Raw genomic sequence first — 56,191 nt, forward strand, 5'->3', positions numbered from 1 at the left:
CGCCGTAGTTCACCTGCGTGAACATCTCCAGAACCATCGTCATGTCGGAAGGTGAAAGAAGCCCCGGCTCCAGATGGAAGACGGCCATGCGCCCCTCGAACAGGACGGGCCGGGCGATGCGCTCCACCATGTGATAGGCGGGCCGGCCCGCGTAATCATCAAACAGGACAGTAACGGGGCGCGTTATGCGGATGGCGCAGGTGACAAAGCATGCAGGGCGCAGCAATCCGTCGATCAGCACCACGTCAGGATGCACGAAGTCATCACGGTCCCAGACCGTCGTGGGATAGCGGTGGAACTTCGGCCATTGCCGCGGCGCCAGGGGGCGCCCCCAGTCGCCCACCGGCCCGACATCGACATGATGCAGAACCGGCCGTGAAACGGCGCCTTCGGTCGCAGCCTGCAGCCGGCCCACCCATTCGGGATCGGATTCGACACTGAAAACGCGCTTGCCCGGCATCGATGCCGCCAGCAGGGTCGACCCACCGCTACCATATTCAAGAATGGTATCAGCCTCGCCATAGGCGTTGTGCAGAAGCGTCGCCTCCTGCGGGGGAAGGGCCAAGTCCATCTTGTCGTGTCTGGCGGTCTGGGTCATCTTTCCTCCGCAATTCTGCGGCCATTGATAAGGAAGAGGCGCACGATTGCCAGAGGAAACTGCATTGCATCCCGCCGCCCCCCGCGCGATAAAAGCGCCCTTTGCAAAAGGGATGCTGCACCCGTGCCGCGCCGCGCCTCCGAAACCCTGGCCGATCTTGTTCGCGATGGCCTGATCCATGCGGAAACGCCCGATCTGCAAGCCGTGGCGGATGGCTTCCGCATCCGCATGACAGATGCGATGCGCGATGCGGATGATCCGGGCGTTGCGGCCCAGTTCGTGCCAACGGCGGCGGAACTGACTATCCGCCCCGAAGAGTTGCACGACCCGATCGGCGATGCCACCTTCAGCCCGACACCGGGACTGACCCACCGCTATCCCGACCGCGTGATCCTGCACGCCACCCAAACCTGCGAAGTTTACTGCCGCTTCTGCTTCCGGCGCGAGGCTGTGGGCGAGGACGGCTCCCTTTCTGCGGCCGAGCTGGACGGCATCATCGCCTATCTTGCCGCCCACCCCCACATCCACGAGGTGATCCTGACCGGCGGCGATCCCATGGTCCTGTCGGCGCGCAGGCTGGCGCATCTGATAGACAGGCTGACCGCCATTCCGCATATCGATGTCATACGGTTCCACACGCGCGTGCCGGCCGTGGCGCCGCACCGGATCGACGACCGCCTGCTGCAGGCGCTGCGGGGCCGCACCGTTTTCGTAGTTGTTCACACCAACCACCCCGCCGAACTGACTCCCGACGCCTGTGCCGCCCTTGCCCGCCTGTCGGATGCAGGGGTGCCGCTGCTGTCGCAAACCGTGCTGCTGCGCGGGGTGAACGATGATGCAGGAACGCTGGCCCGCCTGTTCCGCGGGCTGCTGCGAAACAGGGTGAAACCCTATTACCTGCATCATTGCGATCTTGCGCGGGGAACAAGCCACTTCCGCACCACGATCGCCGAGGGGCAGGCCATCATGTCAGCCCTGCGTGGCAACCTGTCGGGCATCGGGATGCCCAGCTATGTCCTCGACATTCCCGGAGGCCATGGAAAGGTGCCGCTGACGCGCGATCATGCGGAAGATCTGGGCGGGGGGCACTGGCGGATCACCGACTGGCGCGGAAATCTGCACGATTACGCCGATCCGGAACGGCAACCTCTTGACACAAAAAGGGAACACGGGCAGAACAAGAGTGGAACCTGAACGGGACGATAATAGGATGCTCACGCGCAAGCAGATGGAACTGCTGAACTTCATCAAGCAGCGGACGGATCAGGACGGCGTGCCGCCCTCGTTCGACGAGATGAAGGAGGCGCTGGACCTGCGGTCGAAATCCGGCATCCACCGCCTGATCACGGCGCTGGAGGAACGTGGCTTCATCCGCCGCCTTGCCCATCGCGCCCGCGCCATCGAGATCGTGAAACTGCCCGAGGCGATGGAACGGGGCTTCCAGCCCAAGGTGATCGAGGGTGATCGCCCCGCCCAGCCCGTTGGCGCCCTGCCCGTGACGCTGGACGCGCTGGAAGTGCCGGTGATGGGCAAGATCGCCGCCGGCATTCCGATCGAGGCGATCCAGAACATCACCCATCATGTTGCCGTTCCCGGCACCATGCTGTCCGGCCGGGGCGAACATTATGCGCTGACGGTCGAGGGCGATTCCATGATCGAAGCCGGGATCAATGACGGCGACACCGTCATCATCCGCGAACAGATCACGGCCGAAAACGGCGACATCGTCGTGGCCCTGATCGGCGGGAACGAGGCGACGCTGAAGCGCTTCCGCCGCAAGGGCCGCATGATCTCGCTTGAAGCGGCCAATCCGCGCTATGAAACGCGCGTGCTGCCCGAAGGCATGGTAAAGGTTCAGGGGCGGCTTGTCGGCCTGATCCGCAACTACTGATCTGCCCCGTCCCAGACCCTGCGGGTCGCGAGGGTCGGGCGGATCACCAGCCCCCCCTCCCCCACCGAAAGGGCCATGGCACCTGTTCGCGAAAGCTCCTGCTGGTCGATCACGCGGCAACCTTCGGGATGCGGTTCGGCCAGACGCGCAGCGATAACGACAACATCCGCGAGTTCGCAGGCACGGGCCAGATGATCCGGCGCGGCCTTGCCCTTCAGATGCGCCAGAACCAGCCCATCCAGATCACCTGACCGGATGCCGTCCACCTCGCGGAAGCCATCACGGGCGGCCGCGACAACCTGCGCGGCAAGATCGCCGTCCGACCGAAGCCACGAGCCTGCAACGAAGCTTCCGCCGCTGGGATAGGACAGGCTGCGCCCGTCATCGCCCATGATGCCGACCAGAATCCCATCAGCCGCCACCAGCGCGGCCGGACGTTCGGCGATCGACCATCCCGCCAGCGCCACCGCCATTGGCAGCACCCCCAGCAGGCGCACACGCTGCGGCCAGACAATAATCCACGCCATCCCCAGCACCAGCGCCGGCAGCACCCATGGCGGCGGCGCCGGAATGCCTGTCACGGCCCCTTCCCATCCTGCCACCCAATGTGCGACGGCAAGGATCCAGCGCGCACCCGCCTCCATCATCCACATGCCGGGCTGCGGCAGGCCGAACGGGGCCAGCAATGTGGCGACCACCGCACCCGGCATGATCAACAGTCCCATGGCGGGTACGGTCAGCAGGTTGGCCAGCAACCCGAAATCGGCAAAGCGGTTGAACTGCGCCGCGGCGATCGGCCCCGTCGCCAGCCCCCCGATGACCGATGAAAGCAGCGCGACATAGACCGGAACACTCCACCTTGGCAGGCGCTGGCGAAAGGCAAGCCGGTCCACCGCGCCAAAGCCCCAGATCAGCCCCACCGTGGCAGCCATCGACATCTGGAATCCCGCGTTGATCAGTGCCTCGGGCTGAAGGGCCAGCAGGATGATCCCGGAAAGGGCAGCGGTACGCATCGACAGGGCGCGCCGATCGGCCAGAACCGCGCCCAGCATGATGGCCGACATGATGAAGGCGCGCTCTGTTGCGATGTTGCCGCCCGAAAGCGCAAGGTAGAAGCCGGCCACGCAAACGGCGACGACTGCCGCTATCTTCTTGGTGTTTACCCGCAACGCTACGACTGGCACCAGCGCCAACCCGAAACGAAGAACGGCAAAAACGAAGGACACAAGGAAGGCAAGGTTCATTCCCGAAATCGCCAGCAGGTGCGACAGGTTGGAATCGCGCAGGGCGACGACCGTACCCTGGGTGATGCCGGAACGATCCCCCGTCACCGAACCCGACGCGAAGGCGCCTGCCTGCCCGTCGATATGGCTGCTGACGGCTGCCGAAAGCCGCTCCCTCAGCCGGTTCACAAGTTGCGTGGCAGGTTCGGGCGGCGCCAGCAGCAGAACGGGGGACTGGGTATAGCCGAGTGCGCCCAACTGCTGGAACCATGCCATGCGCCGGAAGTCGAAGCCCCCCGGCTGCGAGGGCGGCATCGGCGGCATGAGGTGCCCCGTCAGGATGACCCTCGCCCCCGCCTGCGGCGTGAAGAAGGACTGCTCGCCGTGAAGCGATACCCGCACCTTTTCCGGCGTGCGGTCCGGTGCGGTCCTTTCCAGCACCACCCGGTCCAGCGTCAGTCGCAAATGATCGCCGGCCGACCGGTCGACCTCCACCACCCGCCCCTCGATCGCACCGTAATAGCGAAATCCAAGAACGGGCGCCTCCTGCATCCATGCCCGCGCCCCGATCAGCAGGAATCCCGCCACCAGTGCAACCGCGCCCCATGCGGGAATACGAAGAAGGTAATGGCCCCGCAGCGCGATGCACAGAAACGCCCCGCCCATCAGGGCCGCCGCCAGATATGACAGCGCCCCGGTTCATCCGTCAAAGAAAACCACCAGCCGATGCCGATGCCCATCAGAACCGGCAGCAACGGGAACAAGCGTCCCCGCACATCGGCCAAAGCGATGAGGGGGGCGGAAACCTTGTCCTTCATGTCCTATTTGCCTAATCAGTCGGGGACAAACCTCGCACAGCATGGTTTCCGAAAGGTTAAATCTCCGATGTCCCAAATCGTCACCCGCTTCGCGCCCTCCCCCACGGGTTATCTTCACATCGGCGGGGGGCGCACCGCGCTTTTCAACTGGCTGTACGCCCGCGGGCGTGGCGGCAAGTTCCTGCTGCGGATCGAGGATACGGACCGCGAACGGTCCACCCCCGAGGCGACGGAAGCGATCCTGAAGGGCCTGACATGGCTGGGCCTTGACTGGGACGGCGATGTGGTCAGCCAGTTCGAGGGCAAGGACCGCCATGCAGAAGTGGCGCACCAGATGCTTGCGGGCGGCACGGCGTATAAATGCTTTTCCACGCAAGAGGAGGTCGAGGCATTCCGCGAGGCTGCACGGGCCGAGGGCCGCTCCACCCTGTTCCAGAGCCCGTGGCGCGATGCCGATCCCGCCACCCATCCCGATGCGCCTTTCGTGATACGGGTGAAGGCCCCGCGCGAAGGGGAGACGGTGATCACCGACGAGGTTCAGGGAACCGTCCGCTTCCGCAACGACCAGCTGGACGACATGGTGATCCTGCGGTCGGACGGCACGCCCACCTATATGCTGGCCGTGGTCGTGGACGATCACGACATGGGCGTTACCCACGTGATCCGCGGCGATGACCATCTGAACAACGCGGCACGCCAGCAGATGGTGTATGACGCGATGGGCTGGACGGTTCCCGTATGGGCGCACATCCCGCTGATCCACGGCGCCGACGGCAAGAAACTGTCGAAGCGCCACGGCGCCCTGGGCGTGGAGGAGTATCAGGTGATGGGCTATCCCGCCGCCGGGATGCGCAACTACCTTGCCCGCCTTGGATGGAGCCATGGGGATGACGAGATCTTCACGACCGAGCAGGCGAAGGAGTGGTTCGACCTGCCGGGCATCGGGCGTGCACCGGCCCGGCTCGACTTCAAGAAACTGGAACATACTTGTGGTCAGCATATCGCGATGATGGACGACGCGGCGCTGATCGCGGAACTGGAGGGCTTTCTTGCCGCCGCCGGTCAGCCCGCACTGGACGGGGTGCAGCGGGATCGCCTGCTGCGCGGGATGTATGCGCTGAAGGATCGGGCCAAGACCTTCCCGGACCTGCTGGAAAAAGGGCGCTTCGCCCTCGCCTCCCGCCCGGTCGAACGGGACGAGAAGGCGGAAGCTGCGCTTGATCCTGTATCCCGTAGCATACTGAAAGGTTTGACGGAGCGGCTGGCGGGTGCTAGCTGGACGAAGGAGGAATTGGAGCCGATCCTTACCGGCTTTGCGGAGGAACAGGGTCTGGGGTTCGGCAAGCTGGCCGCCCCGATCCGCGCCGCACTTGCGGGACGGACGGCGACGCCAAGCGTCTACGACATGATGCTGGTCATCGGTCGGGACGAAACGATCGCGCGACTTCGGGATGCTGCATAAGCGCCCGCGGCCCCGCAACGTGATTGGGGGGCCGATATCGTCCCCCCGCGACTGGAGAGGGATGACCCTATGACCAAAAACGCCTCACTGACCTTCGGTGACAAGACCGTAGAGCTTCCGGTCCGCAGCCCGACGGCAGGTCCGGACGTGCTCGATATCCGCAAGCTTTACAGCGAGCTGGACGTCTTCACCTACGACCCCGGCTTCACCTCCACCGCGTCCTGCGACAGCGCGATCACCTTCATCGACGGCGACAAGGGTGAACTGCTGCACCGCGGCTATCCGATCGAACAGCTGGCCGAAAAGTCCTGCTTCCTTGAACTGTGCTTCCTGCTGCTTTACGGCGATCTGCCCACGAAAGCGCAAATGGACGAGTTCCGCACCACAGTCACGCGCCACACGATGGTGCATGAACAGATGCACAACTTCTTCCGCGGGTTCCGCCGCGATGCGCACCCGATGGCCACGATGGTCGGCGTCGTGGGGGCGATGTCCGCCTTCTATCACGACAGCACCGACATCTCGGATCCGTGGCAGCGCGAGGTCGCCTCGTTCCGCCTGATCGCCAAGCTGCCGACGATCGCCGCGATGGCCTACAAGTATTCCATCGGCCAGCCGTTCGTTTATCCGCGCAACGATCTGGATTACGCGTCGAACTTCCTGCACATGTGCTTCTCTGTCCCGGCCGAGCAGTACGAGGTGAACCCGATCCTGGCAAAGGCCATGGATCGGATCATGATGCTGCATGCCGATCACGAGCAGAACGCATCCACCTCCACCGTGCGTCTGGCAGGTTCCTCGGGTGCGAACCCGTTCGCCTGTATCGCCGCAGGCATCGCCTGCCTGTGGGGGCCGGCTCATGGCGGCGCGAACCAGGCCTGCCTGGAGATGCTGCGCCAGATCGGCACCGTGGACCGCATTCCCGAATTCATCGCGCGGGCCAAGGACAAGAACGATCCGTTCCGCCTGATGGGCTTTGGCCACCGCGTCTACAAGAACTTCGACCCGCGTGCGAAGGTCATGAAGGAATCCGCCGACGAGGTGCTGGAGCTGATGGGGATCCACAACAACCCCACGCTGCAGGTCGCCAAGGAGCTGGAGCGCATCGCGCTGGAGGATGAGTACTTCATCTCCAAGAAGCTCTATCCGAACGTCGACTTCTATTCGGGCATCATTCTTGATGCGATGGGCTTCCCCACCTCGATGTTCACGCCGATCTTCGCGCTGTCGCGCACGGTGGGCTGGATCAGCCAGTGGAAAGAGATGATCTCGGATCCGGCGCTGAAGATCGGCCGTCCGCGTCAGCTTTACACCGGGCCGGAGCGTCGGGATTATCCCGACATGGAATCGCGCTAACGCAAAGGACCGGCCCTTGGGCCGGTCCTTTTCATTCCGGGGCTTCGTAAACACCCTGTTCCTTCAGGGCATCGACAACCTCTCTGGGCATATACGTCTCGTCGTGCTTGGCAAGGATCTCGGTGGCCACGAACATGTCGCCCTCCATTGTGCCGGTGCCCACCACGCCCTCCCCTTCGCCGAAAAGATCGGGCAAAACGCCCGTGTAACGCGCCGGAACGATCGCGCCGCCATCGGTCACGCTGAAGGACACGGTTTCGCCCTGCCCGCGCACGAGGCTGCCTTCCAGCACCAACCCGCCAAGGCGGAACACCTCGCCCTCGCGCGGCGGATCGGTCAGCACCTGACTGGGCGAGCGGAAGAAGTTGATGCCGGACTGCATCGACCAGCCCACCAGTGCCGTCGATCCGGCAAGGGCAACAAAAGCCAGCGCGATGATCTGGATGCGCCGGCGCTTCTTCAGACCCTTCATGCGTTTCCCGCCTAGACTTTCCTGCTTATGGGAAAACGGGGGCCAGCATCAGACCGGCGGTTTCCTCGATCCCCAACATCAGGTTCGCGTTCTGCATCGCCTGGCCGCTGGAGCCCTTGCACAGGTTGTCCAGCGTGGCAACCACCAGCGCCCGCCCCGGTATGCGATCACCGACCACACCGATATGCACATGGTTCGATCCGCGCACATCATGGCTGGAGGGAAGCGTGCCGAAAGGCAGAACGTGGATAAAGGGTTCATCTCCGTAACGGTTTGCCAGCGCCTTGTAGATCGCCTGCGGTTCCCCCCGAACGTAAACATCCGCAAGGATTCCGCGGTTCATGGGCACAAGATGCGGCGTGAACTGGATCAGCACGGGACGCCCGGCAAGCCGGGAGAATTCTTGGTCGAACTCCCCCAGATGGCGGTGCTTGCCGCCAGCGGAATAGGCGTTGGTGCCTTCGGACAATTCCGCATGCAGCAGGTTTTCCTTCAGGCTGCGCCCCGCGCCCGACACACCTGCCTTCAGGTCCATCACGATCTCGTCCAGATCGATCACGCCAGCCTCGATCAGCGGGCGGACGGCATATTGGCCGGTGGCGGCGTTGCAGCCCGTGCCCGCAACCAGACGCGCATTGCGGATCTCGTCACGATAGAACTCGGTCAGGCCGTAAACGGCCTCTGCCTGCATTTCCACCGCGGCATGGGGCTTGCCATACCACTTTTCATATTCGGCCGGATCGCGAAGGCGGAAATCGGCGGAAAGATCCACGATCTTCAGATCGCGCGGCAGCTGGCTGATCACGGCCTGCGAGGTGGCATGCGGCAATGCGCAGAAGGCCAGATCAACGTTCGAAAAGTCGATCTCCTCGATCTTCTGCAGCACGGGCAGGTCCAGGTGGCGCAGGAAGGGGAACACCTCGGCCATGGCCATGCCGGCCTTGCGGTCCCCCGAAAGGGCCACGATCCGCATCGACGGATGGGTGGAGATCAGGCGGACCAGCTCCGCCCCCGTATATCCCGAGGCGCCGAGAATGGCGATGCGATGGGTCATGGTCGTCCTTTCTGTCACGCGGGTCGATCAGGCGGCTTCGAACCGCACGCCACGGCGCAGGAATTGTGTGGCGTGGGACGAAACGCTGTCAGGTTTCCCCGTGGTCAGATAACGGCTTTCGGTTCCCGCGCCAAGAAATTCAGGGCGACGCTTCAGGTAATCGTCAAGCGCGGCGGCCACGAGGTTGGGCTGCGAAAAGACGGCCACATCGGGCCCAAGCGCTTTCTGGAAAACCGCCTCCATCAATGGATAATGAGTGCAGCCCAGAACGGCGGCATCGGGCTTCGGCATCCGGCGCAGCAGCGCCTCCACATGGGATTTCACCAGCGCTTCGGCCAGAATCTCGTCTCCCGCCTCGATCGCGTCGACCACGCCGCCGCAAGGCTGCGCCTCCACATCCACGCCGATGGCCCGGAAGGCCAGTTCACGCTGGAACGCGCGGCTTGCAACGGTGGCAGGGGTGGCGAACAGGGCGACATGCTTCGCCCCAACCTCGCGCGGGGGGCTGTTGTCGCCCCACTGGCGTTCTGTCAGCGCCTCGATCAGCGGAACGAACACGCCCAGCACGCGCTTTTCCGGCGGAACCCATGTTTCCTGCATCCGCTTCAGCGCGGCAGCCGATGCGGTGTTGCAGGCAAGGATCACAAGGTCGCACCCTTCGGCCCAAAGCCGTTCAACCGCGCGCGTCGTCAGGTTATAGATGTCATCGGCATCACGGACACCGTAAGGCGCGTGGGCATTGTCGCCCAGATAAACAAAGGGCACATCAGGCATGCGCCTTTGCAGCGCATCCAGCACCGTCAGCCCGCCAAGACCCGAATCGAAGACGCCAACGGCCATCGCACCCTCCCCCTGCATCCGCATTTCCACCTGCCTATGCGAGATTACGAGCGGTTTCCAGCCATGTTCCATTTGCAACTCTGCCATGCAGGGACTAGATGGGGTGGAAGGGCAAGGAAAGCCGGGATGGACTGGGACAAACTTCGCATTTTTCACGCGGTTGCCGATGCAGGCAGCCTGACCCATGCGGGCGACACGCTGCACCTTTCCCAATCAGCCGTCAGCCGGCAGATCCGCGCGCTGGAAGAGAGTCTGAACGTTACGCTGTTCCACCGCCATGCGCGCGGCCTGATCCTGACCGAGCAGGGTGAGCTTCTGTTCGATGCGACCAGCGCGATGGCCAAGCGTCTTGATGCCGCCGCCGCCCGTATCCGAGACAGCGAGGACGAGGTGTTCGGCGAATTGCGCGTGACCACCACGATCGGCCTTGGCACCATGTGGCTGGCCCCGCGCCTGACCACGCTTTACAGCAAGTACCCGGCACTGAAGATCGACCTGATGCTGGAAGAACGCGTTCTGGACCTGCCGATGCGCGAGGCCGACGTGGCCATCCGCATGAAGGAACCCAGCCAGGCCGACCTGATCCGCAAGCGCCTGATGACGATCCGGATGCAGCTTTACGCGTCCCCCGACTATCTGGCAAAGCACGGCACACCCCAGACGATGGACGATTTCGGCAAGCACCGCCTTATCTGCCAGCATGCCAGCACCCCGCAGGTCAGCGCAGGTGCCGCGCTGGTGGCCGAGTTGATGAGCCATGACATCCCCTCCACCCTGACGGTGAACAACTATTTCGGGGTGATGCAGGGCGTGTTGAACCATCTGGGGATCGGCGTGCTGCCCGACTACTTGGCCGACGAGTTTCCGCATCTGGTGCGGGTTTTGCCAGAGGTGTCGTCGAACGACGTTCCGGTCTTCCTCGCCTATCCCGAGGAACTGCGCCATTCCAAGCGGGTGGCCGCCTTCCGCGACTTCGTGAGCGAGGAAGTCGTCGCCTATCGCAAGAAGTCCCAAGCAGGTTGATATGCGAAAAGCGCATGGCGGCCATGCGCTTACAAGTTTTACTTCTGCTTGCGAAATAGGCATCCCGGCCTTAAATCAGCTTGTGAAGGTGGCGGTTTATGATCGCTGGCTTCATACCTCCCTGTTGGACTTGGGCCGGGCTTATGCCCGGCTTTTTTTTCGTGCCTTCCCCTGATCGGTCTTTGGCCTTATGACGCGGGTCAAATCTCCCTGCGTCCGAGGAAGCCATGTCCGAGCCCGCCATCACGCCCGATCTGATTGCCGCCCACGGCCTGAAGCCGGACGAATACGACCGTATTCTTGGCATCATCGGGCGGGAGCCGACCTTCACCGAGCTTGGCATCTTCAGCGCGATGTGGAACGAGCACTGTTCCTACAAGTCGTCGAAGAAGTGGCTGCGCACACTGCCCACCACCGGCCCGCAGGTCATCTGCGGCCCCGGCGAGAATGCGGGCGTGGTCGATATTGGCGACGGGCAAGCCGTCATCTTCAAGATGGAGAGCCATAACCACCCGTCCTATATTGAGCCACACCAGGGCGCGGCCACCGGCGTGGGCGGCATCCTGCGCGACGTGTTCACCATGGGTGCGCGGCCCATCGCGGCAATGAACGCGCTGTCCTTCGGCGTGCCGTCGCACCCAAAGACCAGCCATCTGGTAAAGGGCGTGGTGGAAGGCGTCGGCAGCTATGGCAACGCGTTCGGCGTGCCCACCGTGGGCGGCGAGGTTCGCTTCCACAAAGCCTACAACGGCAACTGCCTTGTGAACGCTTTCGCCGCCGGCCTGGCCGATGCGGATGCGATCTTCTATTCCGCCGCTTCGGGCGTTGGCATGCCGGTTGTGTATCTGGGCGCCAAGACGGGCCGTGACGGCGTGGGCGGCGCAACCATGGCCAGCGCCGAATTCGACGAAACCATCGAGGAGAAGCGCCCGACCGTGCAGGTCGGCGACCCCTTCACCGAAAAGCGCCTGCTGGAAGCCTGCCTTGAGCTGATGGCCTCGGGTGCCGTCATCTCCATTCAGGACATGGGGGCCGCAGGCCTGACCTGTTCGGCGGTGGAAATGGGCGACAAGGGCGGTCTTGGCATCAAGCTGAACCTGAACAACGTCCCGCAGCGCGAATCGAACATGACCGCGTACGAGATGATGCTGTCGGAAAGCCAGGAGCGGATGCTCATGGTGCTGAAGCCCGAGAAAGAGGCCGAGGCCCGCGCCATCTTCGTGAAATGGGATCTGGATTTCGCCATCGTGGGCGAAACCATTCCCGAAGATCGTTTCCTGATCCTTCACAACGATCAGGTGATGGCGGATCTGCCGCTGTCGAAACTGTCCTCCTCGGCCCCCGAATATGACCGCCCGTGGGTGCCGACGCCCGCCGCCGCGCCGATGGCCGACATTCCCGCCATCGACCCGATCGAGGGGTTGCGCGCGCTGATCGGTTCGCCGTCCTATGCGCACAAGGCGTGGGTGTATGAACAGTATGACAGCATGGTCATGGCCGACACCATTCGCGCGCCCGGCCTGGGCGCGGGCGTGGTGCGCGTGCATGGCAGCAGCAAGGCGCTGGCCTTCACCAGCGACGTGACGCCGCGTTACGTGAAGGCGAACCCCGTGCAGGGCGGCCGTCAGGCCGTTGCCGAAGCCTATCGCAACCTGACCGCGGTTGGCGCGAAGCCGCTGGCCACGACCGACAACATGAACTTCGGCAACCCCGAGAAGCCCGAGATCATGGGCCAGTTCGTCGGCGCGATCCAAGGCATCGGCGAGGCCTGCGTGGCGCTGGACATGCCCATCGTGTCGGGCAACGTGTCGCTTTACAACGAAACCGATGGTCAGGGCATCCTGCCGACGCCGACCATCGGCGCCGTCGGTATCCTGATGCTGGACGAGATGATCTCGGGGCAACCCTCGGCCGGCGATCTGGCGGTCGTGATCGGCAGCACGCAAGGCCATCTGGGTCAGTCCGCGCTTCTGGCCGAACTGCTGGACCGCGAGGACGGCGATGCCCCGCATGTCGATCTTGAAGCCGAACGTCGCAACGGCGACTTCCTGCGCGCCAACCGCGCCCGCGTGAAGGCTGCAACCGATCTGGCCGATGGTGGCCTTGCCCTTGCCGCGTTCGAAATGGCCGAGGGGGCGGGCATCGGCGCGGCGCTGACCGCTGCCGATACCGGCACGCTCTTCGGCGAGGATCAGGCCCGGTACCTGCTGGCCATTGCACCATCGGAACTGGCGGCGCTTCAGGCCGCAGCGCAGGCTGCGGGCGTTGAGCTTGAACAGGTTGGCACCTTTGGCGGCACCACCATCCGCCTTGGGGGCGCACAGGCCCCGCTGGCCGAACTTTCGTCGCTTTACCGATCGGCTTTCGCCGCGGCGGTGGCCTGATCCCCTGCCCCGCCACCTTGCACGAGGCGTGGGGCGGGGCTACATCTGAACGGACAGCCAAAGGACATACCCATGCCCATGGAAGCCCATGATATCGAAGCCCTGATCCGGGAAGGTTTCCCGAACGCGAAGATCACGATCACCGACCTTGCCGGCGACGGCAACCACTGGGCGGCAGAGGTGATCGACGAAAGCTTCCGGGGCATGAACCGCGTGCAGCAGCAACGCGCCGTCTATGCCAGCCTGAAGGGCAAGATGGACGGAGCCAATGGCGAATTGCACGCGCTGGCCCTGACCACCAAGGCGCCAGCTTGACAGAAACGGGCCTGAAAGGAACCGACATGACCGACACGACGAGCGCGCAGGACCAGATCCGCGAAACGATCGAAATCAACGACGTGGTGCTGTTCATGAAGGGAACGGCGCAGATGCCGCAATGCGGCTTCTCCAGCCGCGTTGCAGGGGTGCTGAACTACATGGGCGTTGCCTTCAAGGACGTGAACGTTCTGGCGACGCCGGAACTGCGCCAGGGCATCAAGGATTTCTCCGACTGGCCGACGATCCCGCAGCTTTACGTGAAGGGCGAATTTGTTGGCGGTTGCGACATCATCACCGAGATGACGCTGTCTGGTGAACTGGACACCCTGTTTACCGATAACGGCATCGCGTTCGATCAGGACGCGGCCAACAAGATCCGCGAAGCCAACGCGGAATAAGACAAAGCCCCGGCATTGCCGGGGCTTTTCAGTTCCGGGCGCAGGTCAGAAGAACCACTTCCCTGTCCGCCTCGCCGTCGCGCCAATAAAGCGTCGCCTTGGGCCCCTTCGTCCACCAGACATAGTGCGACCCGCCGGAGGGCCAGCCATAGCGCACGCCCGAGGCGGCCTGCTCCGCCTCCAGCGTGATCTGGCTGCCTTCAACATTCAGCACCGCAACCGACAGATCATCGGCCGTCACGTAGGTTGCCGGAACCTGCACCCCGCGGTCACAGGTATAGGCCATGGTGCGATGCTCCGTTCCGGCCTGCGCCAGGGCGGGCAGAAACAGAACAAGCGCCAGCATACCCCTCACGAAGCTGCCTTCTCCTCGACGGCGCCGGCCACGGCTTCGGCCCGCGCGGCAAGCTCTGCCATCGTTTCAAGGATGATCGGCGGGATGACCGGCACCTCCACCCGCTCGGGCTCGGGTGCGGGGCGGGTCTGGAACTCGTGCAGTGTCGCGCGGGCGGTGGCAAGTTCCTGCTCTACCGCGATTGTCTTGTCGGCCAGCATCAGGCCCGCCATCAGCAGCATCCGGTCCGCGGGCATCCGGCCGATCTGCGACAGCACAATGTCTGCCTGTTCGGAAAGCTGCTTGGCGGCGGCGCGCAGGAACTGTTCCTGCCCGTCCTGGCAGGCGACGGTGAACGTCTTGTTGCCGATGGTAATGTCCAGATCAGCCATTCCGCGTCTCCTCTTCTGCCGTGGCGACATGCCGCGACAGCGCCGAAAGAATCGAGTCAAGCTCGGCCCGGTCAGTGGCGCGCAGGGCGCGAAGGCTTTCCACCTCTGCCGGCCCTGTGTCGCCGCGCATGCTGGAAAGCTGTTCGTGCAACTCTCCTGCGGCGGCGCGCAGGGCTTCCAGCTGCTCGGTCAGGCTTGCGACCTCTGCTTCCAGTGCCGCGATCCGCGCGCCGGACTTTTCCTTCACGGCCCGCAAACGCTCGGTCAGCTGGGCGTTGACCAGCCGCTCCTCTTCCACGGCGCGGGATTCGACTGCGCCGCCCTGCAGCCCTTCGGCCGCCGTACCGATCCGTTCCAGCGCACGGGTGATCCGCCGCTCAAGCTCCACCAGATCCTGCATCCAGCCTCCTTGGTTTCGCGCGAATCGCGATCCGCGCCGCATTTCGCCGATCTTAGCGGGTTTGCCTGCGGGATTTAGCCCCCCAATCCCTTGCCGCGCTTGATCTTGCCGCCCCTCCTGCTATGGACAACGGACCCCACCGACACAAGAGGAGCGCGCGCTTTGGATCTTCCCACCCTGCGCCGAGAGCACCCCGACCACTGGTCCAAGGCCGTGGCCATCCGCACCCTGACGCTGGATGCCGTGGCCGCCGCGAATTCGGGCCATTCCGGCATGCCGATGGGCATGGCCGATGTGGCCACTGTCCTGTTCGAAAAGCACATGAAGTTCGATGCCGCCGATCCGCAATGGCCGGACCGCGACCGCTTCATCCTTTCGGCGGGCCACGGCTCCATGCTGCTGTACTCGCTGCTGCACCTGACCGGCTATGCCGACATGACGCTGGATCAGATCAAGAACTTCCGTCAGTGGGGCGCGATCACCGCGGGCCATCCCGAATACGGGCATGCCGGCGGCATTGAAACCACGACCGGCCCGCTGGGTCAGGGCATCGCCACCTCGGTCGGGTTCGCCATCGCGGAAGAATCGCTGCGCGCCCGCTGGGGCAAGAAGATCGTCGATCACTTCACCTATGTGATCGCCGGCGACGGCTGCCTGATGGAGGGCGTTAGCCAAGAAGCCATCGGCCTTGCCGGCCGGCTGAAGCTTTCCCGCCTGATCGTGCTGTGGGACAACAACGGCATCACCATTGACGGCAAGGTGGAGCTTTCGGACCTGACCGATCAGAAGGCGCGCTTCGCGGCTTCGGGCTGGGACGTGTTCGAATGCGACGGCCATGACCCGGCGGATATCGACCGCGCGATCACCGAAGCCAAGGCATCCCCCCGCCCCGCGATGGTGGCCTGCACGACCAACATCGCGCTGGGTTCCTCGGCGCAGGACACCTCCACCGGGCACGGCGCCCTGACGGACGCGAAGCTGATCGCCGACACGCGCGAAGCCTATGGCTGGGCGCATGGCCCGTTCGAGATTCCGGCAGATGTCAAATCGGCCTGGGAAGCTATCGGCCGCAAAGGCGCGTCGGAACATGCCGAGTGGAAGATCCGCCTCGCCACGCTGTCCGAAGCCAAGCAGACCGAGTTTGCGCGCCAGTTCGCCGGTGACATGCCCAAGCGCCTGCCCGCCGCGATCCGTGCGCTGAAAAAGCAGATCACGGAAAAGGCCCCGAAGCTGGCAACGCGTCAGGCCTCGGAAATGGCGCTGGAGGTGATCAATCCGATCGTCACGGAAACGATCGGCGGTTCGGCCGACCTGACCAAGTCGAACAACACCAAGACAGCCGACATGGGCGTGTTCGATCTGGAAACCCGCAAGGGCCGCTATGTCTATTACGGGATCCGTGAACACGGCATGGCTGCGGCGATCAACGGCATCACGCTGCATGGCGGGCTGCGCGCCTATGGCGGCACGTTCATGGCCTTCACCGACTATGCCCGCCCCGCGATGCGCCTTGCCGCGCTGATGGGCGTGCCGAGCGTGTTCGTCATGACGCACGATTCGATCGGTCTGGGCGAAGACGGCCCCACCCACCAGCCGGTGGAGCATCTGGCCATCAGCCGCGCCACGCCCAACACCTGGGTGTTCCGTCCCGCAGACGCCGTGGAAGCGGCAGAGGCATGGGAACTGGCGCTGACGACGAAATCGACCCCCTCGGTCATGGCGCTGTCGCGGCAGGGCGTGCCGACCGTGCGCACCACGCACAGCCAGAAGAACATGACGGCCCACGGTGCCTATGTTCTGGCTGAATCTACACGCAAGCGTCAGGTCATCCTGATGGCCACGGGGACCGAAGTCGCAATCGCGCTGCAAGCCCGCGAGATGCTGGAAGCCCAAGGCATCGGCACGCGCGTCGTTTCCGTGCCCTGCATGGAGATCTTTGCACAGCAGGACGAAGCCTATCGTCGCAAGATCCTGCCCCCCGGCCCTGTTCGCGTTGCGATCGAGGCAGGCGTGCGCATGCCGTGGGAGCGTTGGCTTCTGGGCGAGCGTGGGACCGAGAAGAAGGCCGGTTTCATCGGCATGACCGGCTTTGGCGCCTCGGCCCCTGCTGATCGTCTTTACAAGGAATTCGGCATCACTGCCGAAGCCACGGTCGAGAAGGTAAAATCGCTTCTGTAAAGCTTGGAGGCCGCCCTTAATGGGCGGCCTTTTTCATGAACGGGTGCGTGATGGCGACAACGATGCCGCCCAGCACCAGCGCGATGATCCCGTCGCAGATCGCTGCCACCAGCCATGCCACAAGCCCCTGCGCCACGCCAACGGCATGGGCCGCCCGCTCGGCCAGATGGTGGATCGCCTCATAGGGCGCGGCCCAAAGCGTTTCATGCAGGCCATGGGTCAGGATATTGCCGCCGACCCACAGCATTGCCAGCGTCCCGACCAGGGACAGCGCAGCCAGAAGCTTCGGCATCCCGCGCACCAACGCCATCCCGACCCCGCGCAGGCTGGCCGATCGCTTTGCCATGCCAAGCCCGACATCGTCGATCTTCACGAGGATGGCCACCGCGCCATAGACACCTGCGGTGACCGCAATGCCAACAACCGCCAGCGCGGCCGCCTCCACCCACATGCTGTCATTTTCGATCTGGCTGAGGGCGATGGTCATGATCTCGGCGCTGAGGATGAAGTCCGTCTTGATGGCGCCTGCGACCTTCTGCTCCTCCAGACGACCGGGATCCTTCGGCGTATGGTCCGCCTTGGTTTTCGCGTCGGCACGGGCGGGGGCAAGGGCATGGATCGTCTTTTCCGCCCCTTCATAGGCCAGGTAAAGGCCGCCGAGCATCAGAACCGGCGTGATGATCCATGGCAGGAAGGCCTGCGCCAGAAGCAGCAGCGGCAGCAGGATTAGGATTTTGTTGCGAAGCGATCCGATGGCGATGCGCCCGATCATCGGAAGTTCGCGCGACGCATTGATGCCGGTGATGTATCGCGGGGTGACGGCCGTGTCGTCGATCACCACGCCAGCGGCCTTGGTGCCCGCCTTTCCCGCAGCCGCCGCCACATCATCGACAGAGGCTGCGGCCACTTTGGCAAGACCTGCCACATCGTCCAGCAGTGCAAGAAGTCCGCTCATCGTGTTGAAACCTTTGTCATTCTCTCGATGCTATCTGGCGCGGTCACGGGCAGCAGGCAAGCACGACGTTAGCGCAACCGCCCGATGTTTGCGATAACATATTGATTTCGTGCGATATTCGCTTTTCCGCCGCCGCTTGAACGCCTACATTCGGCGCGACATCGCAGAGAGGATCAGCGTCATGACCATCACGGTTGGCATCAACGGTTTCGGGCGGATCGGTCGTTGCACCCTGGCCCATATTGCCCAGTCGGGCCGCAACGACGTTCAGGTCGTGGCGGTGAACGCAACCGGCCCGATCGAAACGAACGCCCACCTGCTGAAATATGACTCCGTCCATGGCCGCTTCCCCGGCACCGTGCGAGTGAAGGATGGCATGCTGGATCTGGGCGGCAGCCCCATTCGCATGATGTCCACCTATGAGATGAAAGAGTTGGAATGGGACGGCGTGGATGTCGTTCTGGAGTGCACCGGCAAGTTCAACGATGGCATGAAGGCCAATGCCCACCTTGATCGCGGTGCGAAATCGGTCCTGATCTCTGCCCCCGCCAAGAACGTGGACCGTACTGTCGTTTATGGTGTGAACCACCGCGACCTGCTGATCTCGGACAAGATGGTATCGAACGGGTCCTGCACCACGAACTGCCTCGCGCCATTGGCAAAGGTGTTGAACGACGCGATTGGGATCGAATCCGGCATCATGACCACGATCCACTCCTATACCGGCGACCAGCCAACGCTGGACCGTCGCCACAACGATCTGTACCGCGCCCGCGCCGCCGCGATGGCGATGATCCCCACCTCCACCGGTGCGGCCAAGGCCATTTCCGAAGTGCTGCCGGAACTGAAAGGGAAGCTGGACGGATCGGCGATCCGTGTCCCCACGCCGAACGTCTCGGCGGTGGATCTCACCTTCGTGGCCAGCAAGGACGTGACGGTGGCCGATGTGAACGCCGTGGTGGAAGAAGCCGCTGCCGGCGCCATGGGCAGCGTTCTGTCCTATGATCCCGAACCCAAGGTCTCGATCGACTTCAACCACACGCCCTATTCGTCTATCTTCGCGCCAGACCAGACAAAGGTGATCGGCGGGCGCACTGTCCGCGTCCTTGCCTGGTATGATAACGAATGGGGCTTTTCCTGCCGCATGGCCGATGTGGCCGCAGCGATGGGGCGGCTCCTTCAATAAGAGGGGCTGCGATTGACCAACAAGGTTGCTTTATGGCTGGCCGCGATCATCATCGCGGCCATCGTCATTGACGTGCAGGCGGAATGGGGGGGCGTGACCTTCCTGATGCGGAAGTTCCTGAAGCTTGTCGATTGGGTGGAATTCTGGCGATAGTCGGAAAACCCTTGCCCTGAAGCCTGCACACTCCCATGTTAGCGCCAACGCCACACGGGAGAGAGCCATGTCAGTTAAGGTTGCAATCAACGGTTTTGGCCGGATCGGCCGCAACGTGCTGCGCGCAATCGTCGAATCCGGCCGGACCGATATCGAGGTTGTCGCCATCAATGATCTGGGTCCGGTTGAAACGAACGCCCACCTGCTTCGTTTCGATTCGGTCCATGGTCGTTTTCCGGCAGAAGTGACAACCACGGCCGACAGCATCGATGTGGGCCGTGGCCCCATCCGCGTGACGGCGCTGAAGAACCCGGCCGAATTGCCTTGGGGTGATGTGGATGTGGTGCTGGAATGCACCGGCATCTTCACCTCCAAGGAAAAGGCGAAGGTACATCTGGAAAACGGCTCCTCTCGCGTGCTGGTTTCCGCCCCGTCCGACGGTGCGGACAAGACCATCGTCTATGGTGTGAACCATGACACCCTGACCGCCGACGATCTGGTCGTGTCCAACGCCTCCTGCACGACGAACTGCCTGTCGCCCGTGGCCAAGGTTCTGAACGATGCGATCGGCATCTCCAAGGGTTTCATGACCACGATCCATTCCTATACCGGCGATCAGCCGACGCTGGATACGGTGCACAAGGATCTTTACCGCGGCCGGGCAGCTGCCCTGTCGATGATCCCGACCTCCACCGGCGCGGCCAAGGCCGTGGGGCTGGTTCTGCCGGAACTGAAGGGCAAGCTGGATGGCGTTGCCATCCGCGTGCCGACCCCGAACGTTTCCGTGGTGGATCTCGTTTTCGAAGCCTCGCGCGATACGACTGTCGACGAAGTGAACAACGCGATCCGCGCCGCCGCCAACGGCCCGCTGAAGGGTGTGCTGGGCTTCACCGATGCGCCCAATGTCAGCTCGGACTTCAACCACGACCCGCATTCGTCCATCTTCCACATGGACCAGACCAAGGTGATGGAGGGGCGCATGGTCCGGATCCTGTCCTGGTATGACAACGAATGGGGCTTTTCCAACCGGATGGCAGACACCGCCGTCGCGATGGGCAAGCTTATCTAATCCCTCGGAAAGACCAGTTCCGAAACCGTGCCCTTCGGGGCGCGGTTTTTCATTGTCAGCGATCCACCCATCTGCTGCGCGAACTGCCGCGCGATGGTCAGGCCAAGACTGCACGCCCGATCAAGCGAGAAGCCGGCGGGAAGGCCGCAACCGTCATCCTCGATCCGCAGGGTCACGGTGGTCCCGTCAACGGCCAGGAGCAGCCGGATATTGCCGCTGGCATCATCAGGAAAGCCGTGTTCGAAGGCGTTGGTCAGCAGTTCGGTGGCAATCAGCCCCAGCGGAATTGCCTGATCCCGCGTCACGGTCACCGGCGCGCAATCCCGTGTCAGCGTCACCCGATCCGCCGCGCCCGAGGCTTCGGCCAGATCATGCGCCATCTCGTGCAGAAACTCTCCGAAGTCGACATCCTGTGCCTTTGGATCATGCAGCACACGGCTCATCCGGGCGATCACGTTGATGCGTGTGGCGGCATCATCAAGTGCCTTGCGGGCCGTGAGGTCCTGAACCGCGCGGCGCTGGATCGTCAGAAGTCCGGCAACGGTGGCAAGGTTGTTGGAAACCCGGTGCTGCAATTCGTGAAACATCAGGCGGCGCTGCTCGGCCATGCGTTCCGATCGCGCCCGCTCATCCTCCAGATGACTGAAGGCGCGGATCATGACCGTAATCAGGAGGACGTCTGTCGCCACGACAAGGCCGAAGAACCCCATCGCCAGCCCTGCCTGCGCCGACAGGTCGACCGTTCCCGGTACGGACACGAACAGCAGCCACGCGGCCAGGAAGGACCCGATGGCCACCACAAGGCCCGGCGCAAGCCCGCAAAGAAAGGTGGTCAGGATGATCGCGGGAAAGAAGGTCAGAAAGGGAAAGCCGTCGGAAAGACGATCATCCAGCACCCAGCGGAGTGAGATCGCGATGGCAAGCGACAGGAGCGCGAAGGTCCATCGGAAAAACGTCGATCGCCGCTCAAGGATCAGGCGGCTGAACAGTCCGAAAATGCGCCCCTCTGTTGTCATGCGTATCGATGTTCCAATGCATCCGCCACCGCAGGGGTGACGAACTTGGTGACATCGCCGCCATGCCGCGCGATTTCCTTCACAAGACGCGAGGCGATTGCCTGACGTTTGGCATCCGCCATCAGGAACACCGTTTCGATCCGGTCATCCATCAGGCGGTTCATCCCCACCATCTGGAATTCATACTCGAAATCCGTCACCGCCCGCAGACCCCGCACGATCACCTGCGCGCCCACATCGCGGGCGCAGTCGATCAGCAGGTTTTCGAAGGGATGAACCACGATTTCACACCTGTTCAGGTGGGCGGTCTCTGCGCGCACCATCTCCACCCTCTCCTCAAGCGAGAAAAGCGGTTTCTTGTCGCGGTTGATCGCCACACCGATCACAAGGCGGTCCACCAGCCGCGTCGCACGCTCCATGATGTCGATATGCCCCAGCGTGATCGGATCAAACGTCCCCGGATACAGGCCGATGCGCATCAATGTTCCTCCCGCTTGCATGCTCGAGGTGAACAGGACAACGCGCGGTTCCGCAAGATTAAATGCGCATCAACACAAGGCTAAGATGCACGGCAAAGATAAACTTCCCGCTCAGGGTGTTCGGTAATGGTAAAGTTCGCACTCCTCAGCATCGCTTCCATCCCTGCCCTGTTGGGCACGAACCAGTTCGTCGGATCACCGGCATAATCCCGCTCAATGAAATAAAGCAGCGGAACGTCGGGCCCTTCAAAGGGCGTCCAATCGTCGAAATCGTAATCGGGCGCTATGGGGACGACCTTGTCCGATCCCCGCTGCATAGACTGGAACAGCATCTGTCCGTCCGCCACATGTTCGCGGATCAGGTCCAGCGCCAGAAGGGGATGGCGCAGGTGATACAGAACCCCCATGAATATCACGAAGTCGAAGCGTTCGTTCAGATCGGCAACTTCATAAACCGACATCTGGCGGAACTCGATCTTCGCGCCTTCCACCTCGGCGGCCAGCTTCGCCTGCGCCAGATAGCGGGGATCGCTGTCGATGGCGACGACGCGGTCGGCACCCCGCCGCACCATCTCCAGCGAATAGAAGCCGGCGTTGCACCCGATATCCAGAACCTTCATCCCGTGCATGTCATCGGGGATAACATGCCGGAAGCCCTGCCACTTGAAGTTCGGGTAATCGCCAAGGAAGTGGTCCGGCGCCGTTTGTATCCCTCCGATCGAAAGGTTGTGAAACCACGGGCCCAGCGCCTTGATGCGGGCCTGCAGATCGTTCTCGAAATCCATGTCTCAGCCTTGCACCAGCGTCTGAACCGACGCCGTCTCTCCTGTGTGGGTTGCTTGCGCCTTCACGTGGGCAGCGAACCACGCGATCGTCTGGGGCAGCCCTTCGGAAAGCTTCACCTTCGGCTGCCAGCCCAGCAGCTCCCGCGCCCGAGAGATGTCGGGCCGGCGGCGCTTCGGATCGTCTTCGGGCAGGTCCCGATAAACGATGGTGGAGGTGGTGGGGATCGTGTCATGCACCAGCATCGCAAGGTCGCGGATCTCGAACTCTTCGGGATTGCCCAGGTTGACCGGCGTGGCCGGGGCGATCCGAGCCTCCATCAGCGCCATCAGCCCCGCAACCAGGTCCGATACGAAGCAGAAGCTGCGCGTCTGGCTGCCATCGCCATACACCGTCATCGGCTGGCCCGTCAGCGCCTGCACGATCATGTTGGACACGATCCGCCCGTCATCGGGGCGCATGCGCGGGCCATAGGTGTTGAAGATCCGTGCAACGCGCACATCGGCGCGTTTCGCCCGCACGAAGTCATAGCACAGCGCCTCGGCCGCGCGCTTGCCTTCGTCATAGCAGGCACGCGAGCCGGTGCAGTTCACATGCCCCACGTAATCCTCGCGCTGGGGGTGCATCTCGGGATCGCCATAAACCTCGCTGGTGGAGGCTTGCAGGAACCGCGCGCCGTGCCGCTCTGCCAGCATCAGCAGGTTCAGCGTGCCCTGCACATTTGTCATCATCGTGTGAACGGGATCGGCCTGATAGTGCGGCGGCGATGCCGGGCTGGCAAGGTTGTAAACCCGGTCCAGCCGCTCTGAGATATCAAGCGGGTCCGCCACGTCCTGCTGGATCAGGCGGAAGTTGGGATAGGCTGCAAGCGGCAGGACATTATCCTGCGTTCCCGTCAGGAAGCTGTCCAGACAGATGACGCGGTGGCCCTGTTCCAGCAGATGTTCGCAAAGGTGGGATCCGACGAAGCCCGCTCCGCCAGCTACGAGGATCGTCAGAACACTGGGTTTCGTCTGGATCATGGTTCCTCCTTTACGGGCCGTTCGCCCTTGTCACGCTACGCGTTCGGTTCGCATCGCCTTGATCATTTCCCGCGCACGAGCGCGGCCGGTATGGCCCGCCAGCACGGTTTCTCGCGCCGCCTGTCCGATCCTCCGCGAGCGCGCTTCATCTGCTTCTTTCAATCCCTGCACCACATCCTCGGTTCCCTCGGCGATGATGATCGCGTCACCATCGGCGAAAAGTTCGTCCAGACCCGGCCAGTTATCGCTGATCACCGGCACGCCGCAGGAGCCCGCCTCGAACAGGCGCACGCTGGGCGACCAGCCCATCCGCCGCATGGCGGCGCGCGTCACGTTCAGCGTGAAGCGCTGGGCGTTATAGAAATCGGGGTGCCCCGCGGGCGGCAGGTGGTCGATCCGTTCCACGTTGGAAGGCCAGTCGATGTCGTCGGGATATTGCGGCCCGGCCACCACGAAGCGCATCTCGGGCAGGCGCCGTGCCGGTTCCAGCAGCAGCGCCTCCAGCGTAGGCTGCCGGTCGGGCGAATAGGTGCCAAGATATCCCAGATCCCATCGCTTGGGCATACCCGGATCGCAGGGATAAAGCTGGTCATCAACCGAACAGAACAACGCCTCGGCCCGCTTTGCACCCCGCACCTGTTCCAGATGCGTCAGCACCTCCCCGCCCGAGAAGCTGAAATAGATGTCGAACAGCGGGATCTGCCGTTCGGCAAGGTATTCGCAGGTGCCATCATCCAGCGCCTGCATCGTGACCGGCGTGTCGATGTCATAGAATGTCAGCTGCCGCAGCCCCATCCCCGCCAGCCGGTCGATCAGCACCGGCCCCTCGGGGACATAGGAGCCGACCATAACGCTGTCGGCGTTGCGAAGCCGGTCGCCATATTCGGCCAGCATCCCGTCGATCCCGTCGTAAAGCACCAGCTCGCAGAAGTCGGGATCTGGCATGTCGCGATGGGGCGCATACCACGGCATGTCGCGTTCCAGAAACAGGACACGGTGCCCCTCGGCGGCCAGCCCCTTGATCAGGGCACGGAAGGTGGTGGCATGCCCGTTCCCCCAGGAGGAGGACAGCGACAGGCCAAGGATCACGATCTCCATCGGGCGGTTCTGGTCCAGCACGTTCACTCTGCCGCCTCCATCCGACGCGCGTGGGCGCAGAACAGGGCATCCGCCTGCTCGGCGCGATTGGAATAGGTGTGATCGGCAAGAACCCGGGCCAGCGCGTTGCGCCCGATCTGGGCAGCGCGGTCGGGCGACACTTCGGCAAGTAGCTGGGCCACGTCCTGCCCGTCGCGGGCCACCAGCACCTCTTCATCGGGCTTCAGGAACAGGTCGATCCCTTCCCAGAAGTCGGTGATCAGGCATGCCCCTGCCCCCGCAGCCTCGAACACGCGCGTGGCGGGGGAAAAGCCGTTCACCGCCATGCTGTCGCGGGCCACGTTCAGCACCATCCGGGGCGTAACGTTCAGGGCGTTGTGATCGGCCGTTCGGACGTGGCCCAGCTTGCGGATATTGCCCGGCATCTCCACGTCGCCCCAGCCCGAGCCGCCGATAAGGAAGCTTTGCTCTGGTGCCAGCCTGGCCGGGCGCAGGAAGAATTCGGCCACCCGCGCATCGCGGTCGGGCAAGCGGTTGCCGAGAAAGGCGAGATCGCAGGAAAACCGCGGATCCGGATCAACCGGATGGTGCGTTTCGGGATCAAGGGCGTTGTAGACCGGCACGCAGTCCTTTGCCCCCAGTTCACGATAGGCCGCGATGACGGGATTGCCGCCGCCATAGGTCAGCACCATGTCCAGATCGGGCAGCAAGGCGCGCATCGGATGATCCGGCGCAGCGCGCAGTTCGGCAAGCGTGGCCGGCGCATCGACATCCCAGAAGATGCGAAGCGCATTCGGCCTTGCCGCCGCCATCACGCGCGCCAGCAGCAGGTCATCCTCGAACCCCACGCCCGAGGCCTTGACCACGATGTCATAGCCGGCCGCCTCGGCTGCGACCTTCTCCAGCGCCTCCACGGTGCCGTCATAAACAACGACGCGGCACCAGTCCGGCGGATCGATGTCGCGGTTGGCCTGCCGGTCATACACATCCGGCTCATAGAAGGTGATATCATAGCCGCGTGCCGCCAGCGCCCTCAGCATCCCCCGGTAATAGGTTGCCGCACCGTTCCAATAGGCGGAAAGCAGGCTTGACCCGTAAAATGCAATGGTCTTCATGCGGTTTTCCTTTCGGATGCCGACAGGTCGTCAAGAATGGTCAGAAGTTCCTGCACGCGGTGGGCGCAGGTGTGGCGGGCAAGGATTGTTTCCAGCCCGTGTGCGGCCTGTTCCTTGCGGGCATCGGCATCGTTCACCAGCTCGTGCAGGTGGCGGCGCATCTCGTCGCCGTTGCGGGCCCAGCGGAAATCACCGTCGCGGAACAGCCCTTCAGCATCCGACCACGGGGCGGAAACCAGCGGGATGCCGCAGGCCAGCGCCTCGAATGGGCGGATGGTGGGGATGCCGGGCAATTCGCGCACATAGGGCCCGCGCGGCACGTGCACGGTCACGCGGTGGCGGGCAAAGGCCTGCGGCACCTCGGCATTGGCAATCCAGCCCTTGAAGGCGATGCCTGCTGCGTCCAGCCGCTGCAAGGCGTGATCAGGATACCGCACCCCCCGCACCGTGGTGCGCAGGCCAAGGTCGTGCGCGGGGCGCATCAGGAACTCGTCAAGCTCTGCGCTGCGCTCGTCATCGCCCCAGTTGCCGATCCAGATGAGGTCGCCCTCTTCCTCGGCCTCCACCGGGCGGAACAGCGCAGCATCGGCCGCCTCGTGCCAGGAATAGACCTGCCGGCCCCAGCCTGCCTTCAGATACCGTTCGCAAAGCGCCTCGCCAAAAGCAAGGATGCCGTCATAGCCGGACAGGTCCAGCCCGGCGATCTCCCCCTCGCGGCTGACGGCGCGGTGGTGGGTATCGTGGAACAGCGCCGTGAACTTGCCACCGGCCTTCCGAAGATCGCCGATCCGGGCCACCAATGCGGGATCGGTCCATTCATGCACCACCACCACATCGGCACGGTCCACCGCCGCCGCATGATCAAAGCCGGGGCCATACACCTGCGCGTTCAGCATCGGGAACGTGCCGTGAAAGGCATCGACGGCATGGCCGCCCTGATCGGCGATCAGGTTCTCGCGGCTCCAGCTGTCTTCGGGTTCCAGCGCGGTCGCATCATGGCCCAGCGCCAGCAGCTCGCGCATCACGCCGCGCAGGAAATGGGCATTGCCATGGTTCCAGTCAGAGATCAGCGAGTGGGTGTAGAACAAAAAGCGCATGTCACCTCGTGGCGGCTTGTTGTTGTGGTTCTCTCAGTCCGGCATAAAGGCTAAGCATCGCCTCGGCCTGCATATCGGGCGCATAACGGCGGGACCGTTCGCGCGCCGCGTGCCCCATCTGCCGCCGCAGGTCCGCATCGCCCGCCAGCCGATTGACGCCGCCGGACAGCGCATCCGCATCGGCGGGCGCAAAGAAGATCGCGGCCTCGTCCCACAGCTCGCGGAAGGTCGGGATGTCGGCCAGCACCAGCGGGATCGCGGCGCGTGCCGCTTCGGCCACGGCCAGCCCGAACGGCTCGTAAAGCGAGGGGGAGACGAAGATCCCCGCATCGCGCATGAGTGCCATGGCATCGTCATGCGGCAGGTTGCCGGGCGCGTCGGCATTCATGGCGCGAAAGGCCTGTCCCGTAGGGCTGTCCAGCGGGCCCAGCATCGTCACGGGCCAAGCGATCTGCGCGGCCGCCCGGTCCAGCGTGACCCCATTCTTGCCGTCATCCCACCACCGCCCCGAGGCGACAACCATCGGGCTATCCGCCGTCTGCCGTTCCGGCACCGGCGTTGCATTGGGAACCACGGTTACCGGCACCGACCCGTAAACCCGTTGCAGCAGCCGCGCATGGGAGGCAGAGGGCGCAACCACCGCATCGGCACGGTGCAATCCAGCCGCGTTCATCTTGCGCTGCCATTCCCACCCATCGGGCAGATCGCTGTCCCGCACCGCCCGAAACCATGTGGAAACGCAGGAATGGCTGACGGCCAGAACCGGAAGGTCCGTCTCCAGTCCCGCAGCCTGCGTCGGCAGGTTCAGGTGAATCAGCTGCACACCGTGCCGCACCGCCGCTTCGGCAACCGCTTGCGGCACACCGGCCAGTGCCGCCGCATCGGGCACGATCCAGTCCAGCGGCAGTCCGGTCCAGTCCAGCGTTCCGATGGCTTCCGCCTCTGCCCGCCGATCGGGGGATGGCGGGGGACCGAAGCCCAGAAACACCACCTCCACCCCGTGCAGGGCGCGCGCAAGGTCCATCGCATAGCGCCAGACCCCGCCCGCCGCATCCAGTGTCATCAGGATGCGAAAGCTCATGCTCGGACCCGCTGCGGTTCGGACAGGTCGGGAAAGCTGCGGTTTGCCCGCAACCAGTTGGCCAGATCGGCCAGACCTTCGCGCCAGTTCACCTTCGGGGCCCAGCCTATCTCGGCGTTCAGGCGTCCCGTATCGGCCACGAAATAGAGCTGGTCCCCCTGCCGCCAGTCTGAGAAGGAAAGCGGCACCGGATGGTTCACCACGCGTTCGATCTCGTGCAGGACGGTTTTCAGGCTGACAGAGTTGCCAACCCCGCCGCCAAGGTTGAACGCGCGGCCCTTCAGCTGGCCGATATTATCCAGCACGCCGCGATAGGCGGCCACGGCATCCGAAACATGCAGGATGTCGCGCACCTGCTTGCCATTGCCATAGACCGAGATCTCCTCGCCCATCAGCGCGCGGATCAGGAAATGCGCCACCCAGCCCTGATCCTCGGTTCCGAACTGGCGCGGACCATAGATGCAGGACATCCGCAGCACTGCCGAGGGGATGCCATAGCTTTTGGCATAATCCAGCACGTACTGGTCCGCCACGCCCTTGGAACAGCCATAAGGGGTGCAGAAATCCAGCGGACGATCCTCGGCGATGCCATGGTCGCGGATATGCGCATCGGCGGGAACATAGCGGTCTTCGGTTTCCAGCATCCGCAGATCGTCCAGCGCGCCATAGACCTTGTTGGTGGAAGCGAACACGATCGGGATCTGCCGGCCCGATGCACGGATGGCCTCCAGCACGTTGATCGTGCCGCGGGCGTTCACCTCGAAGTCATCCACCGGAGCCGTGAGGCTGGTGGTAACCGCCGTTTGTGCCGCCAGATGGATCACGGATTGCGCATCGCGGATCGCATCGCGCATCGCCGTTTCATCGCGAAGATCGGCGGGCATCGGGTGGATGCGGTCGCCATAACGGTCGGCCAGCCAGCGAAGGTTCTGATCCACCCCCGGCCGGCTGAAGTTGTCCACCACGATCACGTCATGCCCGTCGCGCAGGAAGCTGTCGGCAAGGTTCGATCCGATGAATCCGCTGCCCCCCGTGATGACCACGGGCTTCACCGCCTTGGACAGCGACGGCGAGGCCAGATGCGTCACCTCGCGCACCCGCGAAAGGCCGCCATCGGTCAGCAGGCGCGCCAGCAGCTTGGGTTGGCCCTCTGCCTCCACCGCGCCCATGTGGTAATGGCGCGGATCGAACCAGAAGCCTTCCTGCACCGAAACATCGCGCGGCAGATCGCGCCACGCATACCAGTAAAGCCGGTCCGCGGGCGCTTCCATGACCTTGGCGAAGCGGCGGGCCTGCTCCATCTGGTCGCCGCGCCACGTGGAATATCCCGCCTCGGTGATCCAGATTTCCGATTGCGGGTTATGGCGGTCAAGGATCGCCCGCATCTCGCCCAGATGCATGTCCCATCCGCGCCACGACCCTTCCTCGCTGTCCCATGTGCCGGGAAAGCCGTGGAACCCCACCGCGGCGCATTGCTGCAGCACGCCTCGCTGGCCCATCAGGTCCAGCCACAGCGGATCGAAGGGGCACGGCCCGCCCAGAACGGCCTTCCAGCCGCGCTGGTTGACCCAATACGCGGCCCCGCCAACCATTTCGCAGAACATCTGGTAATCGTGGTCGGCCCGCCAGTCGTAATCCAGCAGGTTGTTCGGCTCGTTCCACAGTTCGATATGCGAAAAGTGCTGCCCGTAACGGGTCAGCACGTGATCGATGAAGTCGGCGTAATCCTTCAGCACATGCGGCGCACCTGTTGTGCGCCCGTTGCGCGATATCGACGGCGGTGTGTAATGCACGCAGGGCAGCAGATCGATCTGCCCCCCCAGCTTCGGCATCAGCCAGTCGAACCACTTCTCGCCGCCGGGGGCGAGGTATTCAGCCCAGCTCAGATGCGTGCGCAGATGCGTCGCACCCGAGGCGAGAAGCTCTGGCAGGACCTCCTCCACACGGTCGTATTCACCGGGCCGGAACCATTCGGCAAAGCCGTAGCCCTTCATGAAACGAGCCTCCGCTCCTCCAGTTGCCGGCGCATCTCGGCACCGCGATCCACGACAACCTCGCCGCGCACCCAGGTGACGAATTCCTCCAGCGAATTTTCCAGCTTCTCCTGCGGTTCGAAGCCCAGAAGTTCGCGCGCCTTGGAGATGTCGGCAAAGCAGTTGCGGATGTCGCCGGCGCGATACTTGCCGGTGATCTCGGGCGAAAGCTGCGGCAGGCCCATCGCTTCGGCCAGAAGGGTCGCCACCTGCGTGACGGTATAGGCGCTGCCCGAACCGATGTTGAACAACTCTCCCGCCGCTTCGGGTTTTTCATAGGCAAGGCGGAAGGCGCGGGCCACGTCGCGCACATGCACGAAGTCACGGCGCTGCTCGCCATCCTCGAAGATCGTCGGCCGTTCACCTGATGCAAGGCGCGAAGCGAAGTTGGCCAGAACGCCGGTATAGGGGTTTGACAGCGCCTGCCCTGCCCCGAACACGTTGAACAGGCGCAACGCGACGGCCTCGACGTCATACGCCTCGCCGAAGATCATGACCTCGCGTTCCTGCGCGTATTTGGTCAGCGCATAGATGGAGGCAAGATCGACACGCTTGTCTTCATCCGTGGCCACGGGCGACAGCAGCTGCCCATCAGGGGCGGTCGCGTTCCAGTTGCCCGCGCGCACATCGGCCGGTTTGCGGCGCACGTTTTCCAGCAGGGTGCCATCCGGCAGGGCATAATACCCCTCGCCGTAAACGCTCATGGAAGATGCGACGACGATGCGCTTCACCGGGTGGTTCAGCATCGCCTCCAGCAGGACGGCGGTGCCAAGATCGTTGGCGCCGACATAGCGGGCGATCTCGTACATGGACTGGCCCACGCCCACTTCGGCGGCAAGATGGATCACGCCGTCGCACCCGTCCAGCGCGGCCCGCACCCGTTGGGGATCCTGCATGTCGCCGCGGATAACCTCGGCACCTTCGGGCAGGCGCACTTCGACGCCGCCATGCACCTGATCGATCATTGCGTCATAGAGGCGGACATCGTAGCCATGTGCGATCATCTCTTCGGCCACATGGCGCCCGATGAAGCCGCATCCTCCGGTAATAAGTACCCTCGTCATCGCAGATCCCGTTGATGTTCTTGTCGCTTGCCGACGGCGAACGGACCCCGAAACGAAATTGTTCCAAAGAAAATCTTCCGGCGTGACAATGTCTTGCCCTCACGCATGCGCGAAGGGCGGGTTCTTCTGCATCAACAATGACTTCTTCAACTTCTTCCGGAACCGTGCCCGCATGGTCGCGTTGGCGGAACGTGATCCGCTTCCGGCCCGCGTCGGCGGCGGGCCCTGACACGAACCGGAGTTGCTTATGAACCGTCCCCTTCCCCCCACCGATCAGATGCGGGCTGTGCGTGTCACCGGCCCCGGCCGGATCGAGATGGTCACCCTTCCGCTGCCCGAACCTGCCAAAGGGCAGGTTCGCATCAGGCTGGAAGGTTGCGGCGTTTGCGCATCGAACCTGACGCCATGGGAAGGGCCGGACTGGATGCAGTTTCCCACCGATCCGGGCGGGCTGGGCCATGAAGGCTGGGGCGTTGTGGAAGCTTCCGGCGAAGGCGCCGAGGAAATGCTGGGCCTGCGCGTCGCCTTCCTTGGCCAGAACAGCTTCGCCACCCATGAAGTGGTGGATGCGGGCATGCTGATCCCGATCCCCGAGTCCATCACCGGCCCCTTCCCGGGCGAGCCCTTTGCCTGCGCGATGAACATCTTCCGCCGCTCCGGCATCTCGGCTGGCGACAAGGTTGCGATCATCGGCATCGGGTTCATGGGCGCGGCACTGGTGCGCCTTGCCTCGCAGGCGGGGGCGGAGGTGATCGCCATCTCGCGCCGCGAAAGCTCTTTGGCGCTGGCGCGGGACATGGGGGCGGCCCACACGATCCCGATGGAAGACCACCACGCCATCATCAGCGAGGTGGGCGATCTGACCAACCACTATTTCTGCGACGTGGTGATCGAGGCCGTGGGCAAGCAATGGCCCCTCGATCTGGCCGGAGAGATCGTGGCCGAAGGCGGGCGGCTGGTCATCGCGGGATATCATCAGGACGGTCCGCGCCAGGTGAACATGCAGAACTGGAACTGGCGGGGCATCGACGTGGTGAACGCCCATGAACGCAAGCCCGAGGTCTATCTTCAAGGCATGCGCGAGGCGATCGCCGCGATCGAAAGCGGCCTGCTGGACCCCAGGCCCCTGCTGACGCACCCCTATCCGCTGGAACAGCTTGACCGCGCGCTGGATGCCACGCGCGACAAACCCGATGCCCTGGTGAAGGCCTACGTCACATGCAGCTGAAGATCGACACGCACGCACCCGAACCCGTGAACACCGCCCGCCCCCGGCTTGGCTTTGTCGGCCTTGGCTGGATCGGACGGCACCGGATGCAGGCCATCTGCGAACAAGGCGGCGTCGACATCGTGGCGCTGGCCGATCCCTCGGACGAATGCGTCGCCGAAGCGGCAGCCCTGGCCCCCGGCGCCGCAACCGGCAACACGCTGCAGGACGTCTTGGCCGCCAAGCCGGACGGCGTCGTGATCGCCACCCCCTCGGCCATGCATGCCGCCCAGACGATCGAGGCGCTGGAGGCAGGCTGCGCCGTATTCTGCCAAAAGCCGCTGGGCCGCAACGAGGCCGAGGCCCGTGCCGCCGTGGACGCCGCCAGAAAGGCTGACAGGCTGCTGTCGGTGGATCTGTCCTATCGTGGCACGAAGGCGCTGAACGCGATCCGCGACCGCGTGCGGGCGGGTGATCTGGGCCGCGTGTTCGCGATGGATCTGGTGTTCCACAACGCCTATGGCCCCGACAAGCCGTGGTTCTATGACAAGGCCCAGTCGGGCGGCGGGCCACTGATGGATCTGGGCGTGCATCTTGTGGACAGCGCGCTTTGGTGCCTCGATTTTCCCGCCATCGTGGATGTGCGTGGCCGCGTCTATCGCGGGGGCGATCCGGCCGTGCCGCAAACCGAGGTGGAGGATTACGCCACCGCAACGCTGACCACCGATACGGGCGTGACGATCAACATCGCCTGTTCGTGGAAGCTGAACGCCGGCCACGAGGCAGAGATCGCGGCCCATGTGCACGGCACGCAAGCTGGTGCCTCGCTGACCAATCCCGGCCATGGCTTTTACGACTTCGCCGCGCATCTGCATCGCGGCACCGCAACGGACGAACTGGTCGCGCCACCCGATGCATGGGGCGGCGTCATGGCGCAGGCATGGGCGCGGCAACTGGCACAGAACCCCCGCTTCGATCCTGAAGCAGAGCGTCTGGTCAGCCTGTCGCAAACCATCGACCGCATCTACGCGGCGGCACGCTGAAAACATCGGGGCGGGAACCTTGGCCCGCCCCACCCGTTGGTGTGCGAAACCAATGGAGGAATGACTATGGGCCTGTTTACCCATGACATCAAAACCATGGACGATCTGTTCCTGCACCAGCTGCAGGACGTCTATTACGCGGAAAACCAGATCACTAAGGCGCTGCCCAAGATGATCAGCAAGGCCACCGCGCCTGAACTGAAGCGCGGCTTCGAGGTGCATCTTGAGGAAACCAACCGCCAGATCGAACGTCTGGACGAGGTGTTCCGCCTGCTGGGCAAGGATGCCAAGGCCGTGACCTGCCCCGCCATCGATGGCATCATCAAGGAAGCCAACGAAATCGCCGGCGAGGTCGAAGATCCGCGCGTTCTGGACGCCGCGCTTGCCGCCTCGGCACAGGCGGTGGAGCATTACGAGATCACGCGCTACGGCACGCTGATCGCCTGGGCGAAAGAGCTTGGACGAACCGAGATCGTTCCACTTCTGCAAGCGACGCTAGCCGAGGAAGAGGCCACCGACCGCAAGCTGACCGAATTGGCCGAACAGCGCCTGAACCACGCGCCCTGATTGCCATCAGGGGCGGATACCTTACGCCGCTGCCATGCCTCCCGCCTTGAGGCGGGAGGCATGAGGTCACGAGGCTCCTGCCCACTAACGTCGCCGTTCTGGCTTCCCGAGCCGCCGTCATGCTCGCAATGGCGGCTCAGGCAAATACGCAAAGCATCTATACCAGAGGCGAGACACCTAAGGTGGATGATGCGATCAACACGGCCGGCGACGCTGTCATCGTCAACAACGGCGTGAAAGAGCTTCGGGCGAAGAGGACAGCACCGACCTGAACTTCGGCACCGTCCTGAACACCGGCTTGGCCTGCGCTTCACCTTCGGCGGCTGAAGAACGCCAGTTTATTGACTTCGCAGGGTTTCACCACATCTGCATGGGCTGCCCTTCCTTGCGATTCATGATGTCTGAGATCCTGCAACCCGACCGCAACTGCTGGCAAATCGCAGAGGCCGAGCGTTTCTCGGTCATCGTCGATGCTGCCGATTACTTCGACGCCGCCCGCATCGCGATGCAGCGGGCCGAAAAAAGCATCATGATGATCGGCTGGGACTTCGATGCCCGTATCCGCTTCGGTTCCCCGGATGTGAATGACGGGGCCCCGAGGCGGCTGGGCACTTTCGTCCTTTGGCTGGCCGACCGTCGGCCGGATTTGGAAATCCGGCTGCTTCAATGGAATTCGGGCATGCTGCGCAACTGGCTGCGCGGCAACAACGCTTATTACCTGCTGCGCTGGAAGGCGCACAAGCGCATCACGGCGCGGCTGGACGGCATCCACCCGCCCGCCGGATCGCACCACCAGAAGCTGCTGGTGATCGATGATCGCATCGCCTTCTGCGGCGGCATCGACATGACGCTGAAGCGCTGGGACACCCGCGCCCACCGCGATGACGAACCGGCCCGGGTAACCCCGTCGGGGCGCAAGCTTGGGCCCTGGCACGATGCAACCAGCATCTGCGATGGGAAGGCGGCGCGGGTTCTGGCTGATGTGTGCCGCGACCGGTGGAAGCGCGCCACCGGCGAGGGGCTGCCCGCCGTGACGGGCGGGCGGGCCGAGTGGCCAAGCAGCATCAAGCCGATGCTGAAGAACGTGCGCGTGGCCGTTGCCCGCAGCCGCCCCGAGATGCAGGATCAGAAGCCCATCCGGGAAATCGAAACGCTTTATCTGGACCTGATCGCAGCGGCAAAGCGGTTCATTTATGCCGAAAGCCAGTATTTCGCGTCCCGCCGCATTGCCGCGGCCATCGCGAAGCGGCTTGAGGAACCGGACGGCCCCGAGATCGTGATCGTGAACCCCGTCAGCGCCGACGGAACGCTGGAGCCGCTGGCAATGGATACCGCACGCGCGCGGCTGGTGGAATCGCTGCGCCGGCACTGCCCGAACGGGCGCTTCGGCATCTACCACCCGGTCACGGCGCAGGAAAACCCGATCTATGTCCATGCCAAGACGATGATCGTGGACGACCGGCTTTTGCGCATCGGCTCGTCGAACTTCAACAACCGCTCCATGCGGCTGGACAGCGAATGCGATGTGGCGGTGGATGCCGCGCAGGATGAAACGGGCCAGATGCATCTGGCCATCCGCGATCTCCGTCTTGGCCTGATGGCTGAACATCTGGACAGCACGCCCGAAGATGTCGCCCGTGCCATCGACACCCACGGCTCTCTTCTGGGTGCGATCGAGGCATTGCGCGGACCGGGCCGATCATTGGTGCCATACGAAACCCCCGACCTCACCTCGATCGAGGAATGGCTGGCCGATAACGAGATCCTGGATCCGGACGGCCCGGACGAAATTTTCGAAAGGCCAAGCCGTCGCGGCCTGTTCCGCAACCGGCTGCGCCGGCCCTAGGGGAAATAATCGGCCGCCCGGAACCCACATTGTGACTTTTCGGCATCCACGGAGGATTTCGCGCGCTTTGCAGTAGATTACTTCGCGCAAATTTTTCATAGCCGACTAAATGTCTGACATGTCTTACAATCCCCTTACCCTGCTTGACTGCCGTTTTTTACGGAGTGCTGGCGGCCCGGTCGTGTCCGCCAACGAACGGCAGGTTCTGCGGGCGTTATGGGCGGATCCTGGCCTGTCGCGGTCCGAGCTCACAAGCCGGCTGGACCTGACGCAGCAATCGCTTCATCGCATCGTGGATCAACTGGTTCTGCGCGGCATGATCAGGCTTGGCCCTCCGCATCCTGCAGCGGGGCGCGGCCAGCCCAGCCCGACGCTGACGCTGCTTCCCTGCTTTGCCCACAGCTGGGGCGTTTCGCTGAACACGGATGATCTGGGCATCGCGCTTATGGATTTCTCGGGCAAGCCGCTGGTTCAGGAACAGCACAGGCTTCAAGGCGTCCCCCGGAAGGTGGTGCTGGATCGCCTGACCTCACGGATAGGGGAGCTTACTGCAGAACATGACATCGATCCCGAAGCCTGCCTTGGCATCGGTTTCGGGATCGCCGGCTATTGGGTGGGCGGTACGCGCTTCAACAGCCCGCTGCCGCTGAAGGACTGGGCGCTGATCGAACTTGGCCCCTTGCTGTCCCAGCATTTCAACCGCCCGGTTTGGGTGGAGAATGGCGCAAACACCAGCGCGGTGGGCGAAGCGATGCTGGGGGCCGGCAAGATCCACCCCACCTTCGCCTATATGTCATTCAATTACGGGCTGGGCGGCGGGCTGATCCAGAACGGAGAACTCTGGCGCGGCGGCAACAACAATGCTGGAGAACTTTCGGGCATCTTTGGCCCCGAGGAGCTGGACAACCGCCCCATCCTTCAGTCCCTTGTCGCACTCCTGCGCAAAAACGGTGTCGGTCCCTCCCATGTCGGCGATCTGGCACGCGATTTCGATCCCGATTGGCCGGGTGTCGATCAATGGGTGGATCAGGTCATGCCTGCCTTCAACCGGCTGGTCGCGGTGCTTTGGTCGGTCTTTGACCCTCAGGCGATCGTCCTTGGGGGGCAGATACCGCCCGCCCTTGCCTCGCGGCTGATCAAGAGGGCAACGATCCACCACGGATCGCGATACGGCGTTCCCCGTCCTGCGCCACGGCTGCTGGTATCGGAGCTGGGCGTGAACGCCTCTGCCCTTGGTGCGGCCGCCCTTCCGCTGCGTGTCTGCGCGCTTTAGGGGCTACCATCCGGCGGTTCTTGCCAGCCGCGGCCATACCAGCCCTCGGTAAAATCGGGAACATGATCAGCCAAGGCATCCGCCAGCGGCCCGCATCCCTGCAGGATCACCTCCCCCTCGCCCGGAAGCGCGATGATCAGGTTCTCCTCCCCCTTCAAGCTGGCCTCCGCGGGTTCGACGGAAATGGCCCTACGCAGCGCTTCCGGCCCATCGAAGGCGCCCTGAAAGCTGATCCTGTCGCCCTTTGCCGGATCAAAGCCGAAAATCCATGTATGCCCACCCGGATCGCAGATGACGGTCGATCTGCCGACAAAGACCGAGACGAGTGAATAACCTTCCCCGCAAAAGATACGGGTATTGCCGCCATTTGTGGTGACGATGTTGTTCCCCTCGCCCGTGCGGATCACGCCGCCGCCACGGCCCGTCATCAGGTGGTCATCCATCGGGCCGCCCAGCAGGATGTTATGGCCATCGCCACCGTAAAGGAAGTTGTTGGCCGCATCGTCTGCGCGCAGGATGCACAGCCTCCGGCCCCCGAACCCGAGACCATAGGCCTTCACGTCATCCAGCGGGTCCGGATCGTCATCCCAATCGCTTTCCGCATTGCTGGCCTTGTCGATGCCGGTCACCTTCACGGGGCTTTCGCCGCTGTCGGGGCCGGTGAACAGCCAGTCTGGATGCCATAGGCGTAAAGACCATACGCCGCCCCAAACGTGTTCTGGTGCCGCTGGCGGAGCCCGCCATTGCCGCGCACCATTATCAGGAAACCTGCGGCATAATTCGCCGCCGCCCACCAGCCGATCCCGATATCGTGCCGGTGGAACCAGCGCCCGCAGCGGGCGATCATGAAATGGGCGCGATCCTTGTCATCGGCCACGCGCGGATCGTTCACCCTGCCGTTCTGGACGTTGAACTCGGTCAGCACCACGCGGTCACCAAGGATCGCGGCGAAGCGGCGATCAAGCACCGCCTCGTAATCCTCGACCGTGCCGACATTCGGGCCCCATTGGGGATAGAAATGCGCCGACCACACCAGCCTTTCCCCGATCCTGTCGCGGAATCGCGTCAACGCCGTGCCACCCGAGGGAAGCTGCACATCCGCCAGCGTGTGAAAATCGGCGCTATAGGCCCAGCCACCGACATAGAAATCTCGGTCGGCCCACCTTGCGGCGATGCGGTCATGGATGGCCAGAACCGCTTCGACATATTCTTCCACGAAGCGGGAGCGCAGGCGCGGAAAACAATCGGCCGCGCGATCATAGCTGGCGGCCTCGTTGATCGCTTCAAAGCTGCAGGTGCGGATGTCCGGCCGCATGTCCAGCCAGCCCAGCAGCGCATCCCACGCCGCAGCGTGACGCTGGCGCAGCACGGGCATCAGGTTCAGCCAGTCCTGCTGCGTTTCCATGGCAGAGTAGGAGGACGCCCAGTGCGCCTCCAGCCCCGTGCCGCTTTCCTGACTGGGGCCGTCAGCCAGCACCCAGTGAATTTCGAACCCTGCCTTGCAGGCTTCGTCTAGAAAACCCTCCATCTCCGGATGGAAGCTGCCATCGGCATTGAAGCTGAAGATGTTGAATGCCATCCGCAGGCGGCGAAGGCCCGGCAACCCCTCGGCCAGGCCACGGGCAAATCCGCGCGGGTTGCCGCGCATGTTGGCGGGAATCTGCTGCGCCTCACCCTGCCAGATCCGCGTCAGCTTCTGTCCTGCCTTCACCCGTGCCTGCTGGCCGGGATCGAAATTCCCAAGGATCTGCGGATTGATCATGTGAAGCGCCATCCACATACCCCTTCGTGCCATTGCGGTGTGCCATGCGGGCAGATAGCTTGGCCACCGCAAGATGGGAGGGGGTTCACATGATCCTGTGCTGCGGCGAGGCTTTGATCGACATGCTGCCCGAAGGGGACGGATTCATGCCCCATGCGGGCGGGGCAGTTTTCAACACGGCCATCGCCCTTGGACGGCTGGAGGCGCCTGCCGCTTTTTTTTCGGGCCTGTCCAACGATCTGTTTGGCACCCGCCTTGCCCGGGCGCTGGAGGCGTCGAAGGTCGATACCGCGTTCTGCGCCCGATCGGATCGCCCCACGACGCTGGCCTTCGTCACGCTGACCGACGGGCAGGCAAGCTATGCCTTCTATGATGAAAACACGGCGGGCCGCATGCTGGCGGTGGATGACCTTCCCGCCATTCCTGCGGATGTGCAGGCGCTGTTCTTCGGCGGCATCTCCCTTGTCAGCGAGCCTGCGGCAGACACCTATGCCGCGCTGATGGCGCGGGAGGCGGGCAGCCGCGTCACCATGCTGGACCCCAATATCCGCCCCGGCTTCATCACGAACCCCCACCGGTATCGCCAGCGGATCGGGCGGATGATCGCACAAGCCGACATCCTGAAAATCTCGGACGAGGATCTGCGCTGGCTGGAGGGTGCGGGCGATCCGGTGGATCTGGCAAAGGGGCTGCTGGCCAAGGGTCCGAAACTGGTGCTGCTGACCGAAGGCGCAAAGGGCGCGCGGGCGCTGACGGCAACGCAGGAACGCTTTGTCGCAGCACCCAAGGTGACGGTGGCAGACACGGTTGGCGCGGGTGATACGTTCAACGCCGGCGTTCTGGCCGCGCTGCACCGTGCGGGTGCATTGGTGAAAGGGGCCGCGTGGCCCGACGATCTTCTGGACGATGCGCTGTACCTTGGCACCCGCGCCGCCGCCATCACCGTGTCACGCCCCGGTGCCAACCCGCCCTGGAGGCACGAGCTGTGAAGGCGCTTCTGCAACGCGTTTCCGAAGCCTCCGTCACGGTGGAGGGCGAGGTGATCGGCCAGATCGGGCCAGGCCTGCTGATCCTTGTCTGCGCGGTGCATGGTGATACCGAAGCCAATGCCGAGGCGCTGGCGAACCGCATCGGCAAGCTGCGCATATTTCGCGACGATGACGGCAAGATGAACCGGTCGTTGAAGGATACGGGCGGCGCGGCGCTGGTTGTCAGCCAGTTCACGCTTGCGGCAGATACCACGAGGGGCAACCGTCCCGGTTTTTCTGCCGCCGCCCCGCCCGAAGATGGGCGCAGGCTTTACGACCATTTCGCAGCCGCCATGGCCCGGGATGTTCCTGTCCAGACGGGACGATTCGGGGCGGATATGCAGGTCGCGCTTGTAAACGCCGGTCCCGTCACGATCTGGGTTGAGGCATAGGGGCGGCGTCCTTATATCTGCAACAAACAAGGATCCCCCCAATGACCGATACAACCCCTGCCGAAGGCGCCCCGCTGATCAAGCCCTCCACGACCGAACATCCGCTTTACGAAGCAGTCGTGGATGCCTGCCGCACCGTTTATGATCCCGAGATTCCGGTGAACATCTTCGACCTCGGCCTGATCTACACGATCGAGATCAACGAGGCGAACGAGGTCCAGATCCTGATGACGCTGACGGCCCCGGGTTGCCCCGTGGCGGGTGACATGCCAGGCTGGGTGGCCGATGCGGTCGAACCCCTGCCGGGCGTGAAGCAGGTCGATGTCGGCATGACCTTCGATCCGCCCTGGGGGATGGAGATGATGTCGGACGAGGCGCGCCTGGAACTTGGCTTCATGTGACCCCCTTGCGGGGCGGCGCGCGCCGCCCCATCTGAACTGCGAAAGGAAGTCCCATGTTCTCGATCCCCGGAAAACAAGCCGTCTCCATCACGCCCGCCGCGGCGAAGCAGATCGCACGACTGATGTCGAAGCAAGGTTCGGCGGGGCTGCGTATCGGCGTCAAGAAAGGCGGCTGTGCGGGCATGGAATACACCATGGATTACGTCGATGACGTGAATCCGATGGATGAACTGGTGGAACAGGATGGTGCACGCGTGATGATCGCGCCAATGGCCCAGATGTTCCTGTTCGGGACTGAAATCGATTATGAAACCACGCTGCTGGAATCGGGTTTCAAGTTCCGCAACCCGAATGTTGTGGACGCTTGCGGCTGCGGTGAATCGGTCAAGTTCCGCGATTAAGGTTTCCCGTTCACCCGCAATGCCCTAGCTTCGTTTGCAAAGCGAAGGAGGAACGATGCGCGGACTGGCTGCCGGTAACTGGAAGATGAACGGGACAGGTGAAAGCCTGTCCGAAATCAAGGCGCTTCTGGACGCCGCCCCCTCCCCCGAATGTGACATCCTGATCTGTCCGCCCGCAACGCTGCTGTCGCGCATGGCGGCGCTGGCAGAAGGCACGGTGCTGAAGATCGGCGGGCAGGATTGCCACGCGGCGGGCAGCGGGGCGCATACGGGTGACATTTCGGCTGCGATGCTGGTGGATGCGGGTGCAAGCCATGTCATCCTTGGCCATTCCGAACGCCGCGCGAACCATGGTGAAACGGATGCGCAGGTTGCGGAGAAGATCACGGCAGCACAGGCTGCAGGCCTGACGACCATCCTCTGCGTCGGAGAGACCGAGGCAGAACGCGACGCAGGCCGCGCGCTGGAGGTGATCGGCGGGCAGATCGACAGCTCCCTTCCCGATGATGTCGATGCAGCACGGCTGGTAGTGGCCTATGAACCTGTCTGGGCCATCGGGACCGGACGCACCCCCACCCCCGACCAAATTTCCGAAGTTCACGACGCCCTGCGCGCCCGCCTGTCGGATCGCTTGGGAACAGGCCAGATCCGGCTGCTTTACGGCGGGTCGGTAAAACCATCCAACGCGGCCGAGATTTTCGCGCTGCATAACGTGAATGGTGCACTGGTCGGTGGGGCAAGCTTGAAGGCAGACGATTTCGCAGGGATCATCGCTGCGCTGGAAGCTGCTTCCTGAAGCCTGCCCTTCGCGCAAGGCCACGTTCCGACCATCGTGCCGGCATCCGCGAACAGGATGCCGGTGCTTGCATCAGGGCCGGCCAAAGGCGGAAAAAAAAGCGGCATCACTGCAAGATGTTGTAGGTTTAACGGTTTTTAAACCCTTGATGCCACCATTTGAAGGGCCATCTAAATCATCCTGACCAAATGGGATGTCTTGACCAGGGGGGCCTTCAAACGTGAAGCAGGACACCATCAAGTTGATGGATATCGCAGTGCGGACCCAGCTGGGCGCGCTGTGCTGGCGCTTGAAGAACGGGCAGCCCAAGATCCTGCTGATCACAAGCCGCGAAACCGGACGCTGGGTGCTGCCGAAAGGCTGGAGGATGGAGGATCGCGACGATGCGTCCGCCGCCGCTCTTGAAGCGTGGGAGGAAGCGGGCGTGACCGGAGAGCTTGGTCAGATGGCCGGGCGATACCGCTACGACAAAGTCGTCTCGCGGCGCACCTCCAGCCAGTTGGCAATCCCCTGCGAAGTGGAAGTTTATCCGCTGAAGGTGACCAGCGTGGCGAAACGCTATCCTGAACACAAGCAGCGCCGCCGGAAGTGGTTTTCCCCCGAAAAGGCGGCCGCCTTGGTGGATGAACCGGATCTTGCGAAGCTGCTTCGCACCTTTGCGGTGAAGGACGCTTGATCTCGGCGCTGATCTGCTTAAATCGGGCAGCGCTGTTGAAGGGGGCAAGATGATCCGCTATGCGCTTAAATGTTCACGCGGCCACGCCTTCGAAAGCTGGTTCCAGTCGGCTGCCGCTTTCGATGCGCTGAAGGCTGCGCGGCATGTTTCGTGCCCCGATTGCGGTGACGCCTCCATCGACAAGGCGCTGATGGCCCCGGCGGTGAAGCATGCTTTGACAGATCCCGCGATGGATCGCGAAAAGGCGCTGGCAGAATTGCGCAGGCAGGTGGAAGCCAATTCAGACGATGTCGGCATGAACTTCGTGACCGAAGCGCGCCGGATGCACGAGGGGGATGTCCCCGCCCGCGCAATCCACGGCATCGCCCGCCTGGACGAGGCGCGTCAGCTTCTGAAGGATGGTATCCCCGTCGCGCCCCTGCCCTTCATGCCGCGCCGCAACACGAACTGACCTACAGCCAGTAAGGCGCCACGCCGTAATGGCCGTAGAAGGTCGTGGCCCAGTCGCGGTTGTCCTGCCAGTCATCCGGACGTTCGGGCGCCCCCTCAAGCTGGTCTTTCGTGATATCGGTGACATATCCGTTAAGCGCCGTGTCGAAGCGCAGCTTCGGCCACGGCACCGGATGATGCGCTTCCCCCATGCCAAGGAAGCCGCCGAATGCCATGACGGCATAGGCAACCTTACCTGAAACCTTGTCGATCATCAGATGGTCGATATGCCCCAGATGATCGCCCGCCGGGCTATAAACCGGCGTGCCGTCCACATCGCGTGTCGAAATCGTACTGCTGGCCATGATCGCCTCCATTGCGAGATGCAAAGATGAACGCAGAGGCAGAACCCAAGTTCCGGCGACGGAACATTCGCAGGGCGCCTACGTTGTGGCATCGCAAGTGCAAAAGGAGAATCTCATGAAACTCGACGGTAAATCTGTCGCTATCCTGATCGCGAACAGCGGCACCGAAGAGGTGGAGTTCCTGAAGCCGAAAGAGGCGCTGGAAAACGCAGGCGCCAAGGTCACCGTCATCAGCGAAAAGGCTGAAGCGGCACAGGCCGTGAACGGCGATCTGGAACCGGCCGGCAAGCACGAGGTGGATACCACCTTCGCCGAAGCCGACGCAACGCGGTTCGACGCGGTCGTAATCCCCGGCGGTACCGTGGGGGCCGATCATCTGCGCGCCGACAAGGATGCTGTCGCTTTCGTGCGCCATTTCGTCGAACAGGAAAAACCCGTTGCCGCCATCTGCCACGGCCCTTGGCTTCTGGTGGAGGCCGACGTCGTGAAGGGCCGCACCCTCACCTCGTTCCCGTCGCTGCAGACCGATATCCGCAATGCGGGCGGCACTTGGGAGGATAAGGAAGTCGTCGTGGACAGCGGCCTTGTCACCAGCCGGAACCCCGATGATCTTCCCGCCTTCTGCGCCAAGCTGGTCGAAGAAGTGGCCGAGGGTAAACATGCCGACATGGGGCGCAGCGCCTGATGCGTGGCGGGGCAATTCTTGCAGCGGCGGCGGTGGTCGTGCTGATCCTGATTTTCGTACTTTGAACGCATGGGGTGCCGGACAAACCGGCACCCCTTTCTCGTCAGCTTTCGTAATGCACCTTCAGTCCTGCGAACGACTGGCTTGTCGGCATAAGCTCCAACGCGTTCACGTTCACATGCGCGGGCAGTGTTCCGATCCACCACATCGTTTCAGCCAGATCTTCGGGCGTAAGCGGTTCGGTACCGGAATACAGCTTTTCATGCGCCTCGGTGTTGCCCTTGGTGCGCACCATCGTGAATTCACTGGTTGCCATTCCCGGTTCCAGCGACGTCACACGCACCCCGGTGCCATGCAGATCCGCCCGCAGGTTCAGGCTGAACTGCCGCACGAAGGCTTTCGTCGCGCCATAAACATTGCCACCCATATACGGCCAGTTCCCCGCGATGGAGGACAGGTTGATGATCCCGCCCTTGCGTTCGATCAGAACCGGCAGAAGGGCCTGCGTGATCGCCACCAAGCCCTTAACGTTGGTATCGATCATGGTCATCCAGTCTGCCAGATCGATATCGGGTGCGGCCTTGGTGCCCAGCGCAAGCCCCGCATTGTTGATCAGCAGGTCGATCCCGCCGAACCCGTCGGGCAGCGCGGCAATGGCCGCCTGCATCGCTGCCACATCGCTGATGTCAAAAGCCAGCGGGCAGAAGGTGTCGCCCAGTTCTGCCCGCAACTCCTCCAGCCGTTCGGCGCGGCGCCCGGTGCCCACGACCTTCCAGCCACCCGCGATGAAACGACGCGCGGTTTCGCGGCCAAAGCCGGCTGTCGCGCCGGTAATGAGGACGGTTTTCATGACAAAGGCTCCTTCTGTCGATGCGGCGTCATCCGAACACGCGCGTCAACGCGGTGTCGATGGCATCTGTGATGGTGTCGATATCGCCAGCCGTTACGATCAGCGGCGGGCTGAGGCACAGCGTGTTGTTCATTCCGGGAAGGGAACGGTTGGTGACGCCGATGATCACCCCTTCGGCGGCGCATTCCGCCACGACCCGCTGCGCAAGGCGTTCCTCCACCGGCTGTTTGGTGCGCCGGTCCGCAACCAGTTCGGCGCCTTGGAACAGGCCGATGCCGCGCACATCGCCGATCACCTCGTGCCGGTCCATCAACGCACGCAGGTTCGCGGCCAATCGGGCACCCATGCGCCGCGTGTTGTCCAGCAGCCCCTCCTCCTCGATGATGCGCATGTTTTCCAGCGCGGCAGCAGGGCCGGATGTGCAGCCCCCGAAGGTGGAAATGTCGCGGAACAGCGCCATCGGATCGGCTGCGTCCTTGAACCTTTCGAACACCGCCTCGGTTGTGACGGTGCAGGAAATCGCCGCATAGCCCGAGGCAAGCCCCTTCGCGAGCGTCACGAAATCGGGCTGCACGCCATAGTTCTGGTATCCGAACCATTTGCCGGTCCTTCCAAGACCGCAAACCACTTCGTCAATATGCAGCAGGATGTCGTACTTGCGGCAGATCTCCTGCACGCGCGGCCAGTATCCTTCGGGTGGGGTGATCACGCCGCCGCCAGCCGTCACAGGCTCCAGACATAAAAGGCCGATGGTGTCCGGCCCTTCGCGCAGGATCACCTCTTCAATCGCATCGGCGGCCCGGCTCCCGTAATCGGGCCCCTCCCATTGCGCACGATATTCAAGGCAATGCGGCACCTGCACGAACCCTTCGGGAAGCGGGCCGTAAAGCGCGGCACGTTCGGGCTGCCCACAAGCCGCCAGCGTTCCCAGCGTCGTGCCGTGATAATCGCGCTCGCGGAACAGTATCTTCGACTTTCCGCCGCCGTGATGCGTGGCCGAAATCTGGCGCACCATCTTGAACACCTTCTCGTTCGCTTCCGAGCCGGAGTTCGAATAATAGACCCGCGACAGCCCCGGCATCTTTTCCAGAAGACGCTGCGCGAAAAGCGCGCCAGGAACCGACCCCGCCGCCCCCGCGAAATAAGGCAGGCGCACAAGCTGGTCGCGCACCGCATCAGCGATGCTGGTGCGGCCATAGCCGACATTCACCGTCCACACCCCGCCCGAAACCGCATCAAGGAACCTGCGCCCCGCCGCATCCCAGACATGCACGCCCTTGCCTTCAACGATGATCCGCGGATCGGACGTTTCGAACATCTTGTGCTGGGTCAGGTGGTGCCACACATGCGCGCGATCGGCTTCAATGACGTGGAACAGATCGTTAGGAGTCATGCGGGCCATCCTGACTGCGCAAAGCTATTGGCGCATCCAACAGGGGCACCCCCGCCTTGGCAAGCCGCTTGCCGCGATCCGCCCGACATTTCTTGCAGGCGGCGCGGATTGACCCGCAGCTGCACAGGAACTGGACAGCGTGCGCATCAAGGACGCTGACGGCACCAGTTTTGCCCCCTCTACCTCCCTGCGGTTGACAGGACCCGCCCCTTCACCCACTCAGTGCGCAAGAAAATGAGGTGCCCATGTCTTCTGCCGCTTCCGCCGATGTCGCTTATGGCATGGGCCTGACACCGGCACGACGCCGCGCGATCTTCGCCTTCCTGATGCTGTCCATGTTCATGGCAACGCTGGACAACCAGATCGTTTCCACCGCCCTTCCAACCATCGTGGCCGAGTTCGGCGCGATGGACCGGTTCAGCTGGATCGGCTCGGCCTATCTGCTGGCCACAAGCGCGGTGATGCCGATCTATGGCAAGCTGGGCGATCTGTTCGGGCGCAAATACGTGATCATGGCGGCGGTGTCACTTTTCACGCTCGGCTCGCTCGCCTCCGGTCTTGCAGGGTCGATGAACCAGCTTATCGCCGCGCGGGTGTTCCAGGGGCTTGGCGGCGGCGGCATCATGGTCTCGATCTTCGCCATCAATTCGGACCTGTTCGAGCCGAGGGAGCGGGCGAAATACCAGAGCTTTTCCAGCCTCGTGCTGATGGCATCGGGCAGCATCGGGCCGACCATCGGCGGCATCCTCAGCACGACGCTGGGCTGGCGGTCGATCTTTCTGGTGAACGTGCCCATCGCAGCCATCGCCCTGACGGGCCTTTACCTGATGCTGCCACTGACCCGCCCGGGCCGCCGCCCCAAGATCGATTGGGCGGGCGCGCTGCTTCTGGCGCTTGCCATCGCCGCCACCGTGCTGTGGGCCGACAGCGCCCAGATCTTCAGATCGATGCTTTCGCCGCCTGCGCTTGTGCTGCCGGCCGTTGCGATTCTGGCCGTCTGCCTGTGGATCCGCATCGAACGCCGCGCACCCGAGCCGATCATGCCGCTGGGCCTGTTCCGCGATCCGGTCTTTCCGCTTCTGCTGATCGTCTCGCTCACCTCGGGCGGGATCGCCATCGGCATGGTCAACTTCCATGCGCTGTTCCTGCAGATGACAACGGGGCTTTCGCCCGCCCATGCCGGCCTGTTCTTTATCGCCGTCACGGGTGGCATCGCGGCAGGATCGCTGACCGCAGGGCGCATCATCGCCCGCACCGGCCGCTACAAGCCGCTTCTGGTGACGGGCCTTTGCCTAAGCGTCGCGACGCTGTTCCTTTTGTCGCGCATGGGGCCGGACACGCCGCTTGCAGCCATCGCGGGGGTGCTGCTGGTGCAGGGGCTGGCGATCGGCCTTGGCCAGCAGGCACCGATCATCGGGGTTCAGTTCTCGGCCCCGCGGCGCGATGTCGGGGCGGCCACGGGGGCGGTGACGCTGATGCGGATGGGCGGGGCGGCGCTTGCCATCTCGGTCTATGGCGCGATCCTGTCATCCTTGCTGGATCCGGCGCGGGTGGCACAGGACAATGCCGCCGCCTATGCCGAGGCGTTCACCGGCGTGTATCTGGGCGCGATGGTGATCGCTATGATCGGGCTGGTGGCCGCGCTGCTTCTGCGGCCGGCACTGATCCCCGCCGCTCAGCCTGCCCGCGCGCCGGTTGAAAGGTAACGTGCCAGCGCAGGCGCGGTCAGCACCACGAAGATGAACCGCGCCACCTGCATTGCCATCACGAACGGCAGGTCGATGTTCATGGAAGGTGAGGATGCGATGATCGCAACCGTGTCGGCTCCGCCGGGGCTGGTGGCCAGCAGCGCCGTCAGCAGGTCCACCCCTGCCACGAGGTGCAGCAGGTATCCGAATCCCGCACAAACCCCGATCAGGATCATGATCGACCCAAGGACGCGCGGAAACGTCCTGGCGGCATGGCGCACCACCTCATGGGTGAAACGCAGGCCCACGCCGAAGCCGATCACCGCATAGGACAGCGCCAACAGCCACGGTGGCAGCACCAGCGGCATCACCCCGGTAAACTTCACCACCAGCCCCAGCATCAGCGGAACCAGAAGCGCCCCACCCGGAATGCGCGATCTTGATCCGGCGAATGCAGCCAGCACGGCCAGCCCCAGGGTCATGGCCGCCCCGGCAATGTCCAGCGGCGGGAACCAGTCAACCTGCTGCACGGCCGTCGGGTCCAACCCCAGCGACCGCGCCAGAATGGTGGAAACAAGGGCACAGCACGCCACGCGCAGATACTGCATGAAGGCCACCAGCCGCATATCCGCGCCATAGGATTCCGAGACCAGCACCATGGCGGCCGCCGCGCCCGGGGATGATCCCCAGATCGCGGTGGTGCCCGGAAACAGCTGGGCGCGCGTCATGAAATATCCAAGCACCGCCGCCGCCAGCACGGTGAACAGCACGCCCGAAACGAAGATCGGCCAGTCGCGCGCGATCTCGTCGAACAGGTCCAGCGGCAGGACGGAGGCCATCATCAGCCCCACAACGCTTTGCGACAGGATGAAGGCAGGGCGCGGCACCCGCACCGAGGCTTCGTTCACCGCCATGAAGATGGCGGCGAACATCGGGCCCAGAAGCAGCGCCGCCGGCAGGTGGAACATCTCCATCAGCAGCACAAGCACAAGTGCGATCCCGACCAGAAGCACCCACCGAGCCGAAGCAGGCCAGCGGGCGGGAGGAAAGCGGGTGCTCATGCGATGCTCCTTGAGGGGCCGCGCCCGCAATACGGGCGCGGCATCGGTCAGCCCAGCCGGCCAGTCAGCCTGTCATGAAGCGCGATGCTGCGCGCGTCCAGCCCTTCGAACGACACTTCGGTATCGTGATTGCTATACCGCGTGCGGATCGAATCCAGCGCCGCAACGGTGGACGCATCCCAAATCTGCGCACGGCTGAGGTCAACCGTCACGCGGGGCGGATCCTCTGCATAGCGGAACTGCTCGAACAGATCGTTGGAAGAGGCGAAGAACAGCGGTCCCTCCACCTCGTAGCGGGCACCGTCCGAAAGCCTGCGCACCTCGATCACGTGGGCCACGCGGCGGGCAAAGAACATGACCGCCAGCAGCACCCCGCCGCCCACGCCGATGGCAAGGTTGTGCGTGACCACCGTCAGCACCACCGTCGCCACCATCACCAGCGTTTCGGGCAGCGGCATCAGCCGCAGCGTTCCCGGCCGAACCGAGTGCCAGTCCATCGTCTGCACGGCCACCACCATCATCACGCCCGCCAGCGCCACCATCGGGATCTGCGCCATCAGCCCGGACAGAACGGTCACCAACAGCAAAAGCACAAGCCCGGCCACGAAGGTGGACACGCGCGACCGCCCGCCCCCGATCTTCACGTTCACCACCGTCTGCCCGATCATCGCGCAGCCCGCGATCCCGCCGTAAAAGCCGGCAGCGATGTTCGCGACGCCAAGACCCCAGGATTCGCGGCCCTTGTGGCTGCGGGTGTCCGTCATCTCGTCCACCAGCTTTGCCGTCAGCAGCGATTCCAGCAGGCCCACGAAGGCAACCGACAATGCGGGCGCCCAGATGATCGCAAGGGTTTCACGTGTCAGCGGAACCGTCAGTTCGGTCAGGCCCGGAAGGCCGGGGGCCATTTCCCCCTCGCCGCCCACGTTGGGAACGGCGATGCCACCGAAGATGGCGATGGCCGTCACCAGCACGATGGCCACCAGTGCCGACGGCACCGCCGTGGTGAAGCGCGGCATCACCAGCACGATGGCCAGCGTCGCCAACAGCATCGCGTAAACGGCTGGCGATCCGCCCAGAACATGCGGTACCTGCGCCATGAAGATCAGGATGCCAAGAGCGTTCACGAAGCCGATCATCACCGAACGCGGAATGAACCGCATCAGCCGCGCCAGCCCGCCCAAGCCGAAGGCGATCTGGATCGCGCCCGCCAGCAGGATCGTCGGCAGGATGTATCCCACGCCATAGCGGTGCACCATGGGGCCGATCACCAGTGCAATCGAGCCTGCGGCCGCCGTCACCATGGCGGGCCGCCCGCCGATCACGGACATGATCAGGCACATCACGACCGACGCGACCAGCGCGGTTTTCGGGTCCACCCCCGAGATGAACGAGAAGGAAATCACCTCTGGCACCAGCGCAAGGGCGGTCACGATCCCGGCCAGTGTTTCGCGCGTCAGTGCAGAGGGCGAGCGAAGAACGGACATCGCCGAGGGCGAGTCCTCTGCCCCGGGCGGGGCGGTCACGGTTGCAGTCATTGGTCGTCGTATCCTTTCGGACTGGTTACCCGGTCTACCCTTGCGAGGGGTCGGCGTTCCTGCGACCATCGACCGGATGGGCCGCCGCACATGCAAAGTTCCATTCACGGTAGCGTGACATCATGTCAGCCGCATCCGACGACGGAAAATCCTGAAAGCCACGTATGAAGGCCCAACCATCAAGCACAAGCTCGGAACGAGGGACATGACAGCATATCCACGCAAGTGCGCGCGCATTCTTGCGACGCTGGCCGCAATGATGCTGATGCTGGCCGGTCCGGCGATGGCGCAGGGATCCGCTGGGCAAGAGGCCTTGCGTGCCGGCGTTGTTGCGCTTCATCGTCAGAAGGTTCCCGTAACCGTGCCCCTTACAGGTCAGGCCGCAGCCCGCAGCGAGGCAGAAATCCGCCCGCTTGTGGACGGAATCGTTACGTCAATTATCTATCAGCCGGGCAGTGAAGTAAAGGCGGGCGACCCGCTGTTCACGATCGACCCGCGCAGTTATCAGGCTGATCTGGATTCCGCGCAGGCGCAGCTTGAAAGCGCCCGCGCAGCCCTGCCCGCCGCCGAGGCCACCGCCGAACGGTTCGAACGGCTGGCCGGCACAGGGGTGACGCAGGCCGATGTGGACCAGGCGCGCGTGACGTTGCTTCAGGCCCGCGCCGCCATCAGCCAGGCCGAAGCATCGCTGGCCACCGCCCGCATCAACCTTGACCGCACCACCATCACCAGCCCGATCGACGGGGTGGCGGGCATTCCCGAAACCTCGGTGGGGGATCTTGTCACCTCAGGGCAATCCGCCGCGCTGACAACGGTGACGGCGCTGGACCCGATCTATGTCGATCTCTCGGCGGCCAGTTCGCAGATGCTGCAAACCCGCGCGCGCATCGCCAGCGGCGACATGGACCCGGGTGATCACCTGAACATCTCCATCCGGCTGGAAAACGGCGAGGTTTACGACGGCACCGGCATCGTGCGCGCCATCTCCTCCACCGTGTCCACGACCACGGGCACCATCCGCATCCGGGTGGAGTTCGAGAACCCTCGCCAGCTGATCCTGCCCGGCATGTTCGTTCGCGCGTCCGTCACGGTGGGAACAGCCGATGCCTTCCTGATCCCGCAGCTTGCCGCGACGCTGGAACCCGATGGCCGCATCAGCGTCTGGACCCTGAACGGCGAAAGCGAAGCGACCGAGGTCACGGTGACGCCCGCCGGCAGCAGCGACAACGCGTGGATCGTCACGCAAGGGCTGGAAGACGGCGCCCGCATCATCGTCGACAATTGCGATGCGGTATCCGAAGGCACCACGAGCCAACCGGTGGAGGCGCGGGTCAACGATCTTGGCGTCGTGGAAGAAACGGGCAACTGATGGCACGTTTCTTCATCCACCGCCCCGTCTTCGCCTGGGTTCTGGCCATCGTTACGATGCTGTTCGGGGCGCTTGGCATCACCACCCTGCCGATTTCCCAATACCCCGAGGTGGCGCCCCCCACTGTCCGCATCTCGGCCAGCTATAACGGCGCCTCGGCGGAAGCGGTGCAGAACTCCGTCACCACCGTGATCGAGGATGCGATGACCGGCCTTGACGGGCTGCTTTACATGACATCCTCGTCCTCTCGGGGACGATCGTCGATCGCGATGGTGTTTGATGACAGCGTCGATGGCGATGATGCGCAGGTCGATGTGCAGAACCAGCTTCAGCGCGTGATCAACCAGCTGCCCGATACGGTGCAGGACAACGGCGTCACGGTGCGGCAATCCACCTCCTCCATCCTGATGATCGGGGCGCTGGTCAGTGCCGACAACCGCTATAGCGCGCTGGAATTGGCCGACATGCTGGAAGAAACGGTCGAAGGGCCGATCCAGCGCACGCCCGGCGTGTCGGGCATCAACGTGTTCGGCTCCGGCTATGCCATGCGGATCTGGCTGGATCCCGACCGGCTGGTGCAATACCAGCTGACGCCCGCCGATGTGACAGGCGCGGTTTCTGCCCAGAACAGCACCGTCACGGTCGGATCTCTGGGGGAACAGCCCAATATCGAAGGCCAGCAATTCACAGCCGAGATCACGGCCCAAAGCCAGCTGACCACCGTGGACCAGTTCCGCAACATCCTGCTGAAAACCGGCGAGGATGGGGCCGCGGTCCGTCTTGGCGATGTGGCGAGGGTGGAGATAGGTCAGGAAAGCTATGGCCGTGACAGCCGCTTCAGCCGGTCCAACGCGGCCGGCTTCGGCGTGAACCTGCAAAACGGGGCGAATGCCGTGGAAACGGCAAGAAACGTGCGCGAAGTGCTGGACGGCCTGGCCAACGCCTTCCCCGAAGGCGTCAGCATCGCTTATGCCTATGACACCTCGCCCTTCGTGGAACTGTCGATCAAGAAGGTCGAACACACCCTGATCGAGGCGATCATCCTCGTCTTCATCGTGATGTTCGTGTTCCTGCAGAACTGGCGCGCCACGCTGATCCCGACGCTGGCGGTGCCGGTCGTGCTTCTGGGCACCTTCGGCATCCTTTCGGTTCTGGGATATTCCATCAACACGCTGACGATGTTCGCCATGGTGCTGGCCATCGGCCTTCTGGTGGATGATGCCATCGTGGTGGTGGAAAACGTCGAACGGGTGATGGAGGAGGAAGGCCTTGGCCCTGTCGAGGCGACTGAAAAGTCGATGGGCCAGATCACCGGCGCGCTGGTGGGGATCGGCATGATCCTGTCGGTCGTGTTCCTGCCGATGGCGTTCTTCGGCGGTTCAACGGGCATCATCTATCGCCAGTTCTCGATCACGATCATCTCGGCCATGGTGCTGTCGGTTCTGGTCGCGCTGATCCTGACGCCGGCGCTTTGCGCCACCATGTTGCGCCCGCGAAAGCATGGCGGGGGCGTTGCCCCTGCCCGCTGGTTCAACCGCAACTTCGACCGCTTCACCCGCGGCTATGTCGGGGCCAACCGGCGGATCCTGCGCCGCCCCTTCGCCGCCCTTGCCGCCCTTGCGGTGGTGATCGGCCTGATCTGGGTGATGTTCTCCAACATCTCGTCCTCGTTCCTGCCGCAGGAAGATCAGGGATCGCTGATGGTCATCGTGCGCCTGCCCGACGGATCAACCAGCGCCCAGACCAATGCCGCCATGAAAACGGTGGAGGATTACCTGCTGGACGAAGAAGGCGATGCCATCGCCAGCACCTTTGCCGCGCTTGGCTTCGGCTGGGGCGGCAATGCCCAGAACAGCGGCATGATCTTCGTTCGGATGAAGGATTTCGCGGAACGCGCCAGCGATCCGGACCTTGGCGCAGGGGCCGTGGCGCAGCGGGCAAACGCCCACTTCCGCAAAACCATGCGCGCAGGGCGCATCATCGTCATCCAGCCTTCGGCCATTCCCGGCATGGGCAACAGCTCCGGCTTCGAGATGTACCTGATCGACCAGTCCGGCGCGGGGCAAGAGGCGCTGCGCCGCGCCGCCGACCTTCTGGTCGAACGCGCGACCGAAGACGGGCAGGTCACGAACCTGCGCGGAAATGAAAACCAGGACCGCACCGCCATGCGGATCGATATCGATGCGCAAAAGGCCGAAAGCTATGGCCTGACCCTAACCGAGGTGAACGCCATGCTGGGGATCATCTTCTCGGGGCGGGACGTCAACGACTTCGAGATGGGTGCAGAACTGCGCCCCGTGATCGTGCAGGGCGACGCGCCGTTCCGGATGCAGCCCGACGACGTTTACCGCTGGCAGGCCCGCAATTCCGACGGCGAAATGGTACCCTTCCCCTCCTTTGCCAGCATCGGATGGGAAACCGTTCCCGCCTCGCTTGACCGTTACGGCGGCACCTCCGCGATCCAGATTTCGGGCGCACCGGCGGAAGGCGTCTCCTCGGGTCAGGCCATGGACCGGATGGAGGAACTGGTGGCAGACCTTCCCGGCAGCTATGGCGCCGCATGGACAGGTTTGTCATACCAGGAACGGCTTTCGGGATCACAGGCCCCGTTCCTTTACGCCATCTCGGTGCTGGTCGTGTTCCTTTGCCTTGCCGCGCTTTATGAAAGCTGGACGATCCCGATTTCCGTCCTGCTGGCAGTGCCCGTGGGGGTTGTGGGTGCCCTGGCGGCGGCGCTTCTGACGGGACAGGCCAATGACGTCTATTTCAAGGTGGGGCTTCTGACCACCATCGGCCTTGCCGCCAAGAACGCCATCCTGATCGTGGAGTTCGCGGTGGATCTGCAACGGCAAGGCCGGACCCTGATCGACGCCACGCTGGAAGCCGCCCGCCAGCGCCTGCGCCCGATCCTCATGACCTCGTTCGCGTTCATTCTGGGGGTGGTTCCGCTGGCCACCGCCACCGGCGCGGGTGCAGGCGCCCAGAACGCCATCGGCATCGGCGTGCTGGGGGGGATGACCTCGGCCACGATCCTTGGCATCTTCCTCGTGCCGGCGTTCTTCGTCTGCGTCCGCCGCATCTTCAGCCGCAAGGAAACCAAATGATCCGTCCCATCCTGTTGTTGCTGATGCTGTCCACCGCAGGCTGCGCCGTAGGGCCCGATTACACCGCACCGCAGATCCGCCTTGCCTCCACCTTCGCCGAAGGAAGTGCCGGCCCCATCGGGGAAGTCGCCTCCCGCCGCTGGTGGACGGCTTATAACGATCCGGTGCTGAACGATCTGGTTGCACGCGGGCTGGCGCAGAACCTTGACCTTGCCGCCGCCAACGAACGCATCGCCGCCGCCGAGGCCAGCCTGCGCCAGACGGGGCTGAGCGCATCGGTCGATGGCGGCGTCAGTGCCAGCAGCAGCCGGCGCGGCGGTGCCGTTCAGGCCGCCGGCACGCAAAGCGCGACAACGCTGAACGCCCAGTTCGTGATCGACCTGTTCGGCGGCGTGCGCCGTGCACGCCAGGCGGCACTGGCCAATCTTGGCGCGGCAGAGGCGGATGTGGGCGTGACCCGGCTTGCCTATCTTTCGGCGATCCTTGGTGCCTATATCGACGCGCGGTATAACCAGAATGCGCTGGAACTGACGCGTCGAACCATTGCCACCCGCGAACGCACGCTGGAAATCACGCAGAACCAGCGCGCTTCGGGTGCGGCAACCGAACTGGACGAGGCGCAGGTGCAGGCCCTTCTGGACGATGCCCGCGCCAATCTTCCCGCACTGGAAGCGGCGTTCCTGTCCAACGTTTATGCAATTGCAACGCTGTTGGCCGAACCGGCGCAGCCGCTGGTGGCACGGATGCAGGCGGGTGCGCCGCAGCCCAGACCGCGCAATGCGGCCGCCATCGGCATCCCTGCCGATCTGGTTCGCAACCGCCCAGATGTCCGGCAGGCCGAACGCCAACTGGCCCAGTCGGTGGCGCAGGTGGGCGTGGCGACGGCGCAGCTTTACCCCTCGGTTACGCTGTCCGGCTCCGTCACCGAAGGCGGGACCGATGCGTGGAGCTTCGGCCCCTCACTTGCGCAAGCCATCTTCAATCAGCCGCAACTGCGCGCGGCGCGGGACGAAAGCCTGTCCGCAGCG

General features: G+C 63.7%; 56 protein-coding genes (2 of these 56 running past the window's edge). 29 read left to right on the plus strand and 27 right to left on the minus strand.

Going from position 1 to position 56,191, the window contains the following annotated elements; translation table 11 throughout:
- Nucleotides 1-598, minus strand: the 5' portion of a protein-coding gene (locus JX25_RS07010) for a hypothetical protein (RefSeq protein WP_128254325.1). Its footprint begins 14 nt before the window's first position; only the first 598 of its 612 coding nucleotides appear in the window; the start codon lies at nt 596-598; its stop codon lies beyond the left edge, outside the window.
- 123 nt (nt 599-721) lie between these two features.
- Here JX25_RS07010 and JX25_RS07015 point away from each other — a divergent pair, with 123 nt between their 5' ends.
- Together JX25_RS07015 and lexA are read left to right on the plus strand one after the other, a co-directional pair.
- On the plus strand, nt 722-1,792 hold the full coding sequence (locus JX25_RS07015) for a lysine-2,3-aminomutase-like protein (protein ID WP_128254326.1): 1,071 nt from the start codon (nt 722-724) through the stop codon (nt 1,790-1,792).
- A gap of 16 nt (nt 1,793-1,808) precedes the next feature.
- The gene (lexA, locus tag JX25_RS07020) at nt 1,809-2,489 is read left to right on the plus strand and encodes a transcriptional repressor LexA (protein WP_128254327.1); all 681 of its coding nucleotides are present in this window, start codon (nt 1,809-1,811) and stop codon (nt 2,487-2,489) included.
- Here lexA and JX25_RS07025 read toward each other — a convergent pair.
- Nucleotides 2,483-4,378: a ComEC/Rec2 family competence protein gene (locus tag JX25_RS07025; protein WP_241557872.1), complete on the minus strand. Its 1,896-nt coding sequence runs from the start codon at nt 4,376-4,378 to the stop codon at nt 2,483-2,485. The genes lexA and JX25_RS07025 overlap by 7 nt on opposite strands.
- Nucleotides 4,378-4,530, minus strand: coding sequence for a hypothetical protein (locus JX25_RS15095; RefSeq protein ID WP_241557873.1), 153 nt, complete (start codon nt 4,528-4,530; stop codon nt 4,378-4,380). Before JX25_RS15095 ends, JX25_RS07025 begins: the two co-directional genes overlap by 1 nt.
- A 67-nt stretch (nt 4,531-4,597) precedes the next feature.
- Between JX25_RS15095 and gltX the strand changes: the two genes are divergently transcribed.
- A complete protein-coding gene (gene gltX / locus JX25_RS07030) occupies nt 4,598-5,992 on the plus strand; it encodes a glutamate--tRNA ligase (RefSeq protein ID WP_128254328.1) in 1,395 nt (464 codons plus the stop codon).
- A 69-nt stretch (nt 5,993-6,061) separates the two neighbouring features.
- Entirely contained in the window at nt 6,062-7,348 is a 1,287-nt protein-coding gene (gene gltA, locus JX25_RS07035; RefSeq protein WP_128254329.1) for a citrate synthase, read from the plus strand.
- 31 nt (nt 7,349-7,379) lie between these two features.
- Here gltA and ccmE read toward each other — a convergent pair whose 3' ends face one another.
- Genes ccmE through JX25_RS07050 form a run of 3 tightly spaced genes read right to left on the minus strand, consistent with a single transcriptional unit; the run spans nt 7,380 to nt 9,714 of the window.
- Nucleotides 7,380-7,820, minus strand: a complete 441-nt coding sequence (ccmE, locus tag JX25_RS07040) for a cytochrome c maturation protein CcmE (protein ID WP_128254330.1) — start codon at nt 7,818-7,820, stop codon at nt 7,380-7,382.
- Between the two features lie 25 nt (nt 7,821-7,845).
- On the minus strand, nt 7,846-8,874 hold the full coding sequence (gene argC / locus JX25_RS07045) for an N-acetyl-gamma-glutamyl-phosphate reductase (protein ID WP_128254331.1): 1,029 nt from the start codon (nt 8,872-8,874) through the stop codon (nt 7,846-7,848).
- 27 nt (nt 8,875-8,901) lie between these two features.
- Nucleotides 8,902-9,714, minus strand: coding sequence for a glutamate racemase (locus tag JX25_RS07050; protein WP_128254332.1), 813 nt, complete (start codon nt 9,712-9,714; stop codon nt 8,902-8,904).
- A 126-nt stretch (nt 9,715-9,840) separates the two neighbouring features.
- On the opposite strand from JX25_RS07050, the gene JX25_RS07055 reads away from it, so the two are divergent.
- From JX25_RS07055 to grxD, 4 genes are all read left to right on the plus strand, one after another.
- Complete coding sequence (locus JX25_RS07055; protein WP_128254333.1) at nt 9,841-10,737, plus strand: LysR family transcriptional regulator; 897 nt, start codon at nt 9,841-9,843, stop codon at nt 10,735-10,737.
- Nucleotides 10,738-10,964: 227 nt separating this feature from the next.
- Nucleotides 10,965-13,121 (plus strand): phosphoribosylformylglycinamidine synthase subunit PurL, encoded by a 2,157-nt coding sequence (gene purL / locus JX25_RS07060; RefSeq protein WP_128254334.1) that lies wholly within the window; start codon nt 10,965-10,967, stop codon nt 13,119-13,121.
- A gap of 72 nt (nt 13,122-13,193) precedes the next feature.
- A complete protein-coding gene (locus JX25_RS07065) occupies nt 13,194-13,436 on the plus strand; it encodes a BolA/IbaG family iron-sulfur metabolism protein (RefSeq protein ID WP_128254335.1) in 243 nt (80 codons plus the stop codon).
- Between the two features lie 26 nt (nt 13,437-13,462).
- Nucleotides 13,463-13,837: a Grx4 family monothiol glutaredoxin gene (gene grxD, locus JX25_RS07070; RefSeq protein ID WP_128254336.1), complete on the plus strand. Its 375-nt coding sequence runs from the start codon at nt 13,463-13,465 to the stop codon at nt 13,835-13,837.
- A 28-nt stretch (nt 13,838-13,865) separates the two neighbouring features.
- Here grxD and JX25_RS07075 read toward each other — a convergent pair whose 3' ends face one another.
- Genes JX25_RS07075 through JX25_RS07085 form a run of 3 tightly spaced genes read right to left on the minus strand, consistent with a single transcriptional unit; the run spans nt 13,866 to nt 14,963 of the window.
- Nucleotides 13,866-14,183 (minus strand): MliC family protein, encoded by a 318-nt coding sequence (locus JX25_RS07075; protein ID WP_241557938.1) that lies wholly within the window; start codon nt 14,181-14,183, stop codon nt 13,866-13,868.
- A 5-nt stretch (nt 14,184-14,188) separates the two neighbouring features.
- Nucleotides 14,189-14,563, minus strand: coding sequence for a cell division protein ZapA (locus tag JX25_RS07080; protein ID WP_128254338.1), 375 nt, complete (start codon nt 14,561-14,563; stop codon nt 14,189-14,191).
- Nucleotides 14,556-14,963, minus strand: a complete 408-nt coding sequence (locus JX25_RS07085; protein ID WP_128254339.1) for a hypothetical protein — start codon at nt 14,961-14,963, stop codon at nt 14,556-14,558. The genes JX25_RS07080 and JX25_RS07085 overlap by 8 nt, the downstream gene beginning before the upstream one ends.
- Before the next feature lie 162 nt (nt 14,964-15,125).
- On the opposite strand from JX25_RS07085, the gene tkt reads away from it, so the two are divergent.
- Complete coding sequence (tkt, locus tag JX25_RS07090) at nt 15,126-17,141, plus strand: transketolase (RefSeq protein WP_128254340.1); 2,016 nt, start codon at nt 15,126-15,128, stop codon at nt 17,139-17,141.
- 16 nt (nt 17,142-17,157) lie between these two features.
- Here tkt and JX25_RS07095 read toward each other — a convergent pair whose 3' ends face one another.
- Complete coding sequence (locus JX25_RS07095; RefSeq protein WP_128254341.1) at nt 17,158-18,096, minus strand: DUF808 domain-containing protein; 939 nt, start codon at nt 18,094-18,096, stop codon at nt 17,158-17,160.
- A 181-nt stretch (nt 18,097-18,277) separates the two neighbouring features.
- Between JX25_RS07095 and gap (JX25_RS07100) the strand changes: the two genes are divergently transcribed.
- From gap (JX25_RS07100) to gap (JX25_RS07105), 3 genes are all read left to right on the plus strand, one after another.
- Nucleotides 18,278-19,282, plus strand: coding sequence for a type I glyceraldehyde-3-phosphate dehydrogenase (gene gap, locus JX25_RS07100; protein WP_128254342.1), 1,005 nt, complete (start codon nt 18,278-18,280; stop codon nt 19,280-19,282).
- Nucleotides 19,283-19,294: 12 nt separating this feature from the next.
- Nucleotides 19,295-19,435 (plus strand): hypothetical protein, encoded by a 141-nt coding sequence (locus JX25_RS14805; RefSeq protein WP_164876082.1) that lies wholly within the window; start codon nt 19,295-19,297, stop codon nt 19,433-19,435.
- A gap of 67 nt (nt 19,436-19,502) precedes the next feature.
- Nucleotides 19,503-20,504: a type I glyceraldehyde-3-phosphate dehydrogenase gene (gap, locus tag JX25_RS07105; protein ID WP_128254343.1), complete on the plus strand. Its 1,002-nt coding sequence runs from the start codon at nt 19,503-19,505 to the stop codon at nt 20,502-20,504.
- Here the strand turns inward: gap (JX25_RS07105) and JX25_RS07110 are convergent.
- The 10 genes from JX25_RS07110 to JX25_RS07155 all read right to left on the minus strand — a co-directional run bounded on the left by JX25_RS07110 (nt 20,501) and on the right by JX25_RS07155 (nt 31,292).
- A complete protein-coding gene (locus tag JX25_RS07110) occupies nt 20,501-21,520 on the minus strand; it encodes a sensor histidine kinase (protein ID WP_128254344.1) in 1,020 nt (339 codons plus the stop codon). The two genes, gap (JX25_RS07105) and JX25_RS07110, sit on opposite strands and share 4 nt — an antisense overlap.
- Nucleotides 21,517-21,999: a pantetheine-phosphate adenylyltransferase gene (gene coaD / locus JX25_RS07115; RefSeq protein ID WP_128254345.1), complete on the minus strand. Its 483-nt coding sequence runs from the start codon at nt 21,997-21,999 to the stop codon at nt 21,517-21,519. The genes JX25_RS07110 and coaD overlap by 4 nt, the downstream gene beginning before the upstream one ends.
- Nucleotides 22,000-22,079: 80 nt before the next feature.
- Nucleotides 22,080-22,784 carry a TIGR04290 family methyltransferase gene (locus JX25_RS07120; protein WP_128254346.1) on the minus strand — a complete coding sequence of 235 codons (705 nt, stop codon included), beginning with the start codon at nt 22,782-22,784 and terminating at the stop codon, nt 22,080-22,082.
- Between the two features lie 3 nt (nt 22,785-22,787).
- The gene (locus JX25_RS07125; RefSeq protein ID WP_128254347.1) at nt 22,788-23,804 is read right to left on the minus strand and encodes a UDP-glucuronic acid decarboxylase family protein; all 1,017 of its coding nucleotides are present in this window, start codon (nt 23,802-23,804) and stop codon (nt 22,788-22,790) included.
- 30 nt (nt 23,805-23,834) lie between these two features.
- Nucleotides 23,835-24,902 carry a glycosyltransferase family protein gene (locus JX25_RS07130; RefSeq protein WP_128255205.1) on the minus strand — a complete coding sequence of 356 codons (1,068 nt, stop codon included), beginning with the start codon at nt 24,900-24,902 and terminating at the stop codon, nt 23,835-23,837.
- Between the two features lie 23 nt (nt 24,903-24,925).
- Entirely contained in the window at nt 24,926-26,017 is a 1,092-nt protein-coding gene (locus JX25_RS07135; RefSeq protein ID WP_128254348.1) for a CgeB family protein, read from the minus strand.
- Entirely contained in the window at nt 26,014-27,114 is a 1,101-nt protein-coding gene (locus JX25_RS07140; RefSeq protein ID WP_128254349.1) for a CgeB family protein, read from the minus strand. Before JX25_RS07140 ends, JX25_RS07135 begins: the two co-directional genes overlap by 4 nt.
- A gap of 1 nt (nt 27,115) precedes the next feature.
- Nucleotides 27,116-28,195 carry a glycosyltransferase family 4 protein gene (locus tag JX25_RS07145; protein ID WP_206611528.1) on the minus strand — a complete coding sequence of 360 codons (1,080 nt, stop codon included), beginning with the start codon at nt 28,193-28,195 and terminating at the stop codon, nt 27,116-27,118.
- Nucleotides 28,192-30,189, minus strand: a complete 1,998-nt coding sequence (locus tag JX25_RS07150; RefSeq protein ID WP_128254350.1) for an NAD-dependent epimerase/dehydratase family protein — start codon at nt 30,187-30,189, stop codon at nt 28,192-28,194. Before JX25_RS07150 ends, JX25_RS07145 begins: the two co-directional genes overlap by 4 nt.
- On the minus strand, nt 30,186-31,292 hold the full coding sequence (locus JX25_RS07155; protein WP_128254351.1) for an NAD-dependent epimerase/dehydratase family protein: 1,107 nt from the start codon (nt 31,290-31,292) through the stop codon (nt 30,186-30,188). The genes JX25_RS07150 and JX25_RS07155 overlap by 4 nt, the downstream gene beginning before the upstream one ends.
- A gap of 247 nt (nt 31,293-31,539) precedes the next feature.
- On the opposite strand from JX25_RS07155, the gene JX25_RS07160 reads away from it, so the two are divergent.
- From JX25_RS07160 to JX25_RS07180, 5 genes are all read left to right on the plus strand, one after another.
- Nucleotides 31,540-32,520, plus strand: coding sequence for an MDR/zinc-dependent alcohol dehydrogenase-like family protein (locus JX25_RS07160; protein ID WP_241557875.1), 981 nt, complete (start codon nt 31,540-31,542; stop codon nt 32,518-32,520).
- A complete protein-coding gene (locus JX25_RS07165; protein ID WP_128254352.1) occupies nt 32,511-33,542 on the plus strand; it encodes a Gfo/Idh/MocA family protein in 1,032 nt (343 codons plus the stop codon). Before JX25_RS07160 ends, JX25_RS07165 begins: the two co-directional genes overlap by 10 nt.
- A 66-nt stretch (nt 33,543-33,608) precedes the next feature.
- Nucleotides 33,609-34,109, plus strand: coding sequence for a YciE/YciF ferroxidase family protein (locus JX25_RS07170; RefSeq protein WP_128254353.1), 501 nt, complete (start codon nt 33,609-33,611; stop codon nt 34,107-34,109).
- A 397-nt stretch (nt 34,110-34,506) separates the two neighbouring features.
- A complete protein-coding gene (locus tag JX25_RS07175; RefSeq protein ID WP_206611529.1) occupies nt 34,507-35,955 on the plus strand; it encodes a phospholipase D-like domain-containing protein in 1,449 nt (482 codons plus the stop codon).
- Nucleotides 35,956-36,136: 181 nt separating this feature from the next.
- Entirely contained in the window at nt 36,137-37,228 is a 1,092-nt protein-coding gene (locus JX25_RS07180) for an ROK family transcriptional regulator (RefSeq protein WP_241557876.1), read from the plus strand.
- Here JX25_RS07180 and JX25_RS07185 read toward each other — a convergent pair.
- Together JX25_RS07185 and JX25_RS07190 are read right to left on the minus strand one after the other, a co-directional pair.
- Nucleotides 37,225-37,863 carry a calcium-binding protein gene (locus JX25_RS07185; protein WP_128254355.1) on the minus strand — a complete coding sequence of 213 codons (639 nt, stop codon included), beginning with the start codon at nt 37,861-37,863 and terminating at the stop codon, nt 37,225-37,227. The two genes, JX25_RS07180 and JX25_RS07185, sit on opposite strands and share 4 nt — an antisense overlap.
- Nucleotides 37,860-39,002 carry a hypothetical protein gene (locus tag JX25_RS07190; RefSeq protein ID WP_128254356.1) on the minus strand — a complete coding sequence of 381 codons (1,143 nt, stop codon included), beginning with the start codon at nt 39,000-39,002 and terminating at the stop codon, nt 37,860-37,862. Before JX25_RS07190 ends, JX25_RS07185 begins: the two co-directional genes overlap by 4 nt.
- 77 nt (nt 39,003-39,079) lie before the next feature.
- Between JX25_RS07190 and JX25_RS07195 the strand changes: the two genes are divergently transcribed.
- From JX25_RS07195 to JX25_RS07225, 7 genes are all read left to right on the plus strand, one after another.
- Complete coding sequence (locus JX25_RS07195) at nt 39,080-39,979, plus strand: carbohydrate kinase family protein (protein WP_128254357.1); 900 nt, start codon at nt 39,080-39,082, stop codon at nt 39,977-39,979.
- Nucleotides 39,976-40,410: a D-aminoacyl-tRNA deacylase gene (gene dtd, locus JX25_RS07200; protein ID WP_128254358.1), complete on the plus strand. Its 435-nt coding sequence runs from the start codon at nt 39,976-39,978 to the stop codon at nt 40,408-40,410. Before JX25_RS07195 ends, dtd begins: the two co-directional genes overlap by 4 nt.
- 41 nt (nt 40,411-40,451) lie before the next feature.
- Nucleotides 40,452-40,811, plus strand: a complete 360-nt coding sequence (locus JX25_RS07205) for an SUF system Fe-S cluster assembly protein (RefSeq protein ID WP_128254359.1) — start codon at nt 40,452-40,454, stop codon at nt 40,809-40,811.
- 53 nt (nt 40,812-40,864) lie between these two features.
- Complete coding sequence (locus JX25_RS07210) at nt 40,865-41,212, plus strand: HesB/IscA family protein (RefSeq protein ID WP_128254360.1); 348 nt, start codon at nt 40,865-40,867, stop codon at nt 41,210-41,212.
- 55 nt (nt 41,213-41,267) lie between these two features.
- Nucleotides 41,268-42,008: a triose-phosphate isomerase gene (gene tpiA, locus JX25_RS07215; protein WP_128254361.1), complete on the plus strand. Its 741-nt coding sequence runs from the start codon at nt 41,268-41,270 to the stop codon at nt 42,006-42,008.
- A gap of 220 nt (nt 42,009-42,228) precedes the next feature.
- The gene (locus JX25_RS07220) at nt 42,229-42,684 is read left to right on the plus strand and encodes an NUDIX hydrolase (RefSeq protein WP_241557877.1); all 456 of its coding nucleotides are present in this window, start codon (nt 42,229-42,231) and stop codon (nt 42,682-42,684) included.
- A 49-nt stretch (nt 42,685-42,733) separates the two neighbouring features.
- Nucleotides 42,734-43,135: a DUF1178 family protein gene (locus tag JX25_RS07225; RefSeq protein ID WP_128254362.1), complete on the plus strand. Its 402-nt coding sequence runs from the start codon at nt 42,734-42,736 to the stop codon at nt 43,133-43,135.
- Nucleotide 43,136: 1 nt separating this feature from the next.
- Here JX25_RS07225 and JX25_RS07230 read toward each other — a convergent pair whose 3' ends face one another.
- Nucleotides 43,137-43,478, minus strand: a complete 342-nt coding sequence (locus JX25_RS07230) for a PRC-barrel domain-containing protein (protein ID WP_206611530.1) — start codon at nt 43,476-43,478, stop codon at nt 43,137-43,139.
- 115 nt (nt 43,479-43,593) lie between these two features.
- On the opposite strand from JX25_RS07230, the gene JX25_RS07235 reads away from it, so the two are divergent.
- Nucleotides 43,594-44,163, plus strand: a complete 570-nt coding sequence (locus tag JX25_RS07235) for a type 1 glutamine amidotransferase domain-containing protein (RefSeq protein ID WP_128254364.1) — start codon at nt 43,594-43,596, stop codon at nt 44,161-44,163.
- A gap of 103 nt (nt 44,164-44,266) precedes the next feature.
- Here the strand turns inward: JX25_RS07235 and JX25_RS07240 are convergent, their stop codons facing one another.
- The gene (locus tag JX25_RS07240; protein WP_128254365.1) at nt 44,267-45,013 is read right to left on the minus strand and encodes an SDR family NAD(P)-dependent oxidoreductase; all 747 of its coding nucleotides are present in this window, start codon (nt 45,011-45,013) and stop codon (nt 44,267-44,269) included.
- 28 nt (nt 45,014-45,041) lie between these two features.
- Nucleotides 45,042-46,406: an aminotransferase family protein gene (locus JX25_RS07245; protein WP_128254366.1), complete on the minus strand. Its 1,365-nt coding sequence runs from the start codon at nt 46,404-46,406 to the stop codon at nt 45,042-45,044.
- 245 nt (nt 46,407-46,651) lie between these two features.
- Here JX25_RS07245 and JX25_RS07250 point away from each other — a divergent pair, with 245 nt between their 5' ends.
- The gene (locus JX25_RS07250; protein WP_128254367.1) at nt 46,652-48,112 is read left to right on the plus strand and encodes an MDR family MFS transporter; all 1,461 of its coding nucleotides are present in this window, start codon (nt 46,652-46,654) and stop codon (nt 48,110-48,112) included.
- Here JX25_RS07250 and JX25_RS07255 read toward each other — a convergent pair.
- Nucleotides 48,082-49,155, minus strand: a complete 1,074-nt coding sequence (locus JX25_RS07255) for an AbrB family transcriptional regulator (protein WP_128254368.1) — start codon at nt 49,153-49,155, stop codon at nt 48,082-48,084. The genes JX25_RS07250 and JX25_RS07255 overlap by 31 nt on opposite strands.
- Nucleotides 49,156-49,202: 47 nt before the next feature.
- Entirely contained in the window at nt 49,203-50,639 is a 1,437-nt protein-coding gene (locus tag JX25_RS07260) for a SulP family inorganic anion transporter (protein ID WP_206611531.1), read from the minus strand.
- A gap of 256 nt (nt 50,640-50,895) precedes the next feature.
- Between JX25_RS07260 and JX25_RS07265 the strand changes: the two genes are divergently transcribed.
- The 3 genes in view from JX25_RS07265 to JX25_RS07275 are tightly spaced (each overlapping or abutting the next) and all read left to right on the plus strand, a layout consistent with a single transcriptional unit that may run on beyond the window.
- A complete protein-coding gene (locus JX25_RS07265) occupies nt 50,896-52,059 on the plus strand; it encodes an efflux RND transporter periplasmic adaptor subunit (protein ID WP_128254370.1) in 1,164 nt (387 codons plus the stop codon).
- Nucleotides 52,059-55,163, plus strand: coding sequence for an efflux RND transporter permease subunit (locus JX25_RS07270; RefSeq protein WP_128254371.1), 3,105 nt, complete (start codon nt 52,059-52,061; stop codon nt 55,161-55,163). The genes JX25_RS07265 and JX25_RS07270 overlap by 1 nt, the downstream gene beginning before the upstream one ends.
- A protein-coding gene (locus JX25_RS07275; protein ID WP_128254372.1) for an efflux transporter outer membrane subunit crosses the window boundary here: on the plus strand, nt 55,160-56,191 show its 5' portion. Its footprint extends 312 nt past the window's final position; only the first 1,032 of its 1,344 coding nucleotides appear in the window; its start codon is at nt 55,160-55,162; its stop codon lies beyond the right edge, outside the window. The genes JX25_RS07270 and JX25_RS07275 overlap by 4 nt, the downstream gene beginning before the upstream one ends.

This window comes from Falsirhodobacter deserti, assembly GCF_004015795.1.
GTDB classification, from domain to species: Bacteria; Pseudomonadota; Alphaproteobacteria; order Rhodobacterales; family Rhodobacteraceae; genus Falsirhodobacter; species Falsirhodobacter deserti.

What these genes read in the sequence shown, in the direction of transcription:
- lexA (WP_128254327.1), top strand. Translation starts at nt 1,809, where the DNA reads ATGCTCACGCGCAAGCAGATGGAACTGCTGAACTTCATCAAGCAGCGG.
- JX25_RS07025 (WP_241557872.1), bottom strand. Translation starts at nt 4,378, where the DNA reads ATGGGCGGGGCGTTTCTGTGCATCGCGCTGCGGGGCCATTACCTTCTT.
- JX25_RS15095 (WP_241557873.1), bottom strand. Translation starts at nt 4,530, where the DNA reads ATGAAGGACAAGGTTTCCGCCCCCCTCATCGCTTTGGCCGATGTGCGG.
- gltX (WP_128254328.1), top strand. Translation starts at nt 4,598, where the DNA reads ATGTCCCAAATCGTCACCCGCTTCGCGCCCTCCCCCACGGGTTATCTT.
- gltA (WP_128254329.1), top strand. Translation starts at nt 6,062, where the DNA reads ATGACCAAAAACGCCTCACTGACCTTCGGTGACAAGACCGTAGAGCTT.
- ccmE (WP_128254330.1), bottom strand. Translation starts at nt 7,820, where the DNA reads ATGAAGGGTCTGAAGAAGCGCCGGCGCATCCAGATCATCGCGCTGGCT.
- argC (WP_128254331.1), bottom strand. Translation starts at nt 8,874, where the DNA reads ATGACCCATCGCATCGCCATTCTCGGCGCCTCGGGATATACGGGGGCG.
- JX25_RS07050 (WP_128254332.1), bottom strand. Translation starts at nt 9,714, where the DNA reads ATGGCCGTTGGCGTCTTCGATTCGGGTCTTGGCGGGCTGACGGTGCTG.
- JX25_RS07055 (WP_128254333.1), top strand. Translation starts at nt 9,841, where the DNA reads ATGGACTGGGACAAACTTCGCATTTTTCACGCGGTTGCCGATGCAGGC.
- purL (WP_128254334.1), top strand. Translation starts at nt 10,965, where the DNA reads ATGTCCGAGCCCGCCATCACGCCCGATCTGATTGCCGCCCACGGCCTG.
- JX25_RS07065 (WP_128254335.1), top strand. Translation starts at nt 13,194, where the DNA reads ATGCCCATGGAAGCCCATGATATCGAAGCCCTGATCCGGGAAGGTTTC.
- grxD (WP_128254336.1), top strand. Translation starts at nt 13,463, where the DNA reads ATGACCGACACGACGAGCGCGCAGGACCAGATCCGCGAAACGATCGAA.
- JX25_RS07075 (WP_241557938.1), bottom strand. Translation starts at nt 14,183, where the DNA reads ATGCTGGCGCTTGTTCTGTTTCTGCCCGCCCTGGCGCAGGCCGGAACG.
- JX25_RS07080 (WP_128254338.1), bottom strand. Translation starts at nt 14,563, where the DNA reads ATGGCTGATCTGGACATTACCATCGGCAACAAGACGTTCACCGTCGCC.
- JX25_RS07085 (WP_128254339.1), bottom strand. Translation starts at nt 14,963, where the DNA reads ATGCAGGATCTGGTGGAGCTTGAGCGGCGGATCACCCGTGCGCTGGAA.
- JX25_RS07095 (WP_128254341.1), bottom strand. Translation starts at nt 18,096, where the DNA reads ATGAGCGGACTTCTTGCACTGCTGGACGATGTGGCAGGTCTTGCCAAA.
- gap (WP_128254342.1), top strand. Translation starts at nt 18,278, where the DNA reads ATGACCATCACGGTTGGCATCAACGGTTTCGGGCGGATCGGTCGTTGC.
- gap (WP_128254343.1), top strand. Translation starts at nt 19,503, where the DNA reads ATGTCAGTTAAGGTTGCAATCAACGGTTTTGGCCGGATCGGCCGCAAC.
- JX25_RS07110 (WP_128254344.1), bottom strand. Translation starts at nt 21,520, where the DNA reads ATGACAACAGAGGGGCGCATTTTCGGACTGTTCAGCCGCCTGATCCTT.
- coaD (WP_128254345.1), bottom strand. Translation starts at nt 21,999, where the DNA reads ATGCGCATCGGCCTGTATCCGGGGACGTTTGATCCGATCACGCTGGGG.
- JX25_RS07120 (WP_128254346.1), bottom strand. Translation starts at nt 22,784, where the DNA reads ATGGATTTCGAGAACGATCTGCAGGCCCGCATCAAGGCGCTGGGCCCG.
- JX25_RS07125 (WP_128254347.1), bottom strand. Translation starts at nt 23,804, where the DNA reads ATGATCCAGACGAAACCCAGTGTTCTGACGATCCTCGTAGCTGGCGGA.
- JX25_RS07130 (WP_128255205.1), bottom strand. Translation starts at nt 24,902, where the DNA reads ATGGAGATCGTGATCCTTGGCCTGTCGCTGTCCTCCTCCTGGGGGAAC.
- JX25_RS07135 (WP_128254348.1), bottom strand. Translation starts at nt 26,017, where the DNA reads ATGAAGACCATTGCATTTTACGGGTCAAGCCTGCTTTCCGCCTATTGG.
- JX25_RS07140 (WP_128254349.1), bottom strand. Translation starts at nt 27,114, where the DNA reads ATGCGCTTTTTGTTCTACACCCACTCGCTGATCTCTGACTGGAACCAT.
- JX25_RS07145 (WP_206611528.1), bottom strand. Translation starts at nt 28,195, where the DNA reads ATGAGCTTTCGCATCCTGATGACACTGGATGCGGCGGGCGGGGTCTGG.
- JX25_RS07150 (WP_128254350.1), bottom strand. Translation starts at nt 30,189, where the DNA reads ATGAAGGGCTACGGCTTTGCCGAATGGTTCCGGCCCGGTGAATACGAC.
- JX25_RS07155 (WP_128254351.1), bottom strand. Translation starts at nt 31,292, where the DNA reads ATGACGAGGGTACTTATTACCGGAGGATGCGGCTTCATCGGGCGCCAT.
- JX25_RS07160 (WP_241557875.1), top strand. Translation starts at nt 31,540, where the DNA reads ATGAACCGTCCCCTTCCCCCCACCGATCAGATGCGGGCTGTGCGTGTC.
- JX25_RS07165 (WP_128254352.1), top strand. Translation starts at nt 32,511, where the DNA reads ATGCAGCTGAAGATCGACACGCACGCACCCGAACCCGTGAACACCGCC.
- JX25_RS07170 (WP_128254353.1), top strand. Translation starts at nt 33,609, where the DNA reads ATGGGCCTGTTTACCCATGACATCAAAACCATGGACGATCTGTTCCTG.
- JX25_RS07175 (WP_206611529.1), top strand. Translation starts at nt 34,507, where the DNA reads ATGTCTGAGATCCTGCAACCCGACCGCAACTGCTGGCAAATCGCAGAG.
- JX25_RS07190 (WP_128254356.1), bottom strand. Translation starts at nt 39,002, where the DNA reads ATGGCGCTTCACATGATCAATCCGCAGATCCTTGGGAATTTCGATCCC.
- JX25_RS07195 (WP_128254357.1), top strand. Translation starts at nt 39,080, where the DNA reads ATGATCCTGTGCTGCGGCGAGGCTTTGATCGACATGCTGCCCGAAGGG.
- JX25_RS07205 (WP_128254359.1), top strand. Translation starts at nt 40,452, where the DNA reads ATGACCGATACAACCCCTGCCGAAGGCGCCCCGCTGATCAAGCCCTCC.
- JX25_RS07210 (WP_128254360.1), top strand. Translation starts at nt 40,865, where the DNA reads ATGTTCTCGATCCCCGGAAAACAAGCCGTCTCCATCACGCCCGCCGCG.
- tpiA (WP_128254361.1), top strand. Translation starts at nt 41,268, where the DNA reads ATGCGCGGACTGGCTGCCGGTAACTGGAAGATGAACGGGACAGGTGAA.
- JX25_RS07225 (WP_128254362.1), top strand. Translation starts at nt 42,734, where the DNA reads ATGATCCGCTATGCGCTTAAATGTTCACGCGGCCACGCCTTCGAAAGC.
- JX25_RS07230 (WP_206611530.1), bottom strand. Translation starts at nt 43,478, where the DNA reads ATGGCCAGCAGTACGATTTCGACACGCGATGTGGACGGCACGCCGGTT.
- JX25_RS07235 (WP_128254364.1), top strand. Translation starts at nt 43,594, where the DNA reads ATGAAACTCGACGGTAAATCTGTCGCTATCCTGATCGCGAACAGCGGC.
- JX25_RS07240 (WP_128254365.1), bottom strand. Translation starts at nt 45,013, where the DNA reads ATGAAAACCGTCCTCATTACCGGCGCGACAGCCGGCTTTGGCCGCGAA.
- JX25_RS07245 (WP_128254366.1), bottom strand. Translation starts at nt 46,406, where the DNA reads ATGACTCCTAACGATCTGTTCCACGTCATTGAAGCCGATCGCGCGCAT.
- JX25_RS07250 (WP_128254367.1), top strand. Translation starts at nt 46,652, where the DNA reads ATGTCTTCTGCCGCTTCCGCCGATGTCGCTTATGGCATGGGCCTGACA.
- JX25_RS07255 (WP_128254368.1), bottom strand. Translation starts at nt 49,155, where the DNA reads ATGAGCACCCGCTTTCCTCCCGCCCGCTGGCCTGCTTCGGCTCGGTGG.
- JX25_RS07260 (WP_206611531.1), bottom strand. Translation starts at nt 50,639, where the DNA reads ATGTCCGTTCTTCGCTCGCCCTCTGCACTGACGCGCGAAACACTGGCC.
- JX25_RS07265 (WP_128254370.1), top strand. Translation starts at nt 50,896, where the DNA reads ATGACAGCATATCCACGCAAGTGCGCGCGCATTCTTGCGACGCTGGCC.
- JX25_RS07270 (WP_128254371.1), top strand. Translation starts at nt 52,059, where the DNA reads ATGGCACGTTTCTTCATCCACCGCCCCGTCTTCGCCTGGGTTCTGGCC.